At 43.4% G+C, this 57,671-nt stretch carries 51 protein-coding genes and 1 tRNA gene; 27 read left to right on the top strand and 25 right to left on the bottom strand.

Features of this window, described 5'->3' with window-relative positions; genetic code table 11:
- The first annotated feature begins 1,095 nt into the window (after window positions 1-1,095).
- The 7 genes from mnmG (at window position 1,096) to I2I13_RS13155 (ending at window position 8,606) form a co-directional block, all read left to right on the top strand.
- Window positions 1,096-2,982, top strand: coding sequence for a tRNA uridine-5-carboxymethylaminomethyl(34) synthesis enzyme MnmG (mnmG, locus tag I2I13_RS13185; RefSeq protein ID WP_148367835.1), 1,887 nt, complete (start codon window positions 1,096-1,098; stop codon window positions 2,980-2,982).
- A 50-nt stretch (window positions 2,983-3,032) separates the two neighbouring features.
- Window positions 3,033-3,563, top strand: a complete 531-nt coding sequence (locus tag I2I13_RS13180) for an adenine phosphoribosyltransferase (protein WP_148367834.1) — start codon at window positions 3,033-3,035, stop codon at window positions 3,561-3,563.
- 196 nt (window positions 3,564-3,759) lie between these two features.
- Window positions 3,760-5,601 carry an excinuclease ABC subunit UvrC gene (gene uvrC, locus I2I13_RS13175; protein ID WP_148367833.1) on the top strand — a complete coding sequence of 614 codons (1,842 nt, stop codon included), beginning with the start codon at window positions 3,760-3,762 and terminating at the stop codon, window positions 5,599-5,601.
- 229 nt (window positions 5,602-5,830) lie between these two features.
- Complete coding sequence (dtd, locus tag I2I13_RS13170; RefSeq protein WP_148367832.1) at window positions 5,831-6,283, top strand: D-aminoacyl-tRNA deacylase; 453 nt, start codon at window positions 5,831-5,833, stop codon at window positions 6,281-6,283.
- A 16-nt stretch (window positions 6,284-6,299) separates the two neighbouring features.
- Entirely contained in the window at window positions 6,300-6,641 is a 342-nt protein-coding gene (locus I2I13_RS13165) for a nucleotide pyrophosphohydrolase (protein WP_333527229.1), read from the top strand.
- Complete coding sequence (deoC, locus tag I2I13_RS13160; RefSeq protein ID WP_004296713.1) at window positions 6,628-7,530, top strand: deoxyribose-phosphate aldolase; 903 nt, start codon at window positions 6,628-6,630, stop codon at window positions 7,528-7,530. The genes I2I13_RS13165 and deoC overlap by 14 nt, the downstream gene beginning before the upstream one ends.
- A 395-nt stretch (window positions 7,531-7,925) precedes the next feature.
- Window positions 7,926-8,606: a DUF1266 domain-containing protein gene (locus I2I13_RS13155; protein WP_148367831.1), complete on the top strand. Its 681-nt coding sequence runs from the start codon at window positions 7,926-7,928 to the stop codon at window positions 8,604-8,606.
- On the opposite strand, the gene I2I13_RS13150 is transcribed toward I2I13_RS13155, so the two are convergent.
- Window positions 8,607-9,581 (bottom strand): polyprenyl synthetase family protein, encoded by a 975-nt coding sequence (locus I2I13_RS13150; RefSeq protein ID WP_195649664.1) that lies wholly within the window; start codon window positions 9,579-9,581, stop codon window positions 8,607-8,609.
- A gap of 88 nt (window positions 9,582-9,669) precedes the next feature.
- On the opposite strand from I2I13_RS13150, the gene polA reads away from it, so the two are divergent.
- Window positions 9,670-12,519, top strand: coding sequence for a DNA polymerase I (polA, locus tag I2I13_RS13145; protein WP_148367829.1), 2,850 nt, complete (start codon window positions 9,670-9,672; stop codon window positions 12,517-12,519).
- A 390-nt stretch (window positions 12,520-12,909) separates the two neighbouring features.
- Window positions 12,910-13,305 (top strand): DUF3836 domain-containing protein, encoded by a 396-nt coding sequence (locus tag I2I13_RS13140; protein WP_148367828.1) that lies wholly within the window; start codon window positions 12,910-12,912, stop codon window positions 13,303-13,305.
- An 88-nt stretch (window positions 13,306-13,393) separates the two neighbouring features.
- Here I2I13_RS13140 and I2I13_RS13135 read toward each other — a convergent pair whose 3' ends face one another.
- Both I2I13_RS13135 and I2I13_RS13130 read right to left on the bottom strand, forming a co-directional pair.
- Complete coding sequence (locus tag I2I13_RS13135; RefSeq protein ID WP_148367827.1) at window positions 13,394-14,173, bottom strand: LytTR family DNA-binding domain-containing protein; 780 nt, start codon at window positions 14,171-14,173, stop codon at window positions 13,394-13,396.
- Complete coding sequence (locus I2I13_RS13130) at window positions 14,170-16,221, bottom strand: histidine kinase (RefSeq protein WP_195649663.1); 2,052 nt, start codon at window positions 16,219-16,221, stop codon at window positions 14,170-14,172. Before I2I13_RS13130 ends, I2I13_RS13135 begins: the two co-directional genes overlap by 4 nt.
- Before the next feature lie 124 nt (window positions 16,222-16,345).
- Between I2I13_RS13130 and I2I13_RS13125 the strand changes: the two genes are divergently transcribed.
- From I2I13_RS13125 to I2I13_RS13045, 17 genes are all read left to right on the top strand, one after another.
- Window positions 16,346-17,251 (top strand): serine O-acetyltransferase, encoded by a 906-nt coding sequence (locus I2I13_RS13125; protein ID WP_004296704.1) that lies wholly within the window; start codon window positions 16,346-16,348, stop codon window positions 17,249-17,251.
- A 16-nt stretch (window positions 17,252-17,267) separates the two neighbouring features.
- The gene (locus tag I2I13_RS13120; protein WP_195649662.1) at window positions 17,268-18,707 is read left to right on the top strand and encodes a class I SAM-dependent RNA methyltransferase; all 1,440 of its coding nucleotides are present in this window, start codon (window positions 17,268-17,270) and stop codon (window positions 18,705-18,707) included.
- A gap of 149 nt (window positions 18,708-18,856) precedes the next feature.
- A complete protein-coding gene (locus I2I13_RS13115) occupies window positions 18,857-19,420 on the top strand; it encodes an ORF6N domain-containing protein (RefSeq protein WP_148367824.1) in 564 nt (187 codons plus the stop codon).
- Window positions 19,421-19,434: 14 nt separating this feature from the next.
- Window positions 19,435-21,633, top strand: a complete 2,199-nt coding sequence (locus I2I13_RS13110) for a DPP IV N-terminal domain-containing protein (RefSeq protein ID WP_195649661.1) — start codon at window positions 19,435-19,437, stop codon at window positions 21,631-21,633.
- 65 nt (window positions 21,634-21,698) lie between these two features.
- Complete coding sequence (gene purD, locus I2I13_RS13105) at window positions 21,699-22,973, top strand: phosphoribosylamine--glycine ligase (RefSeq protein WP_195649660.1); 1,275 nt, start codon at window positions 21,699-21,701, stop codon at window positions 22,971-22,973.
- A 236-nt stretch (window positions 22,974-23,209) separates the two neighbouring features.
- The gene (locus I2I13_RS13100; protein WP_195649659.1) at window positions 23,210-24,220 is read left to right on the top strand and encodes a hypothetical protein; all 1,011 of its coding nucleotides are present in this window, start codon (window positions 23,210-23,212) and stop codon (window positions 24,218-24,220) included.
- Window positions 24,205-24,684, top strand: coding sequence for a YqaA family protein (locus tag I2I13_RS13095; protein ID WP_117610918.1), 480 nt, complete (start codon window positions 24,205-24,207; stop codon window positions 24,682-24,684). The genes I2I13_RS13100 and I2I13_RS13095 overlap by 16 nt, the downstream gene beginning before the upstream one ends.
- A 66-nt stretch (window positions 24,685-24,750) precedes the next feature.
- Complete coding sequence (gene mnmD, locus I2I13_RS13090) at window positions 24,751-25,497, top strand: tRNA (5-methylaminomethyl-2-thiouridine)(34)-methyltransferase MnmD (RefSeq protein WP_195649698.1); 747 nt, start codon at window positions 24,751-24,753, stop codon at window positions 25,495-25,497.
- A 44-nt stretch (window positions 25,498-25,541) separates the two neighbouring features.
- On the top strand, window positions 25,542-26,471 hold the full coding sequence (locus I2I13_RS13085; RefSeq protein ID WP_074559799.1) for a metal ABC transporter solute-binding protein, Zn/Mn family: 930 nt from the start codon (window positions 25,542-25,544) through the stop codon (window positions 26,469-26,471).
- Window positions 26,472-26,508: 37 nt separating this feature from the next.
- Window positions 26,509-27,330 carry a metal ABC transporter ATP-binding protein gene (locus I2I13_RS13080; protein ID WP_195649658.1) on the top strand — a complete coding sequence of 274 codons (822 nt, stop codon included), beginning with the start codon at window positions 26,509-26,511 and terminating at the stop codon, window positions 27,328-27,330.
- A 199-nt stretch (window positions 27,331-27,529) separates the two neighbouring features.
- Window positions 27,530-30,943: a DUF2723 domain-containing protein gene (locus I2I13_RS13075; RefSeq protein ID WP_195649657.1), complete on the top strand. Its 3,414-nt coding sequence runs from the start codon at window positions 27,530-27,532 to the stop codon at window positions 30,941-30,943.
- A 119-nt stretch (window positions 30,944-31,062) separates the two neighbouring features.
- Window positions 31,063-31,677 carry a polysaccharide deacetylase family protein gene (locus I2I13_RS13070; protein WP_148367818.1) on the top strand — a complete coding sequence of 205 codons (615 nt, stop codon included), beginning with the start codon at window positions 31,063-31,065 and terminating at the stop codon, window positions 31,675-31,677.
- A 685-nt stretch (window positions 31,678-32,362) separates the two neighbouring features.
- The gene (locus I2I13_RS13065; RefSeq protein ID WP_148367870.1) at window positions 32,363-32,593 is read left to right on the top strand and encodes a hypothetical protein; all 231 of its coding nucleotides are present in this window, start codon (window positions 32,363-32,365) and stop codon (window positions 32,591-32,593) included.
- Window positions 32,594-32,692: 99 nt separating this feature from the next.
- The gene (locus I2I13_RS13060) at window positions 32,693-33,184 is read left to right on the top strand and encodes a hypothetical protein (RefSeq protein ID WP_032842839.1); all 492 of its coding nucleotides are present in this window, start codon (window positions 32,693-32,695) and stop codon (window positions 33,182-33,184) included.
- Window positions 33,185-33,204: 20 nt separating this feature from the next.
- Window positions 33,205-33,840, top strand: a complete 636-nt coding sequence (locus I2I13_RS13055; protein WP_195649656.1) for an outer membrane beta-barrel protein — start codon at window positions 33,205-33,207, stop codon at window positions 33,838-33,840.
- A 105-nt stretch (window positions 33,841-33,945) separates the two neighbouring features.
- On the top strand, window positions 33,946-34,665 hold the full coding sequence (locus tag I2I13_RS13050; protein WP_370540833.1) for a hypothetical protein: 720 nt from the start codon (window positions 33,946-33,948) through the stop codon (window positions 34,663-34,665).
- A 48-nt stretch (window positions 34,666-34,713) separates the two neighbouring features.
- The gene (locus tag I2I13_RS13045; protein WP_195649654.1) at window positions 34,714-35,184 is read left to right on the top strand and encodes a lipocalin family protein; all 471 of its coding nucleotides are present in this window, start codon (window positions 34,714-34,716) and stop codon (window positions 35,182-35,184) included.
- A 218-nt stretch (window positions 35,185-35,402) separates the two neighbouring features.
- Here the strand turns inward: I2I13_RS13045 and I2I13_RS13040 are convergent, their stop codons facing one another.
- From I2I13_RS13040 to metK, 14 genes are all read right to left on the bottom strand, one after another.
- Entirely contained in the window at window positions 35,403-36,644 is a 1,242-nt protein-coding gene (locus tag I2I13_RS13040) for a DUF4861 domain-containing protein (RefSeq protein WP_195649653.1), read from the bottom strand.
- A 258-nt stretch (window positions 36,645-36,902) separates the two neighbouring features.
- Window positions 36,903-37,706, bottom strand: a complete 804-nt coding sequence (locus tag I2I13_RS13035) for a gluconate 5-dehydrogenase (RefSeq protein ID WP_195649652.1) — start codon at window positions 37,704-37,706, stop codon at window positions 36,903-36,905.
- Window positions 37,707-37,746: 40 nt separating this feature from the next.
- Window positions 37,747-38,589 carry a 5-dehydro-4-deoxy-D-glucuronate isomerase gene (kduI, locus tag I2I13_RS13030; RefSeq protein ID WP_074559737.1) on the bottom strand — a complete coding sequence of 281 codons (843 nt, stop codon included), beginning with the start codon at window positions 38,587-38,589 and terminating at the stop codon, window positions 37,747-37,749.
- A 796-nt stretch (window positions 38,590-39,385) separates the two neighbouring features.
- A tRNA-Gln gene (locus I2I13_RS13025) sits at window positions 39,386-39,456 on the bottom strand.
- Between the two features lie 107 nt (window positions 39,457-39,563).
- Entirely contained in the window at window positions 39,564-40,856 is a 1,293-nt protein-coding gene (gene tyrS, locus I2I13_RS13020; RefSeq protein WP_195649651.1) for a tyrosine--tRNA ligase, read from the bottom strand.
- Window positions 40,857-40,942: 86 nt separating this feature from the next.
- Window positions 40,943-41,635 carry a TatD family hydrolase gene (locus I2I13_RS13015; protein WP_195649650.1) on the bottom strand — a complete coding sequence of 231 codons (693 nt, stop codon included), beginning with the start codon at window positions 41,633-41,635 and terminating at the stop codon, window positions 40,943-40,945.
- Window positions 41,636-41,659: 24 nt separating this feature from the next.
- Window positions 41,660-41,935 (bottom strand): membrane protein insertion efficiency factor YidD, encoded by a 276-nt coding sequence (gene yidD / locus I2I13_RS13010; RefSeq protein WP_004298909.1) that lies wholly within the window; start codon window positions 41,933-41,935, stop codon window positions 41,660-41,662.
- Window positions 41,932-42,321, bottom strand: coding sequence for a ribonuclease P protein component (gene rnpA / locus I2I13_RS13005; protein WP_081352769.1), 390 nt, complete (start codon window positions 42,319-42,321; stop codon window positions 41,932-41,934). Before rnpA ends, yidD begins: the two co-directional genes overlap by 4 nt.
- 5 nt (window positions 42,322-42,326) lie before the next feature.
- Complete coding sequence (locus I2I13_RS13000) at window positions 42,327-43,073, bottom strand: uroporphyrinogen-III synthase (protein WP_074559743.1); 747 nt, start codon at window positions 43,071-43,073, stop codon at window positions 42,327-42,329.
- A 4-nt stretch (window positions 43,074-43,077) separates the two neighbouring features.
- Window positions 43,078-43,911, bottom strand: a complete 834-nt coding sequence (locus tag I2I13_RS12995; protein ID WP_074559745.1) for a DUF4271 domain-containing protein — start codon at window positions 43,909-43,911, stop codon at window positions 43,078-43,080.
- Window positions 43,908-44,495 (bottom strand): TIGR00730 family Rossman fold protein, encoded by a 588-nt coding sequence (locus I2I13_RS12990; protein ID WP_074559771.1) that lies wholly within the window; start codon window positions 44,493-44,495, stop codon window positions 43,908-43,910. The genes I2I13_RS12995 and I2I13_RS12990 overlap by 4 nt, the downstream gene beginning before the upstream one ends.
- Before the next feature lie 499 nt (window positions 44,496-44,994).
- The gene (locus I2I13_RS12985) at window positions 44,995-45,366 is read right to left on the bottom strand and encodes a DUF3244 domain-containing protein (RefSeq protein ID WP_195649649.1); all 372 of its coding nucleotides are present in this window, start codon (window positions 45,364-45,366) and stop codon (window positions 44,995-44,997) included.
- A 126-nt stretch (window positions 45,367-45,492) separates the two neighbouring features.
- The gene (locus tag I2I13_RS12980; protein WP_148367810.1) at window positions 45,493-47,157 is read right to left on the bottom strand and encodes a hypothetical protein; all 1,665 of its coding nucleotides are present in this window, start codon (window positions 47,155-47,157) and stop codon (window positions 45,493-45,495) included.
- A gap of 180 nt (window positions 47,158-47,337) precedes the next feature.
- Window positions 47,338-48,630 (bottom strand): methionine adenosyltransferase, encoded by a 1,293-nt coding sequence (gene metK / locus I2I13_RS12975; protein ID WP_148367809.1) that lies wholly within the window; start codon window positions 48,628-48,630, stop codon window positions 47,338-47,340.
- A gap of 230 nt (window positions 48,631-48,860) precedes the next feature.
- Here metK and I2I13_RS12970 point away from each other — a divergent pair, with 230 nt between their 5' ends.
- A complete protein-coding gene (locus tag I2I13_RS12970; RefSeq protein ID WP_009001370.1) occupies window positions 48,861-49,049 on the top strand; it encodes a hypothetical protein in 189 nt (62 codons plus the stop codon).
- Here I2I13_RS12970 and folK read toward each other — a convergent pair.
- The 8 genes from folK to I2I13_RS12930 all read right to left on the bottom strand — a co-directional run bounded on the left by folK (window position 49,024) and on the right by I2I13_RS12930 (window position 57,216).
- Complete coding sequence (folK, locus tag I2I13_RS12965; protein WP_148367808.1) at window positions 49,024-49,509, bottom strand: 2-amino-4-hydroxy-6-hydroxymethyldihydropteridine diphosphokinase; 486 nt, start codon at window positions 49,507-49,509, stop codon at window positions 49,024-49,026. The two genes, I2I13_RS12970 and folK, sit on opposite strands and share 26 nt — an antisense overlap.
- Window positions 49,509-50,567 (bottom strand): tRNA preQ1(34) S-adenosylmethionine ribosyltransferase-isomerase QueA, encoded by a 1,059-nt coding sequence (queA, locus tag I2I13_RS12960; RefSeq protein WP_004298889.1) that lies wholly within the window; start codon window positions 50,565-50,567, stop codon window positions 49,509-49,511. The genes folK and queA overlap by 1 nt, the downstream gene beginning before the upstream one ends.
- A 17-nt stretch (window positions 50,568-50,584) precedes the next feature.
- Entirely contained in the window at window positions 50,585-51,307 is a 723-nt protein-coding gene (gene truB, locus I2I13_RS12955; RefSeq protein WP_004298886.1) for a tRNA pseudouridine(55) synthase TruB, read from the bottom strand.
- On the bottom strand, window positions 51,307-52,161 hold the full coding sequence (locus I2I13_RS12950) for an undecaprenyl-diphosphate phosphatase (RefSeq protein ID WP_148367806.1): 855 nt from the start codon (window positions 52,159-52,161) through the stop codon (window positions 51,307-51,309). Before I2I13_RS12950 ends, truB begins: the two co-directional genes overlap by 1 nt.
- 2 nt (window positions 52,162-52,163) lie before the next feature.
- The gene (locus tag I2I13_RS12945; RefSeq protein ID WP_009001366.1) at window positions 52,164-52,406 is read right to left on the bottom strand and encodes a DUF3098 domain-containing protein; all 243 of its coding nucleotides are present in this window, start codon (window positions 52,404-52,406) and stop codon (window positions 52,164-52,166) included.
- Window positions 52,407-52,418: 12 nt separating this feature from the next.
- Window positions 52,419-53,300 (bottom strand): ABC transporter permease, encoded by an 882-nt coding sequence (locus I2I13_RS12940; RefSeq protein WP_117513332.1) that lies wholly within the window; start codon window positions 53,298-53,300, stop codon window positions 52,419-52,421.
- Between the two features lie 3 nt (window positions 53,301-53,303).
- Window positions 53,304-54,203 (bottom strand): methyltransferase domain-containing protein, encoded by a 900-nt coding sequence (locus I2I13_RS12935; RefSeq protein ID WP_008641564.1) that lies wholly within the window; start codon window positions 54,201-54,203, stop codon window positions 53,304-53,306.
- Between the two features lie 193 nt (window positions 54,204-54,396).
- On the bottom strand, window positions 54,397-57,216 hold the full coding sequence (locus tag I2I13_RS12930) for a TonB-dependent receptor plug domain-containing protein (protein WP_195649648.1): 2,820 nt from the start codon (window positions 57,214-57,216) through the stop codon (window positions 54,397-54,399).
- Between the last annotated feature and the right edge of the window lie 455 nt (window positions 57,217-57,671).

Here is a 57,671-nt window from a genome sequence, read left to right as displayed (position 1 = left end):
ACATTGAAGCATGGTGATAGGTTGAAAATAATCTTTCACCTAACCTATCACCTATCACCACCTATTTCGGTCAATATAAGACGCAGAATACGGCAGTGATCTACTAAAGGAAACGGTAAAAGAAAGCTTTTTAGTCAGTTCAAACGGCCTAAACTTTAGTCTTCTGCCTTCAAACAAGTTGTTCCCCAACCTAAAACTATTTGTTTCAAGGCTTGAAACCATAGTTTCCATGCCGTTGGAACTATGGTTTCTCGGTGTTGAAACTACAGTTTCCCAATGCCGAAACTTTAGTTTCACGATACGAAACCTTTGGTTTCAAACCATGAAACACTTTTTTTAAAGGCATGAAATCAAACTTTCCCAACATGATTGAGAGTAAAGTGCTTACGAGATATATTTAAAAGAGGCATAAAAAAAGAGCGAATCATTCCGCTCCACCTTTAAAGAATCCCCATAAATGGGATTCTTCTTTTTTCTTCATTTTCATTTACTCGTTACCTAAAAACGTCTTTTTCCTAATACCTAATCAAAACAATCCTTTTCCTAAAAACTAATCTTAAAATCTAATACCTTAATTTTATAAACTAATACCTTTTAATTATAACCTTTTTTCTAATACCTAAAATATAAGTAGTTTCACAACTACACTGCAAAGGTATAGCTGTTTGCGAAAACAACAAAGTCCATGATACTAAAAAATACATTTGGGCTTGTTTTTTTGACTTATGTCAAGACATGAAGCAAATTTTGAGTGTAAACCTCACATTTATTCTGACGATAGCCTCTATTTTGAACAAATTCTCCATTTTGCTTTCTAGTTTCATCCATTATTGAGCAAACAAGTAACTAATAAAAAGACAGCAAAACAAGGCATAAAAAAGCATAATATCACTATTTTTCACAAAAGCGCACGATTACTAAACTCGAAGAATAGTCAAATCTCGAACAATCTGCATATTTCTAATCCAAAATTACGGCGTTTTTTTCAGTTAAGCCGGATTCCTCCCCGGATTTTCAGAAGCAAAAACAGCTTGAAGATACAAGTCTCACAACTTTTCTGTAACTTTGCAGCGTTTGATAATAAATAAGATAGGAATGGATTTTAAGTACGACGTAATTGTAATTGGTGCCGGACATGCTGGTTGTGAAGCAGCGGCAGCCGCTGCTAATTTAGGTTCCAAAACTTGTCTCATCACTATGGACATGAACAAGATTGGACAGATGAGTTGCAATCCGGCTGTAGGAGGAATCGCCAAAGGACAAATTGTACGTGAAATAGATGCACTGGGTGGACAGATGGGATTAGTGACAGATGAGACTGCCATTCAATTCCGAATTCTAAATCGCTCGAAAGGTCCAGCCATGTGGAGCCCCCGCGCCCAATGCGACCGGGCTAAGTTCATTTGGTCCTGGCGGGAGAAACTGGAAAATACACCCAACCTTCATATCTGGCAAGATACCGTATGTGAACTGCTCGTTGAAAACGGTGAGGTCACCGGATTAGTCACCGCATGGGGCGTCACCTTCAAAGCGAAATGCATTGTGCTCACCGCAGGGACTTTCCTCAACGGACTGATGCATGTAGGACGTCATAAATTGCCTGGAGGAAGAATGGCCGAGCCGGCTTCTTATCAGCTGACCGAATCCATCGCCCGTCACGGAATCTCTTACGGAAGAATGAAAACCGGTACTCCGGTACGAATCGACGCGCGTAGTGTTCATTTTGACCAGATGGAAACACAAGACGGCGAATCAGACTTCCACAAGTTCTCATTCATGAATACTAGCACGCACCACTTAAAGCAACTTCAATGCTGGACATGCTACACCAATGAAGAAGTACACCGGATTCTGCGCGAAGGTCTGCCGGATTCTCCCCTATTCAACGGACAGATTCAAAGTATCGGACCACGCTATTGTCCAAGCATCGAAACTAAAATTGTCACTTTCCCGGATAAAGATCAGCACCAGTTATTCCTCGAACCGGAAGGAGAAACGACACAAGAGTTATATCTTAACGGATTCTCTTCTTCGCTTCCGATGGAAATACAAATTGCAGCATTAAAACAAATCCCGGCTTTCAAAGATCTGGTTATCTACCGTCCGGGATACGCTATCGAATATGACTATTTCGATCCGACCCAATTAAAACATACGTTGGAATCGAAGATTATCAAAAACTTGTTCTTTGCCGGACAAGTAAACGGAACCACCGGATACGAGGAAGCAGGAGGACAAGGATTGATAGCCGGTATCAATGCACACATCAACTGCCACGGCGGAGAAGCATTTACTTTGGCTCGAGATGAAGCATATATTGGCGTATTAATCGACGATTTGGTTACCAAAGGTGTGGATGAACCTTACCGTATGTTTACCTCGCGTGCGGAATACCGTATTCTGCTTCGTATGGATGATGCCGATATGCGCTTAACAGAAAAAGCATTTAAGCTTGGTTTGGCAAAAGAAGACCGGTATCAGTTAGTAAGAAGCAAAAAAGAAGCCGTGGAACAAATCATTTCTTTCGCACGCAACTATTCGATGAAACCGGCACTAATCAACGATGCTCTCGAAAAGATAGGGACAACTCCCCTACGTCAAGGATGTAAGTTGATAGAGATTCTGAATCGCCCGCAAGTGACAATAGGAAATATAGCAGAATATGTTCCGGCGTTTCAACGGGAGCTGGAAAAAGCAACGGGTTCGGACCAAGACCGGAAAGAAGAAATTCTCGAAGCTGCCGAAATCTTAATCAAGTATCAAGGATACATTGACAGAGAAAGAATGATAGCAGAAAAACTAGCACGATTGGAAAGTATAAAGATTAAAGGAAAATTTGACTATTCTACTATTCAGTCTCTTTCCACCGAGGCCCGACAAAAGCTGGCAAAGATAGATCCGGAAACAATAGCACAAGCGAGCAGAATTCCGGGAGTCTCTCCAAGCGATATCAACGTGTTGCTGGTACTTTCCGGACGATAAGCGACAACGTTTCACGTGAAACAAAACATTTAAAGAAACGATATAATTCAATGATTATGAGCAAAGAAACGCTAATCAAAAGCATTCGGGAAATACCCGATTTTCCGATTCCCGGAATCCTGTTCTACGATGTCACCACTCTATTCAAGGACCCTTGGTGCTTGCAGGAATTATCAAACATTATGTTTGATATGTATAAGGATAAAGGGATCACTAAAGTAGTGGGTATAGAATCAAGAGGATTCATCATGGGACCTATTCTGGCAACCCGCCTGAACGCAGGTTTTATTCCAATCCGCAAGCCGGGCAAACTCCCAGCAGAAACGATTGAAGAAAGCTATGACAAGGAGTACGGCAAAGACACGGTGCAAATCCACAAAGATGCACTGGACGAGAATGACGTAGTTCTATTACATGATGATTTACTGGCAACAGGAGGCACCATGAAAGCAGCTTGTGAACTGGTGAAAAGACTAAAACCAAAAAAGGTATATGTAAACTTCATCATCGAATTGAAAGACCTGAATGGAAAATCATTGTTCGGAGATGACGTAGAAGTAGAATCGGTATTGAGTTTATAAAGAATTTGGTTCTATTTGCAGAAAATATGTCAAAAGTAAGCAACTAACCTTTTGAGACGCGAATGACGTGGATGACACGGACCATAAGAATAGGAATCCATATTATCCGCGTCATTCGTGTTTAAATAGCCACCGACTGCGGGTATGCTTCATGTCAGGCACATACTTTTCACCTATTAGCCATCCTAAAACAATTATGAATACAGAACCAGAAAGCAGAGCCAATGAATATTTGAAAGGGATCGTAGCCAACCTTCCCGAGAAACCGGGTATTTACCAATACCTGAACACGGAGGGTACAATTATATACGTTGGAAAGGCCAAAAATCTAAAGAAAAGAGTCTACTCTTACTTCAGCAAAGAACATGAACCGGGAAAGACACGAGTACTGGTCAGCAAAATCGCCGATATTCGTTATATTGTAGTCAACACGGAAGAAGACGCGTTATTGCTGGAGAATAATCTGATAAAGAAATACAAGCCGCGCTACAACGTTCTATTAAAGGATGACAAGACCTACCCTTCTATTTGCGTACAAAACGAGTATTTTCCCAGAGTTTTCAGAACAAGGAAAATTATCAGGAACGGTTCATCTTATTATGGACCGTATAGTCACATACCATCCATGTATGCGGTACTGGATCTGATAAAGCATTTATATCCTTTGCGAACTTGCAGTTTAAACCTAACTCCGGAGAATATACGGGCAGGAAAGTTCAACGTATGCCTGGAATATCATATAAAGAACTGTGCAGGACCATGCATCGGACTGCAATCACAGGAGGATTATCTCAAAAATATCGATGAAATCAAAGAAATCCTGAAAGGAAATACGCAAGAAATCAGCCGTATGCTACTGGAAAAGATGCAGACATTAGCCGGCGAGATGAAGTTTGAAGAAGCACAGAAGGTGAAAGAAAAATTTCTTCTGATAGAAAACTACCGCTCCAAATCGGAGGTAGTAAGCGCTGTATTGCACAACATAGATGTATTTTCTATTGAAGAGGACGAGTCCAATTCCGCTTTCATCAACTATCTGCATATTACAAACGGTGCCATCAACCAGGCGTTTACATTCGAATATAAAAAGAAGTTGAATGAATCAAAAGAGGAACTTTTGACACTGGGTATTATCGAAATGCGAGAACGCTATAAGAGCCAATCCAGAGAGATTATAGTGCCTTTTGAGCTTGATTTGGAGCTAAACAACATCGTATTTACCGTTCCACAGCGGGGAGACAAGAAGAAATTGCTGGATCTTTCGATTCTAAACGTAAAGCAATACAAGGCCGACCGACTAAAACAGGCGGAAAAGCTGAATCCGGAGCAAAGAAGTATGCGATTAATGAAAGAGATACAGCAAGAGTTGCATCTGGACAGACCGCCTTTGCAAATTGAATGCTTTGACAACTCAAACATACAGGGTTCTGATGCTGTGGCAGCTTGCGTTGTCTTTAAAAAGGCTAAACCATCAAAGAAAGATTATCGAAAATACAATATAAAGACTGTTGTAGGACCTGACGATTATGCATCCATGAAAGAGGTCGTCAGAAGACGTTATCAGCGCGCTATTGAAGAAAACACCCCTCTACCCGACCTGATTATCACCGACGGCGGAAAAGGCCAAATGGAGGTCGTTAGAGAGGTGATTGAAGATGAGTTGAACCTAGCGATCCCTATCGCCGGACTGGCAAAGGACAATCGCCATCGCACATCGGAACTGCTTTTTGGATTTCCTCCGCAGACTATCGGTATCAAACAGCAAAGCCCGTTATTCCGTTTGCTGACCCAGATTCAGGATGAGGTGCACCGTTTTGCCATCAGTTTCCATCGTGATAAACGCAGCAAACGACAGGTAGCATCGGCATTAGACAATATCAAAGGGATTGGAGAAAAGACAAAAACAGCGCTTCTGAAAGAATTTAAAAGCGTAAAGCGGATAAAAGAAGCCTCTTTTGAGGAGATTTCCGCTGTGATTGGAGAAGCAAAAGCCAAGACTGTAAAAGCGGGATTGAGCGATGAATCATCAGAAAATTAATAAGAAGTTGGGGAGTAGGCCTGTTATCTTTCTATCACTTTTAGGCACGGATTACACGGATTTCACGGTTGAATTACTAAAAAACCGTGTTATCCGTGTAATCCGTACCCCAATAATAAATCATTAACGCTTTCGGCAAAGCCTTATAATATTTTCCCACCAACACACCGTTTTCTCTTCTGAATTTTGTAAATTTGCCTTTCCTAATCATGAAATAGAATAAATAACAATGAGAATAGTCATACAACGGGTAAGCCATGCGTCAGTAACCATTGAAGGATACTGTAAGTCGTCCATTGGGAAAGGAATGCTGATATTAGTCGGCATTGAAGAAGCGGATGGACAGGAAGACATCGACTGGCTTTGCAAGAAGATTGTAAATCTACGTATCTTCGATGATGAGAATGGTGTAATGAACAAATCTATTTTAGAAGATGGAGGCGAGATTCTGGTTATCAGCCAGTTCACGTTACACGCTTCTACCAAGAAGGGAAATCGCCCCTCCTATATCAAAGCCGCCAAACCGGATGTCTCTATCCCACTCTACGAACAATTCTGCAAAGATTTAAGCGGCGCATTGGGAAAAGAAATAGGCACAGGCACCTTTGGGGCAGACATGAAAGTTGAACTTTTAAACGACGGCCCCGTTACTATATGCATGGATACAAAAAACAAAGAATAATAACCAACCATCAACAATTATGACTCTGGAAGAAGCACAGAAACAAGTGGACCAATGGGTGAAAACATACGGCGTCCGCTACTTCAGCGAGTTGACCAATATGGCAGTTCTGACGGAAGAAGTAGGAGAACTAGCGCGTGTCATGGCCCGCAAATATGGAGATCAGTCCTTTAAAGAGGGAGAGAAAGACAATATAGATGAAGAAATAGCAGACGTTTTATGGGTTCTTCTCTGCATTGCCAACCAGACAGGTGTAGACATAACCACTGCTTTCCGGAAAAGCATGGAAAAGAAAACGAAACGAGATAATAAAAGACATATCAACAACCCAAAACTGAAAGATCATGGAAGAGAATAACTCACAGCCCAACAAGTACAATGCCGCATTGGCAAAGTATAATACCAATCTGAGCGATGCAGATATTCAAGCTCGCGTAGCTGAATTGATTGAGAAAAAAGTGCCGGAAAACAACACGGAAGACGTTAAGAAGTTTCTGTTCAACTGTATTGACCTGACTACTTTGAATAGCACAGACAGTGACAAAAGTGTGATGCACTTTACCGAAAAAGTCAATCAGTTTGACGACGAATATCCTGATCTGAAAAATGTTGCAGCAATCTGTGTATACCCCAATTTCGCAGCCATCGTTAAGAATACGCTGGAGGTAGACGGAGTCAATATAGCCTGTGTATCAGGAGGTTTCCCCTCTTCACAGACATTCATTGAAGTAAAAGTGGCAGAAACAGCATTAGCAATCGCAGAAGGTGCCGATGAAATAGACATTGTCATTTCCATCGGCAAATTCCTAAGCGGAGACTACGAAGGAATGTGTGAAGAAATACAGGAATTAAAGGAAGTTTGCAAGGAACGTCATCTCAAAGTGATCCTTGAAACAGGTGCACTAAAGAGCGCTTCCAACATCAAGAAAGCTTCTATCCTATCCATGTATTCGGGCGCAGATTTCATCAAGACTTCCACCGGTAAGCAACAGCCTGCCGCTACTCCGGAAGCCGCTTACGTGATGTGTGAAGCCATCAAAGAATACCACCAGAAAACCGGAATCAAGATTGGATTCAAACCGGCAGGTGGCATCAATACCGTTAATGATGCGATTATTTACTACACAATCGTAAAAGAACTATTGGGTGAAGAATGGCTGGATAATCAACTGTTCCGTTTGGGAACCAGCCGTTTAGCCAACCTCCTTCTTTCTGACATCAAAGGAGAAGAAATCAAGTTCTTCTAAGTTAAAGGCTACATTAGCAATCAAATACGCCTTACCGCGCTGTTCCCGTACTCCGGGAACCGACGCGGTATTTTTTATTTAAGAAAATCTAAAGATAGTTACAGGAAAATTCAGAAAAATACTTATCTTTGTAAAAGGTTTAGCGATGAAAATATAGCTAATTAGTTATATTAGAGAACGTTTCATTTATTACCAATTCCTGGAATTCGGCAAAATTCAAAGTTATGAATGGTAATAAGCAAACGGGTCTCACGCACCTTCATGTATATACTTTTGTTATATATCGAATGGAGCGTGGGACTGTTGCTTGTATATTCATAACGGCTTGCCGAAGCCTCAGGAAAATACATGGCAACAGTTCTCACGCTTTTCATGAACCTTATGAAGGTATTAGGATGGACGCATATACGAAAACCTTAAGATTCAATCACAACCCTCTGAACCTCATCCTCGGAACAGAGAAAAAGAAGGGGTTACGCATCGGTTATATGGAAGCCGGACTGCAAGGCTTCTATCTCAACTCTATGGAGACCGGAATCCATCCGCTAAAGCTATCCAAACTGCTGGCAGAAGAGTTTCACTGCACCGACAATGAGTCCGTCACCGGACTATTCCAATTCCTTATCAACGAAGGCGACAGAGTCTCCTACCAGATTATGCTCCCCTATTTACTCTCTACAGAGAACATCAACGAGTTCGAAAACATCATTCAAAAGCGTTTTTTCGGGGTGGAACGTTTCATCCGTCAAGGAAAGAATCTATACAAATTCGTGAAATATACAGAGGAAAGAAGGGACCCGATTATATGGATAAATGACTTGGAAAAAGGCATTATCGGATGGGATATGGGACTGCTTGTGAACTTGGCACGCGCCTCCCAAGCATGTGGTCACATCACCAAAGAGAAAGCCTGGGACTACATAGAACAAGCCGACAAATTATGTTCTTTAGATCTTCATACAGCGGAAGAAATAGACAAGAGTTTCCTTTTAGGAAAAGCGATGAAATCGGAAAAGATAGAAGATTGGGACCGGTTGTTATTATGCTATTCACTCCTGGGAAAGTACAGGAAGTAATTATTTTTCGCGGTCTACTACATAATCCAGATAAGACCGGAGAGCTGCACAGACATCGGAATCCGGCAAAGAAGCCAATAGATTGAAAGCTTTTTGTTTATAGCCATTCATAGTCTGAACCGCATATTCAATTCCTCCGTTTTCTTTAATAAACGAAATCAAATAAGCTATTTCATCGAGAGTAGCCGTCCCCTCCTTTACTTTGATTGCAATTTCTTGCGCTTCCTCGTTTTTCGTCGTATTCAGCACATACAAAGCGGGCAATGTCAGCTTACCTTCAAGCATATCATTACCCGTAGGTTTACCAATCTCCTTATTATCAAAGTAATCGAAAATATCATCCTTTATCTGGAAACAGATACCAATATATTCGCCCAGCAAACGGGCAAGTTCAGCTTCCCCCTCACCCACACCTACCGAGAAAGCGGCAGCCTTTGTGCAGGCAGCAAAAAGAGCAGCAGTTTTCTTGCGGATTACATCAAAATAGACTTCCTCGGAGAAACTGTGATTACTTACATTTGAAAGCTGAAGCAACTCACCGTCAGCAAGATCCTGTCCAAGAGTGGACACCAGCTGAATAATACGATGGCTGTTTGTCAATTCAGCATGTACGAGGCTGGTTGCCAATAAATAGTCACCCGTCAACACGGCCACTTTATTATTAAAGATTGCATTTACCGAGAGCTGTCCACGGCGTTCGGTGCTTTCATCCACTACGTCATCATGTACCAGGCTGGCCGTATGAAGGAGTTCCAGCGAAACAGCCGCGTGAAGAGTGGAAGGACATATAGCGCCATAAAGGCGTGCCACGAGCAAAACAAGAATAGGCCGCATCATCTTACCATTCCTCTGCCGTATGTGAGATACGACGCTATCGAGCAATGCATTTGAACTGGAGAGAGAACTATCAAAAAGTTCTTTGAAGTCGCCCAGTTCCGCTTCAATCGGAGTTCTGATAAGTGAGATGCTGTCCATTTATTACACAATTTGAGCACAAAAGTAATAATAAAACGCTTAATACCGTATTTTTTTGTACTTTTACCATGAAAAATTAATTAAATCTATGGATTCAGGTAATAAATTATTTCTTTTAGACGCTTATGCATTAATATATCGGGCGTATTACGCCTTTATTAAAAACCCAAGAATCAATTCCAAAGGATTCAACACTTCAGCCATACTGGGTTTTGTGAACACCCTCGAAGAAGTGCTGAAAAAAGAGAATCCCACTCATATAGGAGTAGCCTTCGACCCCGCAGGTCCCACCTTCCGCCACGAAGCTTTTGAACAATATAAAGCACAACGCGAAGAAACTCCGGAGGCAATCCGTCTTTCCGTACCTATTATAAAGGATATTATACGTGCCTACCGCATCCCTATTCTGGAAGTGGCAGGCTACGAAGCCGATGATGTGATAGGTACGCTCGCTACCGAAGCCGGTCGTCAGGGTATCACTACCTATATGATGACTCCCGACAAAGATTACGGGCAGCTGGTAAGTGACAAAGTATTTATGTATCGTCCCAAACACACAGGAGGTTTCGAAGTGATGGGCGTTGAGGAAGTGAAAGCCAAGTTTGACATTCAGTCTCCGGCACAGGTGATCGATATGCTCGGACTAATGGGCGACTCTTCGGATAACATCCCCGGATGTCCCGGAGTAGGAGAAAAGACTGCTCAAAAACTGATCTCCGAATTCGGAAGTATCGAGAATCTATTGGAACATACCGACCAACTGAAAGGAGCATTGAAAACAAAAGTGGAAACTAACCGGGAAATGATTACGTTCTCGAAATTTCTCGCCACCATTAAAATCGATGTCCCCATCCAACTTGAGATGGATTCTCTTGTCCGTGAAGAGGCAGACGAAAATTCACTCCGTAGCATTTTCGAGGAATTAGAATTTAGAACGCTCATTGACCGGGTACTCAAAAAAGATATTTCCGGAAACGGAATAACCTCCGCCACCGGAAGCAAAGTTACCACTGGAAAAAGCGCCCCCTCTCCTCTTCCACTTTTTCCCGAAGAAGGAGGCGGAATGCAAGGCGATTTATTTGCGAATTTCACGCCCGATGAACCGGGTGAAGCAAAAAAATCGAACCTAGAGACGTTAGAATCGCTCACTCACAACTACCAACTCATTGATACAGAGGAGAAAAGACAGGAAATTATTCAAAAGTTACTTACATCGAAAATTCTCTCGTTAGATACGGAAACCACCGGAACTGAACCAATGGATGCCGAATTAGTCGGAATGAGCTTTTCGATTGCAGAAAACGAAGCTTTTTATGTTCCCGTACCATCGGATCAAGACGAAGCGTTAAAAATCGTAAATGAATTCCGTCCGGTCTTCGAAAATGAGAATTCGTTGAAAGTCGGACAAAATATCAAGTACGACATGATTGTTCTTCAAAATTATGGCGCAACAGTAAAAGGTCCGCTTTTCGATACGATGATCGCTCATTATGTTCTTCAACCGGAACTTCGTCACGGCATGGATTATCTTGCGGAAATTTACCTGCACTATCAGACTATCCACATTGACGAACTGATAGGTCCCAAAGGAAAGAATCAGAAAAACATGCGCGATCTCGATCCGAAAGATGTATATCTGTATGCCTGCGAAGATGCAGACGTAACTCTGAAACTGAAAAACGTATTGGAGAAAGAGCTGAAAGAGAATGACGCAGAGCGTTTGTTCTATGATATAGAAATGCCGCTAGTTCCCGTATTGGTTCATATAGAACGGAACGGGGTATTGCTGGATACGGAGGCCCTGAAACAGTCCTCCGCCCATTTCACCGCCCAGATGGAGCAAATCGAAAAAGAGATTTACGAATTGGCCGGTGAGACTTTCAACATCGCTTCGCCCAAGCAAGTCGGTGAGGTACTGTTTGACAAACTGAAGATCATAGAGAAAGCAAAAAAGACTAAGACCGGCCAGTACGTCACCTCGGAAGAAGTACTCGAAAGCCTCCGGCACAAACATCCGGTAGTAGAAAAGATTCTGGAACATCGCGGACTGAAAAAGCTATTGGGCACATATATCGACGCACTCCCCCAGCTTATCAATCCACGCACAGGAAGGGTGCACACCTCTTTCAACCAGACTGTAACCGCTACGGGACGTCTTAGTTCAAGCAATCCGAACCTGCAAAATATTCCTATCCGAGACGAGAATGGAAAAGAAATCCGCAAGGCTTTCATCCCCGATGAAGGCTGCCTCTTCTTCTCTGCCGACTATTCGCAAATCGAATTGCGCATCATGGCACACCTTAGCGAGGATAAGAATATGATTGATGCTTTCCTTAGCAATCACGATATTCATGCGGCCACTGCTGCCAAAATTTATAAGATCGACCTGAAAGACGTAGGCTCCGATATGCGCCGTAAAGCCAAGACTGCCAATTTCGGTATCATCTATGGCATATCCGTATTCGGTCTTGCCGAACGAATGAATGTAGACCGCAAAGAAGCCAAAGAGTTAATCGACGGTTATTTTGAAACTTATCCGGGAGTGAAAGCATATATGGATAAAAGTATTCAGGTGGCCCAGGAAAAAGGCTATGTGGAAACAATCTTCCATCGGAAGCGCTTCTTGCCGGACATTAACTCCCGGAATGCCGTTGTACGCGGATATGCGGAACGAAATGCCATCAACGCCCCTATTCAGGGAAGTGCGGCAGATATTATAAAAGTAGCAATGGCACGTATCTATCAACGGTTCCAGGCCGAAGGAATACAAGCCAAAATGATCCTGCAAGTGCATGACGAATTAAATTTCAGCGTTCCTGTCAATGAAAAAGAGCGTGTAGAAGAAATCGTCATCGAAGAAATGGAGAAAGCATACCGCATGCACGTCCCCTTGAAAGCAGATTGCGGATGGGGCAAAAATTGGCTTGAGGCACACTAAACCATCAAGTGAATAAAGGCCACCTCAATCAGGAATTGCTATCTTTTAGACATTAATTACATAGGGAGACTCCATCTTATCCAAAGCCTTCCCTTACAAAATAGAAGCAAGTATGGGTAATAACATTATTTAACTCCATATCCAGAAAGCTAGAAAAAAGATTCCTTTTTCGACGAAGTGATTCATTCTATATCCGGCAAATTGACTGCCGGATATTTTTTTGTCACCAATATTGGCAAAAAGCTAGTTATCACCCACCTCCACTCTTGACATTTTGACAATCTTTTATCTTCAAAAATGCATAAATACCAAATTAATATGTAGATTTGCAGCGTAAAACCAATGCATTTAGTAGACAAATGAAAGTATAACCCAAAAACTTAAATAGCCATGAAAGCAAAAGTATCTTTAAAAATGTTCGTTTTATCTGCAGCTCTTCTTGTTGTATCGCTTGCTACTTCTGCACGTAGCTACGATAATCAATTGATTTATAATCCAATCGAAGAGAATGGCATGACAGTGGGACAAACCGTTTACAAAATGGATGGAAATACACTTGCCAACTACATGAAGTACAACTACAAGTACGATGACAACAAACGTATGATTGAAAGCGAAGCCTTGAAATGGAACAATAGCAAGGACGCATGGGAAAAAGACCTACGCATCAATTATACTTATGAAGGCAAGACCGTTACTACGAATTATTATAAATGGAACGCTAAAAAACAAACCTACGTACTGGTACCCGAAATGACCGTTACGATGGATAATACAAATATGTAACATAAACTCTCTCTCATTCTAATATTCTAACAAAAGGATACGCCGCTTCTGCTGAAGAAGTGGCGTATTTCATAATATGAGGTCTACATTACAAAACGAAGAAACGCTCTTGCAGTTCTTTTAGATAACTTCGGGAAATAATCAGATCATTCTTATCGTGAAAAGGCGGATAGAGTTGACAGCATTTACCATCAATCATTGCCAGATAATTAACATTTACAATAGCAGATTGGCTAATCTGTACGAAAGCTTGTGAATAACTGATAATATCTTCTGCTTTTGTATTCCGCTTCAAGTTCAGACAAGTTTGATTAAACAAGACCACCTGCCATTGACGTTTGTCTTTCAGATATTCAAAAAAGCCGATTTCCTCCAGTCGCAAAAGCTTGAAACCTGTCACTGTGCTAATCATAAACATGCCTTGCTGGGGCATCAATGCACTAATAGAAGAAGCAAAAGAAGGCAAAAGAGGAAGCGAAGTAGAGGTCATAGCCTTCCGGTAACGGTCTATAATTACTTTCAGGTCTTCCGCTTCAAAAGGCTTCAGCAGGAAGTCGAAAGCCGACTCACGCAACGCCTGAAGCAAGTATTTGTCATAAGAGGTGTAAAATACGACCTTCATATCCCACAAAATATCTTCCCTTATTTCACTTAATAGATTGAGTCCCAACGTATCCGGAAGTTCCACATCAAGAAACAATAAGTCCGGATGCAACTCCATAATCATCTTTTTACCCTTTGCACCATTCCCTGCGATTCCTTTTACTTCAAATTCACGATAGGGCTCCAATTCCCGGCGCAAAGCATCAATCGCTGTACGTTCATCGTCAACGATAACTACCTTATACTTATCCTCTGTATCCATCATAAATCATAAGAAAAATGAAACGGGATATATACCGACACTTCCGTACCGGTTTGTCCATCGCTTCTGTTGGTTATATCAAAACGTATTTTATCACTCTTATTCTTTGTATTCAATAATTGAACGGTCTGATACAACACTTTCAATCCTGTACCAGTACCCCGTGTGGCGGAAACCACCTGCGGGAGATACCCTCGTCCGTTGTCGGTAACCGTTATGCGAATCCCATTTGTTTCACGGGAAACATATACCATTAGCTCCTTTTTTCCGTCCTTTCCCGCCAGCCCATGTTTAATTGCATTCTCCACCGGAATTTGCACAATCATAGATGGAATCATGATGCGGGCTGCCTCTAATTCGTCCTCCACCGTAATTGTTGCGACAAAATCTTCTCCAACACGCCCACGTTCCAGTTCGATATATGTACGCACGAAATCCAGTTCGTCTTGCAAAGACACGCTCAATTTCTCGGTAAGTTCGAGGCTACGACGGAGATATTTCACCAGTTCCATCAGATTATGTTTCACCTCTTCCGAGCCGTTAAACTGGTTGATTTCACGTCCCAGTACATTAAAAGTAAAATGAGGAGAAATCCGGCTTCTCAAATTCTCCATGCGGACACGGTTGATTTGCTGGAAGAAACGCTGGCGAAGAAACTCCCTTTTTTTACGCATATACCAGACAACTACCACTACCCCTGCCACAAGCAACACGCAGACAAGTACCCAGATAGATACGCTCAATTTGAGCACTCTCATCTCTGCCGCCTGCCGCTGAATCTTCATTTCCTTACGAAGCACTATCGTATCCTGTCGGTAACGCATATCCAATTCGGCAACACGCATCTGTATCCGTTCGCTCCGAATGGAATCGTCCAGATGGCGATCGCGTTTCAGGTATTCATAGGCACGACGGTAATCACCGGTATGCTCAAAATAATGTTGCAGATACTGATTGCGTATAGTCAGCATATTGGCGTCAAGATGCCCCACAGGAGCAGTCCGGGCAATCATAGTCTTCGCTTGGGCTATATTTCCTTTCTTTAATGCCAGTTCAATCATCTGGGTTTCAATGTAATGAACGGCCGAATTATGCTGTATATCGGAGAAAAAACGATAACTTTCGTCCAGGCAGATCTGTGCGGAGTCCAGTTTGTCAGTCAACAAATACAATTCTCCCAGGTTTACTTTGATAAAATTCTGTTCAAATACCATCTGCGGATAAGAAGATACGAGTGCATTGGCCTTGCGCATATATTTCAAAGCCTCCTGATAGTCTTTCCGGTAATAATAATGGTTGCCGCGATTGTTGAGATAAGTCCATTGCTCGCTCACATTCATTTCATTGAAAAACTGTCCGGCCAATTCATAGTAATGATTGGATAAATCGAAATCACGCAGTTCCATGTAAGTCTGCCCCAATCCGTAGTAAACAGGAAATTTCGTGTGCTCGGACAAGTTCAAAGAATCGCAGAGAAAGAGGGCGCGCCGGTAATACGAAGCAGTGTGCGCCAAGTCACTGCAATGCAGATAGGCATCAGCGATATTGATACAAATATCCGGAAGCAGATGCAGTTTTTTTCCTTTCAGGCGATATCCGTAGGCTTTCTTATAGTCGATAATTGCAGAATCGGGACGGTTCAGCTGCATCCACACATTGCCTTCGATATTATAGACATCGGACAATACATCATTCCATCGTGGAGATTGGAGAGATTCAGAAGATTGGGAAGCATTGCGGGAAAATTCTTTTACCCGGCGGTTGTAATAGAGTATAGAATCAAAATCGGAAGAGACAAAAAATGTTTTCCCGTAAAGGGCGAGCAGACGATAATAAACCAAGGAATCTTGCGTCTGCGTCAGTGCCTCAAGCAGTTGTGAGCGGGAATAATGCACATTGGAAAACAACGAATCCTGCACACGAACTTCCAAAGAATCAACCAAAACCTGTTCGCACGAAGAGCTATTGTGATGTCTATCAGCGTATCCGCAACTTAACAACACCAACAGTCCCAACAGCGCAAATAGTCTCATAGCAGTCCTCTGATTCATCAGTCCCCTTTATATATGTCATGTTTTGAATGTGACAAAAATACATTATTTATCCTGAATCCCAGCGAATTTTATTATTTTTTTTAATACCTTTGTCCCCATATAAATATGAGCAACTGACCTAATGAGTCCACTGAACTTCACCCACATTTTGACACAGGCAGTCGATGAGCTATCGGAAAGCGAATCTTATAAAGGACTGTTTCATCAGCACAAAGATGGCGAACCACTGCCCTCTGCAAAAGTCTTGTATGAAATTATTGAGCTTTCACGCTCCATTCTTTTCCCCGGATATTACGGAAATTCTACGATTAACAGCCGGACTATCAATTATCACATCGGTGTAAACATTGAAAAATTGTTTGATTTACTTTGTGAGCAAATCCTGGCCGGATTATGTTTTAGTACTTCCATAGAGGGGAAATGTAACGTCTGCTCCGACTCGAAACGGGAAGAAGCTGCGCGTCTTGCCGCTAAATTCATCAGTAAGTTACCTGCCATGAGAAGGATACTGGCAACAGATGTGGAAGCCGCCTACAACGGTGACCCGGCTGCCGAAAGCTACGGAGAGGTCATATTCTGTTATCCGGCTATTAAAGCGATCAGCAATTACCGTATCGCGCATGAATTGCTGGAACTGGGTGTTCCTCTGATTCCCCGTATCATCACGGAGATGGCGCATAGCGAAACGGGAATCGATATCCACCCGGCCGCCAAGATTGGCACTCACTTCACCATCGACCATGGAACGGGTGTCGTAATCGGTGCCACGAGTATCATCGGAAACAACGTCAAACTATATCAGGGTGTCACACTGGGAGCCAAGAGTTTCCCGCTGGATGCCGACGGAAAACCAATCAAGGGAATCCCCCGCCATCCGATCCTGGAAGACAATGTGATTGTTTATTCCAATGCCACTATCCTGGGAAGAATCACCATCGGGCGTGATGCAACCGTAGGCGGTAATATCTGGGTAACGGAAAACGTGCCCGCAGGAGCAAGAATCGTACAAACTAAAGCAAAAAAATAAAATCAAAAAAATCTATATGAGCGAACAATTCGAGATGATAGCCAAGACTTTCCAAGGACTGGAAGAGATACTTGCAGAAGAACTGACAGCATTAGGAGCCAACGACATTCAAATAGGACGTCGTATGGTTTCATTTACAGGAGATAAACGTATGATGTACAAGGCAAATTTCTGCCTACGCACCGCCATCCGTATCCTGAAACCCATCAAGAACTTTACGGCCAAAGATGCTGACGAGGTTTACAATCAAATACAGGCTATTCCATGGGAAGAATATCTCGATGTGAACAAGACATTTGCTATCGATGCAGTAGTATTCAGTGAGGAGTTCCGCCATTCGAAATTCGTTTCGTACAAGGTGAAAGATGCGATTGTGGACTACTTCCGCGAGAAAACGGGTAAACGTCCGTCGGTACGCATCAACAATCCGGATGTACTTCTGAACATTCATATTGCACAGACTACCTGTACTTTGTCTTTGGACTCGTCCGGAGAATCACTTCACCGTCGCGGTTATCGCCAGGAAGCGGTAGAAGCTCCGTTGAATGAGGTATTGGCTGCCGGCATGATTTTAATGACCGGATGGCGTGGAGAATGTGATCTGATCGATCCGATGTGTGGTTCGGGCACGATCCCTGTAGAAGCCGCACTGATCGCTAAGAATATCGCTCCGGGAGTATTCCGCAAAGGATTTGCTTTCGAAAAATGGGTGGATTTCGATGCGGATATGTTCGATGAGATTTACAATGACGACAGTCAGGAGCGTGAATTTACTCATAAGATTTATGGGTATGACAACAATCCGAAAGCGAATGAAATTGCTACTCACAATATAAAAGCTGCCGGTGTATCGAAAGATATCGTGCTGAAACTGCAACCGTTCCAGCAGTTCGAACAGCCGCAGGAGAAGTCGATTATCATCACCAATCCTCCTTATGGGGAACGTATCTCTACGAATGATTTGCTCGGTCTTTACCAGATGATCGGCGAACGCCTGAAACACGCATTTGTAGGAAACGAAGCATGGGTGCTTTCTTATCGGGAAGAGTGTTTCGACCAGATTGGCTTGAAGGCAAGCCAGAAGGTTCCTTTGTTCAATGGACCGTTAGAGTGTGAATTCCGCAAATATGAGATTTTTGACGGAAAATATAAAGAGTTCAAGAGCCAGGAAGAGGGCGAAGAGAAGAAAGAGGGTGAAGGTGAACAGGCTCCAAGATTCAGAGAAAAAAAAGAGTTTAAGCCACGTCGCGAAGGTGAATTCAAACCACGCCGGGATGGTGAGTCCAGACCTCGCAGAGAGGGAGAATACAAGCCACGCAGAGAAGGTAGCGACTTCAAAGGCGGCGACAGAGATAGAAAGCCACGGGGAGAATTCCGCGGAGGAAGAGATTCGAGAGGGCCAAGAGAATTTAGGGGGAACCGGGAGCCGAGGATTCCGAAGAAGGAAGAGGAATAATTGATTCATAATTAAGAACAATCCACAACACCATATATCTACTAACGCACTGATACTCAATATGAGGTCGCAAATTACGACCTCAAGTTTGAACAACAATAATGTTAAGTAATAGGCGTAGATAGTAAACCAAAAAGTTAGACTAGAAAATGAATGAATTAGTCATTATAGAAAATAAGATATATGAAATCAGGGGACAAAAGGTTATGCTTGACTTTGATTTGGCAGAAATGTATGAGATTGAAACAAAGAACCTGAAACGAACAGTAAAAAGGAATATAAATCGTTTTCCTGCGGATTTTATGTTTCAGCTTACAAAATCAGAAGCTAACTTACTGATAAACAATATAAGGTGCCAAAATGGCACCTTAGAAATAAACTGGTTTAGATATCAGCCCTATGCCTTTACCGAACAAGGAGTCGCAATGCTATCAGGTCTTTTAAATAGTGAAAAAGCCATCGAAGTCAACATCAACATCATGCGAGCCTTCGTCCACATGCGCCAATACCTGCTCTCCCATGCACCCAAACAGGAATTGGAAGAATTGAGAAAAAGGATTGAATACTTGGAAGAGGACATATCCTCCGACAGAGAAAGCTACGAGAAGCAATTTGACGACCTATTCACCGCTTTTGCCAAATTGAGTGCTGCCATTCAAATAAAGCAGACTCCTTTGGACAGAGTAAAAATAGAAGGATTTAAAAACAAATAATAAAGAAAAGAGCAATGAGTAAAATTGGAAAAAGAGCCATTCTGTTATTATTGGCACTACCAATCGGATTCAATGTTATGGCACAAGAAACCAAAAAACCGACGCTGGAAGAACTGATTCCGGGCGGCGAGAGTTACCGCTATGCAGAAAACCTGTACGGGTTGCAATGGTGGGGCGACGAATGTATCAAGCCAGGAGTAGATACCCTTTATTCAATTCAACCCAAAACCGGGAAAGAAACAATGGTTATCACTCGCGAGCAAATCAACAAAGTGCTTGAAGAAAACAAGGCAGGGAAGTTATCGCATCTGTATTCCGTCCGTTTCCCATGGGCAGACAAGCCACAAATGCTATTCACGATAGCAGGAAAGTTCATTGTATATGATTTCAAGAGCAATCAGGTTGTCAGCACTTTCAAACCAAAGGACGGGGCGAATAATGAGGACTATTGCGCAGCCAGTGGAAATGTGGCTTACACGATAGATAATAATCTATATGTGAATGAGAAAGCAGTAACCAATGAACCCGAAGGCATCGTTTGTGGACAAACAGTGCACCGCAATGAATTCGGTATCAACAAAGGAACTTTCTGGAGTCCGAAAGGTAACCTGCTCGCTTTCTACCGTATGGATGAAAGCATGGTGACACAATACCCGCTTGTAGACATCACTGCGCGCGTAGGCGAAGTGAACAATGTACGCTATCCGATGGCAGGAATGACGAGCCATCAGGTAAAAGTAGGGATTTACAACCCCGCTACCGGCAAAAGCATTTATCTGAATGCAGGCGATCCGACAGACCGTTATTTCACCAATATCAGCTGGGCACCGGATGAAAAGAGCCTCTACCTGATCGAAGTAAACCGCGATCAGAATCATGCCAAACTCTGCCAGTACAATGCAGAAACAGGAGAACCCATGGGAGTTCTCTATGAAGAAATGCACCCTAAATACGTTGAGCCGCAAAACCCCATCGTATTTCTGCCGTGGGACCCTACCAAGTTCATCTATCAAAGTCAGCGTGACGGCTACAATCATCTTTATCTCTTTGAGGCAGATGCAGCAAACAAGAAAGGTGAAACCTATAATAGCGCCAACGGTGGCAGTTATTTCCAAGCCGGTAAAGTGAAACAGTTGACCAAAGGTAACTGGCTGGTCAGCGAAATTCTGGGATTCAACACAAAGCGTAAAGAGATCATCTTCACTGCCGTAGAAGGTTTGAGAAGTGGACATTTTGCAGTAAACGTAAGCAATGGCAAAATAAGCCAGCCGTTCGAAAATTGCAAGGAAAGCGAACATAGCGGAGCACTTAGTGCTTCCGGTACATACCTTATCGACCGTTATTCCACCAAAGACCAACCCCGCGTCATCAACCTGGTAGACACCAAAAACTTCAAAGAAACAGCCAACCTGCTGACAGCTGAAAATCCTTACGACGGATACCAGATGCCAAGCATCGAAACCGGAACAATCAAAGCGGCAGACGGCACTACCGACCTGCATTACCGCCTGATGAAACCGGCAAACTTCGATCCGGCTAAGAAATATCCCGTCATCGTATACGTCTACGGAGGCCCTCACGCGCAATGCGTCACCGGAGGATGGCAGAACGGCGCACGCGGATGGGACACCTACATGGCAGGCAAAGGCTATATCATGTTCACCATCGACAATCGCGGTAGCAGCAACCGCGGACTAACATTTGAAAATGCCACCTTCCGCCGTCTCGGTATCGAAGAAGGCAAAGACCAGGTGAAAGGTGTTGAATTCCTGAAATCCCTCCCCTACATAGACAGCGAACGCATCGGCGTACACGGATGGAGTTTCGGAGGCCACATGACTACCGCCCTGATGCTCCGTTACCCGGAGATATTCAAAGTAGGCGTTGCCGGAGGTCCGGTAATCGACTGGGGTTACTATGAAATAATGTACGGCGAACGCTATATGGACACACCGGAAAGCAATCCGGAAGGCTACAAAGAATGTAACCTGAAGAATCTTGCCGGTCAACTGAAAGGTCACCTGTTGATTATTCACGACGATCATGACGATACCTGCGTGCCACAGCACACCCTGTCGTTTATGAAAGCCTGTGTAGATGCCCGCACTTATCCCGACCTGTTTATCTACCCGTGCCACAAGCACAACGTAGCAGGCCGTGACCGTGTACATCTGCACGAGAAAATCACCCGGTACTTTGAGCAGAATTTATAAAACCTGCAAAGTCCACCGCATCCATACGAATCATATATAACAGTATAACTTATAATAGCACAAAGATGAAGATATTATTACTTGGCTCGGGCGGCCGCGAACATGCACTGGCATGGAAAATTGCCCAAAGTCCGAAAGTTGAAAAACTGTACATTGCTCCGGGAAATGCCGGAACAACTGCCGTAGGCGAGAATGTCAACATCAAAGCAACTGATTTTGAAGCCATCAGCGCTTTCGCTCTGAAAGAGAACATTCAAATGGTAGTAGTAGGCCCCGAAGATCCGTTGGTAAAAGGAATCTACGACTACTTCCAGAACCGTCCGGAGCTAAAGCATATCGCCGTTATCGGCCCTTCGGCTCAAGGAGCAGAACTGGAAGGAAGCAAGGAGTTTGCCAAAGGCTTCATGATGCGCCACGACATCCCGACAGCCCGCTACAAAAGCATCACTTCCGCAAACCTCGAAGAAGGTCTTGCTTTCCTCGAAACGCTGGAAGCTCCCTATGTATTGAAAGCTGATGGTCTTTGTGCCGGAAAAGGAGTTCTCATCCTCCCTACGCTAGACGAAGCGAAGAAGGAATTGAAAGAAATGCTGGGCGGCATGTTCGGCTCTGCATCGGCAACCGTTGTAATCGAAGAGTTCCTAAGCGGTATCGAATGTTCTGTATTCGTACTGACAGACGGAGAACACTATAAAGTCCTCCCCGTAGCCAAAGATTACAAACGCATCGGTGAAGGCGATAAAGGACTGAATACAGGCGGTATGGGTAGCGTAACCCCCGTCCCGTTTGCCGATGAAGTGTATATGGAGAAAGTTCGCACCCGCATCATTGAGCCGACCATCAACGGCCTGAAAGAAGAAAATATCACCTACAAAGGCTTCATCTTCCTCGGTCTCATCAAGGTGAAAGGTGAACCGATGGTGATCGAATACAACGTCCGCATGGGCGACCCGGAAACAGAAAGCGTGATGCTTCGCATTCAAAGCGACTTCGTAGAACTGCTTGAAGGCACTGCCGCAGGCAACCTGAACGAAAAAACACTGGTGATGGACCCGCGTTCGGCAGGCTGTGTCATCCTTGTCAGCGGAGGTTATCCCGAAGCCTACGAAAAAGGATTCCCTATCAGCGGACTGGAACAGGCTGCCGCTACCGACAGCATCATTTTCCATGCCGGAACAGCAATGAAAGACGGACAAGTAGTGACGAACGGAGGACGTGTGATTGCCGTTTGCTCTTACGGTGCAACGAAAGAAGAGGCACTGGCACAGAGCTACAAAGTGGCAGACATGATCGACTTCGACAAGAAGTATTTCCGCCGCGATATCGGATTCGATTTGTAATTCAAGTTTCGCACGCAAGTAGCCCTATTCCGCATAGCGTTGAACATCATTGACTTGTCAAGCATTAATAGTTGAGTTATCAAGTATTAATAGTTTAGACGACAATTGTTAATACTTGAGGAATCAGGTATTAACAGCTGACAGGATGGTTGTCAACATCGAGCATGCAGGATATTAATATCCAGAATATCAACCGAATGTACCTATAGAATCAAGAGATAACAAGTAATAAACTCATGAGAAATAAAAGACTACAAAGTCAAGTGACGGCAGGACGGTGGACCCTGCCTGCCGTTATCTTTATCTGCGCCCTGTGCTGGGTGTTGACTTACTTTTTATTTCCCAATTCCATAGCCTCAACCGTACTCGAAGGCAGCCCTTCTTCCTGGCAACCCACCCGTGATTTTCTGCTTCCGGGATGGGCAGACCGGATTGTCAGCTTCCTGATTTATGCAACCATCGGCTACTTTCTGATAGAGTTGAACAATCAGTTCAGCATTATCCGTATGAGGGCATCCATGCAGACGGCTATCTATTTCCTGCTGGTCACCGTCTGCCCGAAAATGCATTTCCTATATACAGGAGATATTGTTGCCCTGGGCTTTCTCATTTCCATTTATTTTCTGTTTAAAAGCTACCAGCAAACTCAAGCTGCGGGTTATTTATTCTATTCCTTCTTCTTTATCGGAGCAGGAAGTATTCTGTTCCCACAGTTCACCATCCTCTCGGTGCTTTGGTTGCTCGAAGCCTACCGTTTCCAGTCGCTCACTCCGCGTAGTTTCTGCGGTGCGCTGCTCGGATGGATGCTGCCATACTGGATGTTGTTCGGACATGCCTTCTTCTACAACGAGATGGAGTTGTTCTACCGCCCTTTCAATCAGCTACTAACTTTCGGGGAATTCTTCAACCTGCAAATCCTCCAGCCTTGGGAACTGGCAATACTCGGTTATCTGTTGGTGATGTTTATCGTCAGTGCCGTCCATTGCATCGCCGCCGGATTTGAGGATAAGATACGCACACGCGCCTATCTCCAATTCCTGATAGACCTGACGATTTTCCTGTTCCTGCTGATTGCCCTGCAACCGATATATTGCAGTGCCCTATTGCCTTTGCTTATCATAAGCAACAGCATCCTGATCGGACATTTCTTTGTACTGACCAATAGTAAAAGTTCGAATGTGTTTTTCATCCTTTCATTGGTCGGTCTCATCCTCTTATTCGCTTTTAATATATGGACGCTTTTATAGATTCAACGATACAACTCCTCATAGAATGGGGACTCCCGGGATTATTCATCTCGGCTTTACTGGCTGGGAGCATCGTGCCTTTCAGTTCCGAACTGGTACTGGTGGCACTGGTGAAACTCGGTCTGCCCCCGATAGCCTGTCTGATCTCCGCCACTTTGGGCAACACAGTAGGCGGAATGACCTGCTACTACATGGGGCGTCTGGGCAAAATCAGCTGGATTGAGAAATATTTCAAGGTAAAGAAAGAGAAAGTAGACAAAATGGTGAAATTCCTGCAAGGAAAAGGAGCATTGATGGCCTTCTTCACCTTTCTTCCCGCCATTGGGGAAGTGATAGCCATTGCACTGGGATTTATGCGAAGCAACACATGGCTCACCATCGTTTCCATGTTTGTCGGCAAACTGATACGCTATATCCTCCTCCTGTATGTGCTCGAAAGTGCCTGGGATGCTATGGCAGGATAGGAAATAAGTATTAGGTAGTAAGTATAAAGTATTAGACGTTAGGCAGTAAGTATTAGAGATTGTATGATGAAAAGGATTATTGAGAAAACCGATGACGGGAGTGCTACCCTGTTTGTTCCGGAATTGAATGAACATTATCATTCAACGAAAGGGGCACGCACGGAGTCTCAACATATTTTCATCGATATGGGACTTAAAGCCTCTTCCGCCACTACTCCGCGTATTCTTGAAATCGGCTTCGGGACAGGGCTAAACGCCTGGCTCACCCTCGAAGAAGCAGAAAGAAGCGGACGGAATATACACTATACAGGATTGGAACTCTATCCGCTGGAATGGCAGACGATAGAGCAACTAGGATATATCTCCAATGATGAACAATTAACAACGACCGACCGGCAACAACCGGCCATCGAATTGTTTAAGCAACTTCATACATCACCTTGGGAGAAAGACGTGCAACTCACTCCACACTTCACCCTACAGAAAGTAGAGACAGACGTTAATAAATGGGTTGAAAACAGAGAACGAACAATAAGCAATGTCAATGATAGCGTAACCAACGCTGAATCACCTGCCCTGAATCCTTCATTTAACCTCATTTACTTCGATGCCTTTGCACCGGAAAAGCAGCCGGAAATGTGGTCGCAAGAACTATTCAACCGCCTCTACGTTTTATTAGATAAAGACGGCATCCTGACCACTTACTGCGCCAAAGGTGTCGTCCGCCGGATGTTACAGACAGCCGGATTCACAGTAGAACGCCTGCCCGGACCTCCGGGTGGTAAACGGGAAATATTACGGGCCCGGAAATAAGAATAGGAACAAGATAAGAAAGAAACCCCGAAATAGAAGAAGTCATGAAAAAACAACTAAAAGATATGAGAACCCTTTTCCTCCTTAGTGCCTGCCTCCTAATGGCAGCCTGCACAGGACGCTCTTCCCAAGCAGGCAACGATGACGAAGCAAAACCGGTGATTACCGTCACCCTGGAACCGCAACGTTATTTCACGGAAGCTATTGCCGGAGATAAATTTAAAGTAGTCAGCATGGTCCCCAAAGGTTCCAGCCCGGAAACTTATGATCCTGTCCCCCAACAACTTGTTTCTCTGGGAGACAGCAAAGCTTATTTCCGCATCGGATACATCGGCTTCGAACAGACCTGGATGGATCGTTTAATGAACAATACCCCCCATATCCAAGTGTTCGACACCTCCAAAGGGATCGACCTCATACTCAACAATGATGACCACGACCACACCCACGGACATAACAGCCACGACGGACATATCCACGCCGTAGAGCCGCACGTATGGAATTCCACCGGTAATGCTTTAATCATTGCAGGAAACACCTACAAAGCCCTTAGCCAACTGGATAAGGCAAATGAAGTATACTACAGAAACCGTTACGATTCGCTCTGCCAGCGCATCCAGCACACCGACAGCCTGATTCGCCGTCAACTCTCCGTTCCCGAAGCAGCCAAAGCCTTCATGATTTATCATCCAGCCCTCTCCTACTTCGCCCGCGACTACGGATTGCATCAGATTTCCATCGAAGAAGGAGGCAAAGAGCCTTCCCCCGCCCATCTGAAAGCCTTGATAGACCTGTGTCAGGCAGAGGATGTACGCGTTATCTTTGTGCAACCGGAATTTGACAAACGCAATGCGGAAACCATCGCGCAGCAAACCGGAACGAAAGTGATCCCTATCAATCCGCTAAGTTACGACTGGGAAGAAGAAATGCTGAATGTAGCCAAAGCCCTTGCGCCACAGGCGGCAACAAAATAAACGTATAAAGAAAGAACCCATCAAGCCATTTCCAACGATGAAACCAATAATCGAAATAAAGAATCTTTCTGCCGGATATGACGGCCGCACTGTTCTTCACGATGTTAATCTAAGCATCTACGAACGGGATTTTCTAGGTATTATAGGTCCGAACGGAGGCGGCAAAACAACGCTTATAAAGTGCATCCTCGGTCTGTTGAAGCCAACGGGAGGGGAAATTATATTCCATACACCTGAAGAGACCCCTGAAGAGACTTCTGCAAAACCATCTGCCAAAAGTTCCCGGCAAAGTTCTTCCGCAAAATCCTCTCCCCTCCTCGGTTATCTGCCTCAATACAGCACCATAGACCGGAAGTTTCCTATTTCCGTGGAAGAAGTGATTCTATCCGGATTGAGCATACAAAAGTCACTCACTTCCCGATTCACTCCCGAACAGAAGGAGAAAGGCAGACAGATTATTTCCCGCATGGGGCTCGAAGGCCTCGAACACCGTTCTATCGGACAATTAAGCGGCGGACAACTGCAACGTGCCCTGTTGGGACGCGCCATCATCTCCGACCCTGCGGTATTGATTCTCGATGAGCCCAGCACGTATATCGACAAGCGTTTCGAAGCGCGTCTTTATGAGTTATTGGCTGAGATCAATAAAGAGTGTGCCATCATCCTTGTCAGCCATGATATCGGCACTGTGTTGCAGCAGGTGAAATCCATCGCTTGTGTCAACGAAACGCTGGATTACCATCCGGATACAGGCGTCACTACCGAATGGCTGGAAAGGAACTTCAACTGCCCTATCGAGCTATTGGGACACGGTACATTGCCTCACCGGGTTTTAGGAGAGCATCATCACCATCATTAAACATAGACTTTATATAGATATCCAGCTATCTTGTTTTAAAATGTATCTTCCCTCTCTGCTGCCTCCCGGAAGAGTGAAAGAGATAGTAAATCACCCCTTTGTTACTTAATATTTCTTACTTTCTTCCTCATTATCCTTACAAATCACTATCTTTGCGACCTCATAATTTGTTTTTAACGAATAAACTACGATAGTGCTAATGAAACAGTACAGAACCGTAAACAACCTTATGGGTTGGCTTACATTCATCATTGCGGCAACCGTCTACTGCCTGACAATAGAACCAACCGCAAGTTTCTGGGATTGCCCGGAGTTCATAACCACCGGCTATAAACTGGAAGTCGGACACCCGCCCGGCGCACCTTTCTTCATGCTGATGGCGAACCTGTTTACTCAATTTGCTTCCGACGTGACTACCGTTGCTAAAATGGTGAACTACATGAGCGCCCTGATGAGCGGTGCCTGTATCTTGTTCCTTTTCTGGAGCATCACCCATCTGGTACGCAAATTGATTATCACTGACGAAAACAATATCACCAAAGGACAGCTTATCACGATTATGGGTAGCGGACTGGTGGGTGCACTGGTCTATACGTTCAGTGACACATTCTGGTTCTCCGCCGTAGAAGGTGAAGTATATGCCTTCTCCTCCCTGTTTACCGCTGTCGTTTTCTGGTTGATTCTGAAATGGGAAGACGTGGCCGACCAGCCTCATAGCGACCGCTGGATTATCCTCATCGCCTATCTGACGGGATTAAGTATCGGTGTCCACCTGCTGAACCTGCTTTGTCTGCCCGCCATCGTATTGGTATACTACTACAAGAAAACTCCAAACGCTACTGCTAAAGGTTCGTTAATCGCTCTCTGCGGTTCAATGGTGCTCGTTGCTGCTGTGCTATACGGCATCGTACCGGGTATTGTGAAAGTAGGCGGCTGGTTTGAGCTGTTGTTTGTCAACGGACTCGGAATGTCGTTCAATTCAGGTGTAGTGGTTTACATCATCCTGCTTGCAGCCGCTCTAATCTGGGGCGTATATGAAAGCTATACCGAAAAGAGCAAAACACGCATGGCTATCTCCTTTATCCTGACGATTGCTCTACTGGGTATCCCGTTCTACGGACACGGAGCCAGCAGTATCATCATCGGTATTTTGGTGATCGCCGCACTGGGACTTTACCTCGCTCCGAGTGTACAGGCCAAGATCAAAGAGAGATGGCGTATCACCGCCCGCACCATGAACACGGCTTTGCTGTGCACCATGATGATCGTAATCGGATATTCTTCTTATGCACTGATCGTTATCCGTTCTACTGCCAACACTCCGATGGACCAGAACTCACCGGAAGATATATTCACACTGGGCGAATACCTCGGTCGTGAACAATACGGAACCCGCCCGCTTTTCTACGGTCCTGCCTTCTCTTCGAAAGTGGCACTCGATGTAAAAGACGAATATTGCATCCCGCGCCAGTCGGAAGCAGGAAGCAAGTTTGTCCGCAAGGAAAAGACTTCGCCCGACGAAAAAGACTCTTATATCGAACTTCCCGGACGTGTGGAATACGAATATGCACAGAATATGCTTTTCCCGCGTATGTACAGTTCGTCACACGCACCGCTCTACAAACAATGGGTGGACATCAAGGGATATGACGTTCCTTATGACCAGTGTGGAGAAATGGTGATGGTAAACATGCCTACCCAATGGGAAAATATCAAATTCTTCTTCTCCTACCAGTTGAACTTCATGTACTGGCGTTACTTCATGTGGAACTTTGCCGGACGGCAGAATGACATACAGGGTAGCGGAGAAATCGAGCACGGCAACTGGATCACCGGTATTCCGTTTATCGACAACCTGCTGGTAGGTAACCAGGAATTGCTTCCGCAAGATCTCAAAAACAATAAAGGTCATAATGTATTCTACTGTCTGCCGCTGATTCTCGGTTTGATCGGACTCTTCTGGCAGGCTTACCATAGCCAGCGAGGCATCCAGCAGTTCTGGGTGGTATTCTTCCTGTTCTTTATGACAGGTATCGCTATCGTACTCTACCTCAACCAAACTCCTGCGCAACCCCGTGAACGAGACTATGCGTATGCCGGTTCGTTCTACGCCTTTGCTATCTGGGTAGGTATGGGAGTGGCAGGCATCATCCGTATGTTGCGGGATTATGCCAAGATGCAGGAACTTCCGGCAGCCATTCTGGCTTCTGTGCTCTGTTTGTTCGTCCCCATCCAGATGGCGGGACAGACATGGGATGACCACGACCGCAGCGGACGCTTCGTTGCCCGCGACTTCGGACAGAACTACCTGATGACTTTGCAGGAAGAAGGCAACCCGATTATCTACACCAATGGTGATAACGATACCTTCCCATTGTGGTACAATCAGGAAACGGAAGGTTTCCGCACGGATGCCCGTACCTGTAACTTAAGTTACCTGCAAACCGACTGGTATATCGACCAGATGAAACGTCCGGCCTACGATTCTCCGTCACTCCCTATCACTTGGGACCGTGTGGAATACGTGGAAGGACAAAACGAATATATCTCTATCCGTCCGGAAATGAAGGCTCTCATCGACAGCTATTTCAAACAGGCAAACGAACTGGCTGCACAGGGAGACACTACCATATTGTCACTCGTTCACTCCATCTTCGGTGAGAATCCTTATGAACTGAAGGAAATCATCAACCGCTGGATGCTTGGCAAGAACGACCAATTGAAAGAACTTCTCAAAAAGACAGGAAAAGAAATACAGCTCCCGCTCATCCCTACGGACAGCATCGTCATGAAGATAGATAAGGAAGCCGTACGCCGCTCCGGCATGAAGATTCCGGAAGCTCTGGGCGACTCTATCCCCGAATACATGACAATCACCCTTAGAGACGCCAACGGCAACCCGAAACGCGCCCTTTACAAGAGTGAACTGATGATGCTCGAGATGCTTGCCAATGCCAACTGGGAACGACCTATCTATATGGCAATCACCGTAGGAAGCGAAAACCATCTGGGCATGGGCAACCACTTCACACAGGAGGGTCTCGCCTACCGCTTCACTCCGTTCGATACGGACAAGCTGGACAGCAAGATCGACAGTGAAAAGATGTACGACAACCTAATGAACAAGTTCAAGTTCGGCGGTATCGACAAACCGGGTATCTACATTGACGAGAACGTGATGCGCATGTGCTACACGCACCGCCGTATCTTCACGCAACTTGTAGGTCAGCTCATCAAAGAAGACAAAAAGGACAAAGCACTCGCCGCGCTCGATTACGCTGAAAAGATGATTCCGGCATACAACGTACCGTATGACTGGGCAAACGGCGCCTTCCAAATGGCAGAGTCTTATTATCAACTGGGACAGAACGAGAAAGCCAACAAGATCATCGACGAACTTGCCAACAAGTCGCTCGAATACATGATCTGGTATCTTAGCCTGAACGATAACCAGCTTGCCATCGCCAGCGAAAACTTCGTGTACAACGCCAGCTTGCTTGACGCCGAAGTCCGCTTAATGGAAAAATACAAATCAGAAGAACTCGCAAAACATTACTCAACGCAACTCGATCAACTATACAACGAATACGTAACGAGAATGAAAGGGAAATAAATATCAAGTATTAAGTAATAAGTATTATTCGCAGCTTCCGACATGTCTTCCGCACGGTATAATACCTAATACTTATTACTTAATACTTATTACTTAATACTTGTTTAACGCAGATTTTCATGTTTATAGAACAACCACCTTGGCTTTTCCGGGCGTTGTATCCACAGGCTATCTTCCGGATGGACCCGAATGAACGGGCAGTCTATCTGACTTTCGATGACGGCCCCATCCCCGAAGTGACTCCCTGGGTACTGGAAATACTGGAAAAGCATCATATTAAAGCTACCTTTTTCATGGTAGGCGACAATATACGCAAACACCCGGATGAATACCGGATGGTGGTAGAGCACGGACACCGCATCGGCAACCATACTTTCAACCACATCCGTGGATTTGAATATTCCAATCCGGATTACCTGGCAAATGCCAGAAAGGTAGATGATATGATTCATTCCGATCTCTTCCGTCCGCCACACGGACATATGGGATTCAGGCAGTATTATACGTTGCGCTATCATTACCGCATTATTATGTGGGATCTCGTGACCCGTGATTACAGTAAACGGATGAGTCCGGAACAAGTGCTGAACAACGTGAAACGCTATGCGCGAAACGGTTCCATCATCACTTTCCACGATTCGCTGAAGTCATGGAACAACGGCAACCTGCAATACGCACTTCCACGCGCTATCGAATTCCTGAAAGAGGAAGGCTATGAATTCAAGGTGTTATAATCTTTGAGAAAACAGAAACTTCGAAAAGAACAGAGCTTCCTGATAAGAAAGGAAGGTTTCTGATGAATAAAAAAAGCTCCCTGACAAGAAGAAAAAATATAAGCCGAGGTATTATACCCCGGCTTTTGTAGTTTAAAGCCCGTTTCGTGCCCAAAATTGAAAGATTCCTCCTCTTTCTTATAAGATGTCAGCGCAACCGCATTTCGCCCGGTAAAGGGCAAAAAGAGGGCAAAACAACCTGCATTCAAAAAGTTTCTGATTCACATTACCCTTTCCAACCGTATTTTTTTATACATTTGCAACGTTCTCTTCCGCAGAAAGCCTTCGGGTGACGGGAGAGAGATGTTTATATTGAGAAGACGTTTACAAGCGTTTGTCATTTGTGTTCAAAACTTCGCAAACTTTGACCTATCGGAATGACGGACAGCAACTAAGACGTCCTCCTGATGTGTATTTATATACATCCGTGCCTCACTTTGACAAACAAAGGGAGGTTACGGGTGTTGTACATATCGGCGTGGGCTTTCTACGTTGTTCGTTCCCGGTAGTTGGCATTGCGAAGGCCTTGAACACGGAACGGACGAAGATGAGATTCCCACGCCTTTTCTATATATTCCTGTCAACATTAGATGAATTTGTCCGCCCAACGGGAGTCTGGGGGGACACACATAAGCAGAATAGGCACATGATTCATGCGGGACAACTTATTGAACGCACGCTTCACGAACAGGGACGCACCGTCACCTGGTTCGCTACCCAACTATGCTGCACACGCCCCAATGTTTACAAGATATTCCGGAAAGAGAATATCGACATCCACCTGCTCTGGCGCATCTCCTGCATCCTCGGACACGATTTCTTCCGCGATTTTTCCGACAGCATCAACACCGGAAACTTCCCGAGTGTATCCAAATAGGATACAATTCCGTTTCTTTCTTGGAACTATGCTTTCTCCCAGTGGTATACTCCTTTCGCATACCTTTGCAGACATATTAACATCTAATCACAAAAGGACATGAAAACGAAAAAACTATTTCTGATTATTGCTCTGGTTGTCGGTTGTGCCGTCGGAGCCCATGCGCAAAAGACGGTCTTCAAGTTTCGTGATGCACAGGCACGTGCAGGCGATGCAGTTACTGAAGTTTGTGTCAAACCCACAGTTGTCGAGGTGAAAATACTGGAAGATAAGGGACGGATCAAGGATGAATGGACACTAAGCAAAGAGGAAGTGGAGATCGCCATGAAAGGAGAACTTGACAACATCCGTGCATGGGGGACGTATCTGTCCACCATCAAATACAACTGCGATGTCATCATGGGAGCCACTTTCAAAGTGGAAGATAATGAAAAAACAGGGGGATACACGGTTACAGTAGTAGGTTATCCCGGCATCTTCGTCAACTGGCATCCTGCCACCCAGGACGATTATGAATGGATACGTCTGCAGAAGCTATCACCCACGGATGGAAGAAGCCAGATAGCACCTGTCGTTAAGAATAAGAATTAATCACTAAAACATAAATAACAATGAAAAAAGTACTATCAATGGTTGCCGCACTCTTATTGTGCGTAGGAACTCAAGCGCAAATCGTATCATCCAGAAGCGCAATCGTCAAAACAGAGAAGCAAGCCAGCAGCACACAATGGTTCTTGCGTGCAGGTTTGAATATCATGAACTTCTCCGGTGACGGAGCCGAAGGAGCTGACTCAAACATCGGATATAACGCAACATTTGGCTACCAGAAGCCTTTAGGCAGCACAGGAGGATACTGGGGAATGGAATTTGGACTCGGCTCCCGTGGTTTCAAAGTGGAAGACACGAAGTGCATGGCTCATAATATACAATACTCTCCGTTCACATTCGGATGGAAATTTGCAGTGGCGGACAATGTTCATATCGACCCACATGTAGGAGTCTTTGCCAGCTACGATTACACAAGTAAAATGAAAACAGACGGGGAGAGCATCAGTTGGGGAGATTACGCAGATTACATGGAAGTTGACTACAATCATTTCGATGCCGGTATGAATATCGGTGTAGGAGTCTGGTACAACCGTTTCAACCTGGATCTCACCTATCAACGCGGATTCATAGATACATTCAGCGATGCCGACGGATTCAAGACCAGTAACTTTATGATTCGTCTGGGTATTGCCTTCTAAGGACAACCAAACCTCAATAAACCATATTATTTATTCAGCGTCCACGATCTTTTCTCTTCGCAAAAAGGGCCGTGGATGCTGTTTTCTTAAAAATAACGGAATATGATGACCAAACGACAATTTCTGGCAATCATGTATCTGCTGACGGGAGTTATCCCGCTGATAGCACAGACTTTCACCGAACAGAAAAAGAGCTATCCCATCAGTGCAGACGGCAATAAATATGTGGTCAGCGGATTTACCCCTTTCAGCAGCATGCAAGACGAGAACATCTACGCTAATGCACTGTTATGGACCGTCAAAAATGTCTGTCCGCAGCTACGGGAAGGGATCACAGAGGTAAACGTACCGGCTAAAAACTTCAGTTGCGATCTGATACTTGCCTCGCAAGCAGATTCAAATCAGAAGAATACTTACTATTGCAAAGCCCTGTTTCAAGTAAAAGACGGCAAGTTGGTCTACTATCTTTCCAATATACGGATAGAATCATCAGCAGTGATAATGAAGAAAATCACTCCCATGGAGAAGTTGCAACCGGACAAGAAAGCATCTCACAAAGAAATCATGGATGACTTCGTACAGATGGAATCGCAAATATTGAATAAAATGTTCGACTTCATCGTAACGAACCAACTTTCACCAATCACTCACTGGAATGAAATCAGCATCAACAAGCCGGTGAAAGGCATGACAGAAGATGAATGTCTGCTGGCTTTCGGCAAACCGCAGACTATTCAAGAATCAAATGGAGAAGTGCAATGGATGTATTCCAGCTCGTTCTACCTGTTCTTCAAGAATGGACATGTGGAAACGATTATCAAATAAACCCATAAAACAAATCATCTCAAAATTAAACAATTAAAACAATTTATTATGAAAACAATCTGGAAAGCAACCGTTTGCATAGTTGCAGTATTACTGTCATTCAGCATTTATTCCTGTGGCGATGACGACGATGACACTGTCGGTTCACGCGATTTACTGTTAGGAACATGGAATGGAGTGTACTATCTTTCACAAGAATGGGAAGATGGTGAAAAAGTAAATGACTCTAAAGAAGATTTTGTAAATGGAACCAATCGTTACTCCATAGAGTTCAAGGAAGATGGTACTTATGTCGAGAAAGACGTTTATAACTCTTCCGGAAGTACTAATTATTATCATGGTACATGGAGTTACTCCGGCAATAAGCTGACTCTCATCGACACTGAAGAAGATAATTACACAGAAGTGTGGACAGTGACCACAATGACTGATAATGAATTAGTCTATGAACTTCGTGAAAAAGAGAAAGAAGACGGAACGACATACGAATATTACGAACAACACGCTTTTAAGAGATAGCTCAAAAACATTGTAACACAAAAATTTCTTTCTTCTTTAGAAAGACAAGATTAGGCAAAAGTTTCTTTTTATCAAAGAAACTTTTGCCTAATCTATTGAAAAAGACGCATGATATTCAATAACAAATCACTCACTCCGTGACTAAAAAGAAATTAAAGAAGGTATTTCGACATACCCCGACAATCCTCTTTTTGTGATCGTATAAGCAATTTAGCGCATTAATATGCCACCGCCAGCGGAGTACGCAATTTCTGCGCATATTCAGCCATGTATTTATTCCAGGCATCCGGAGTCTTGATAGCCGCCTTATCCCAGGCAGATCCCCAGTAATAAGTATATTCAGCACCCGGCTCATATTCGCTGATAGCCAGCACATGACCGTCGGCTCCGCCACGATCTTTTTTTTCCTTTTCGGAAAGAAGAACCACTTTCGCCTCTTTTACCTGTGCAGGGAACGCAGCACCGACAAATATCTTACCGTTTGCACCGCTACGGTCAGTTGTAGGATCTACGTAAGTGATATAGCCATTTGCAGCGTCTGCCACCACCGCACCGTCCGGTTCACGCAACACAAGCCCCGTAGTTACCGGCATTGCTTCTTTCAAATTGGTATATGAAACAACAGTTTTATTGAGATAAGAACCTGCATCCAAGGAGATGACGCGTGTTTCCACCACGTTAGAATCTCCACGGACCACCAGCGGATTAAACTCCAGCTTCACCGTGAAACGCAGTGGACCATTATCAAGGATTTCCTGTGTGCGATAGCAGTAAGGATAGATAATAGTGTCACCGGCCATCAAAGCGGCAACGCCGGCGCCCAATGTGGGTCCTACGGCATAGCAATCCATACCGTATCCATGGTCGATATGGTAAGAGATGGCATTCTGCAATTCGGAAGCGGCTTTCGGGTCTGTCTTTTTCAGTTCGGCTATCTTGGCACGCTTTTCAGGATTGAGCTCTTCAGCATACAGAGATTCCAAAATCGGTTCCGTAGTGTTATACTTCGTAAAAAGATCGTAGCCGAAACCACGTTCTCCACGAGCCTGCAAAGCAGGACCATAAGCACGGAATCCGCCAAGATCATTCTCCCAGGCAACGTCGTCCAGACGTTCGGGGTAGTATTTACCGCAAGCAATGACATCAAAAGGTGCAAGTGTGCCCGGTTGAATGGTATAAGTAACCGCACTGTTTGCCCCTACCGTAACGGGGAAAACCACCTTCTCATCATACGTCACCTGATAAGGCACTTGCTGACCGTCGACGTCAAGCACCACAATCTGTGCCGTATCCGCCAGTTTCAATTTAGCGACCACATCGCTCATCGGCACTTCAACCATCTCCCCTGCCCGTTCAAGAGCCAAAGGATTGGTCACTGTGACTGTCATTGACTGCTTGCTGTCGGCACAGGAAGCAAAACCGATCAAGGCTACAGCAAACAGAATTAATATCTTTCTCATAATTAGTCTACATTGAATAAATAACATATACTTTGTAAATTAGAGGCTATTATATCCGGCATGTTGGATATATAGCTCCAACGCGTCAGCTATATATATCCAACGTGTTGGAGCTATATGTTCAACACGTTGGGCATATATGTCCAATAAATCGGCCATATAGCTCCTGCAAAGGGAATAATAAAAAATAAGGTGACAGATGAAAAGAGGATGCTCTTTGCCATTCTATCACCTTACCGGAATCTCTGCTATTGTCTATTATTTCGGTTGTTTTCCGATATAGGCAAGAATACCACCATCTACGTAGAGAATGTGACCGTTAACAGCGTTAGAAGCTTCAGAAGCAAGGAACACGGCAGGACCTGTCAGTTCTTCCGCTTCCAACCAACGACCGGCAGGAGTCTTAGCGCAGATGAATGAATCGAATGGGTGACGGCTTCCGTCTGCCTGCGGCTCACGAAGAGGAGCAGTTTGCGGAGTAGCGATGTAACCCGGGCCGATACCATTACACTGGATGTTGTATTCACCATATTCAGAACAGATATTGCGAGTCAGCATCTTCAAACCACCTTTAGCAGCAGCGTAAGCAGATACAGTTTCACGACCCAGTTCGGACATCATAGAACAGATGTTGATGATCTTACCTGCACGTTTTTCCATCATAGCCGGCAAAACAGCCTTAGCAACGATGAACGGAGCATTCAAGTCGATGTCGATTACACGACGGAAATCAGCAGCATCCATCTCGTGCATAGGAACACGACGGATAATACCTGCGTTATTTACAAGGATATCAATTGTACCTACTTCTTTCGCAATCGTAGCAACCATCGCCTGAACAGCCGGTTCGTCTGTCACGTCGCATACGTAACCGTGAGCTTTGATACCTTTTTCAGCATAAGCAGCCATGCCTTTGTCTACCAACTCTTGATTGATGTCGTTAAAACAAATTTTAGCGCCTTGTTCTGCAAATGCAGAAGCAATAGCAAATCCGATACCATAAGAAGCACCTGTAACGAGAGCTACTTTACCTTCCAAAGAAAAATTCAAAAACTGATTCATAATTCTTTTTGTTATTAAATTAGGAAAATTATTGTAGTTGTTATTTCAAATCCGTAATCAACGAGAAGTCCTGATCGCCGTAGTCGAGGTTCTCGCCACCCATTCCCCAGATAAAGGTATAGTTGTGGGTAGCAGCAGCCGAGTGGATTGACCATTCGGGCGAAAGAACGGCCTGATCGCCTTTCATCCATACGTGACGCGTCTCGCCTACCTCACCCATGAAGTGGCAGATAGCATGATCTTCGGGGATCTCGAAATAGAAGTAGGCTTCCATACGACGGCTGTGTACGTGTGCCGGCATTGTGTTCCACACACTTCCCGGAGCGAGTTCCGTCATACCCATCTGCAACTGGCAGGTAGGCAACACCTGATTCACCAACATCTTATTGATGTTGCGGTGATTGGAACCTTCCAAAGAGCCCATTTCAGCTACCACGGCATCGGCTTTCGTCACCTTACGGTCGGGATAGTTGCGGTGTGCAGTCAGTGAGTTGAAGTAGAATTTAGCAGGATGGGCAGCGTCTTTGCTTTCGAAAGTCACTTCGCGATCGCCCGACCCCAGATAAAGAGCTTCTTTATAGTCCAGTTCGAACTCTGCGTCACCAGCTTTCACAATACCGGGACCGCCGACATTGTAGATACCCATTTCGCGACGGGTGAGGAAGAACGGAGCTTTCAGCGGATCAATCGCTTCGAGCGTCAGCACCTCTCCTACCGGAAGCGCACCACCTACCACCATACGGTCGTACATGGAATATACCATATTTACTTCATTGGGGACAAATATGTTTTCGATTAAGAAATCTCTGCGGATTCTTGTTGTATCATAACTTTTTGCATCTTCCGGATGCGCAGCATAGCGAATTTCATAGTTCGTTTTCATACCTTATTTATTTATAGTTATTGAATAAGTTCTCTTTCTACGTGCACTTCGTTTACGTACACGATGCAAAAATAGCAAAAGAAAACGGGTTTACCTTGCAATTTTGTTCCAATTATCCACCAAAAATGTCCAGAATCTGTGCAATGTACACTTTTTTAACGAACTATAATACGTTTTGGGAGAGATTTCTACTTAATGCAGCCAAAAGCTTCCATTAAAATAAGATCAGCTATTGACTTTCCTCTTTTTATTTTGTATCTTTGAGGAACAGAAAAAGAAAAAGCAATATGAGTTATATAAAAATCAAGACATAATAACACATTATCAAAACATATATTTCCATATATGGAAGAACCGAATGGGAGAAAATCAGCACTGATCTTCTCCCATTTTGTATATATAAATCACAAACATTCCAATAATTTCCTGAAAATAGTTTTTAATAAACCCAGATACCGTTCTTAATAAACTCCCCCACTATTTATTAAAAACGGTATTCGGATTTATTATAGAACTGTAAATATATTATCGCTAACAATATAGAAGTCTATTCAAATATGAGTAAGGCGAACATCGAAACAGTCAATATTACGTACAAATAAGCTATAATAAATTTCTTACATCCTAATAAAGAGATACTTCTTCAAGGCATTTTTCTCGACTTCGGCAACCAAAATATAGAAATCATCGTGTTGTTGTTCCGTATGTGAACGTTCTAATGACTCAAGAAGTGACTTTGCATCCACAAAAAAAAGAAAAAGCCCCGAAAGATATTCTCTTTCAGGGCTTTTCTTCGTTGGACTACCAAGATTCGAACTTGGACAAACAGAACCAAAACCTGTTGTGCTACCATTACACCATAGTCCAAACTTATGTGCTTTCTGTTAAAAAGCGGTGCAAAGATAGAGGTTTGCAAGCAAACCTCCAAATTTTTCGTTCACTTTTTTATATTCTATCGAGTGAATCGTGCATTATTACTTTGCAATCAGCAGATAATAGTTCTTTTTACCGCGCTGAACAAGCAGATATTTCTCGTCGAGCAGGTCAGCAGTCGTAATAACCTGATCAAAGGCCGCCAGCTTCTCCTTATTCAACGAAACGCCACCGCCCTGAACCAACTTACGCATTTCACCTTTCGACGCAAATACGGCCGCATTATCAACGAATAGATCAACAGCCTTTACTCCTTCTGCCAATGCATCACGGGAAATCTCAAATTGAGGCACTCCTTCGAATACAGCAAGCAACGTATCTTCATCCAGTTTGCGCAAAGCTTCCGAAGTCGCATTACCGAACAAAATGTTCGATGCGTCTACTGCTGCGTTATAGTCATCTTCAGAATGAACCATCACAGTCACTTCCTTAGCCAGACGTTTCTGGAGGAGACGCAAATGCGGAGCTTCCTGATGTTCGGCAATCAATGCTTCAATTTCTTCTTTCTCGATAGAAGTGAAGATTTTAATATAACGTTCGGCATCAGAGTCGCTTACATTCAACCAGAACTGATAGAACTTGTAAGGTGAAGTATAGCGAGGGTCCAGCCAGATATTTCCGGATTCTGTTTTACCAAACTTACCACCATCAGCCTTTGTAATCAGCGGGCAAGTCAACGCGAATACCTCTCCCCCATTGGTACGGCGGATCAATTCGGCACCGGTAGTAATGTTTCCCCACTGGTCGGAACCACCCATCTGGAGCTTACAGCCTTTCGTTTCATACAAATGAAGAAAGTCATATCCTTGAAGCAACTGATAAGTGAACTCGGTAAATGACAATCCATCACGCGCTTCACCATTCAGACGACGTTTCACAGAGTCTTTCGCCATCATATAGTTTACAGTGATGTGCTTTCCTACTTCGCGAACAAAATCAAGGAAAGTGAAGTCTTTCATCCAGTCGTAATTGTTCACCAGCTCGGCACGGTTAGGTACATCCGACTCGAAGTCGAGGAATTTGGCAAGTTGATTCTTGATACACGCCTGATTGTGACGCAATGTCTCTTCGTCCAGCAGGTTACGTTCTGCCGATTTACCGGAAGGGTCACCAATCATACCTGTAGCGCCGCCGATCAGTGCCAACGGCTTATGACCGCAGCGTTGGAAATGACGAAGGATCATCACTCCACAAAGGTGACCAATGTGTAGCGAATCGGCAGTCGGGTCGATACCCAAGTAGGCAGTCACCTGCTCTTTGCTTAACAACTCTTCTGTTCCCGGCATGATGTCCTGCAACATGCCACGCCATCTCAATTCTTCTACAAAATTCATCGTATTACTCTTTAATTATTTGGTTTTTATTGTATTTCAATTCCATGTGCGACAAAAGTACGACTCTTTCTCGGAAGATACAACTCTTACGCCTTAAAAAAGACATTTTGGATATTCCGGCGAATCACCTCACGCAACGCTTCCACTTCTACCCCACGCACCCTGGCTGCCTGACACAGGATATCTTCAATATCAAGCAAACTGTCATCCGTTTCCAAAAACAGGCGTTCATCGGGGACTATCTGCATCGTTTCATCGGGATAATATTCTCCAAAAGAAAGATAAAACCCCTTCTTCAACAACTGTACTGCCTGCTCCGGTTTTCCACGAAAGCCATGCCATATCCAAGGTTGTTGGGGACGAGATTCTTTTTTCACGGCCAGCAGTTCTTCCATTGCTTTCACGCAGTGGATAATCAACGGCAAACCGAGCTTTTCCGACAACTTTACCTGTTCCTTAAACACCGCTAACTGAAGCTCCATCGAAGCTTCCGCCAATTTATCCAACCCCGCCTCTCCTACAGCTACAAACTGTTTTCCCTGCAACTGCTGTTGAAGAAAGCTCAATTGCTGACTGACATTACTCTCTCTCACCTCCCAAGGATGAATACCGACAGAATAATAAGATCCTCTACCCACAGCCACTTCCACATTCTCTGCCAGAGGCATATACGATGGAGAGTCCGCCAATAACGGATAATTGATGATAGATTTCCCTAGAGAATCAACTTCCTGTTTATGAGTATGGATATCTAAAATATCAGTCACATTCTTTTTCATTTCCTATTTCTCATTTCAGTTGTTTCAAGGCACGGGATCATAACCGGAACCACCCCAGGGATGGCATCGCAGAATACGCCGCACAGCAAGATAAAGCCCCTTTATAGGACCGTGTTTCTTAATTGCTTCGAGCGCATACGCTGAGCAAGTAGGCGTGAACCGACAAGAGGGAGGAGTAAGGGGTGAAATACAAATCCGGTAAAAATAGATGGGAACAAGCAGGAAGAAGGAAAATACCTTTCTCAAAATTCCCGTAACGAATACCCATGCGGTAGATATCCGGGAGTTATGAGGTTTCATGAGAATAGTTTTTCAGAGATGCGCGCAAGCGCTATTTTCATTTTCTCTTCCAGCTCGGCAGTAGCAACAAGCTCGTCCGACAGATAGATAAAGGCAACGGCTAACCGTTGCTCCCGGCGTTGCAGTTCGTCCACCAGAAGAGACTTGTTCTTCCGGTAGGCTTCACGTATCTGGCGTTTCACCCGGTTACGTTTCACCGCCCGTTTAAAACGGCGTTTCGATACACTGATTAATATAGAAGCAGGAGCCTCTCCCTGCTCGACAGGCATATATACAACGCGTATCGGAAAGATGGAAAACGATTTAGAAGCACCGCCTTCAAACATCTTTCCGATCAAAATTTTACTATTCAGCCTTTCGGCTTTACACAAAGTATATATACCCACTCTGTTTATTTATTGTTTTCCTTGATAAACATGTCAAGTGCGGCAGTCATTGACGGAGCCTGCACCGTAGGAGCCTCAAGATCCAGACGGAGACCTGCGTCACGTACAGCCTGTGCGGTAGTAGATCCGAACGTTCCGATCTTAATCTCTTTCTGATTAAAATCCGGGAAGTTTTTCTTCAAAGAAGTCACTCCGGCAGGGCTGAAGAACACTAACATATCGTAATCAAACTCCTCGTCCGGTGTAAAGTCGTTGCTCACCGTGCGATACATCACAGCTTCCGTATGCTGAATGCCGTTCTTGTCGAGCAGGTTTTTCACATCGTCATTATGTACGTCTGACATCGGAACGAGATACTTCTCCGTTTTATGCTTCACGATGGAAGGAATCAGGTCTTCAATCTTTCCGGTAGCCCCAAAGAAGATCTTACGTTTACGATATTGCACATATTTCTGAATATACAATGCAACAGCTTCCGTCACACAGAAATACTTCATTGTCTCGGGAATTGTCACACGCAATTCAGTACACAAAGTGAAAAAATGGTCAATAGCATGGCGCGAAGTGAATATTACGGCAGTGTGGTCGAGAATCGAAATTTTCTGTTGCCGAAATTCTTTCGCCGAAAGACTTTCAACCTTAATGAAGGGTCGGAAATCTATTTTAACGCCATACTTCTCAGCTATGTCGTAATAGGGAGATTTCTCTGACGCAGGCTTAGGCTGCGACACTAGTACTTTTTTAATTTTCAACGTCCTAAAATTTTATTAGCAAAATATTGTTCATTTGAATCATACCCTGATACAGTAAAAGACAAGGTACTATTTCAAGAGCGCAAAAGTACAAAATTAATAGGAAAAGCCCGCTAAATTGATGAAAAAAAAGCTTTATCCACTTATAAAACATCAATATTTTAGTGAAAATTAAAATAATAGACCCGATTATAACCAAATTCGTTAGACTCAAATCAAAATAAACCAGGAAAAGGACGAACGGAAAAAGGGCAAATCCGACATAATATATGAGCGCAGAATACGATTCCAGCCATATATTTGTCTTATTTTTATCAAAAAAAGTCCACCCCAGAAACATATAAAGCAACCATTTCAGTAAGAAATAAGCGAGGCAAAAACCAACGTAAATACCCAGCAAAAGGAGGGAGGATACATGGTCCATCAGAGCGGGAGATGTATCATGAAAATAATTAAAAAATGTGATGCCCGACAAGACACAGGTCTGCAATACAAGCACAAGGAGATAACGCACATCGGCCGCCGTAGAGCTATCAAAAATGCTCGTCCGTTCGCGATGCAACACAAAGTCTTTCACCTGTTGGGAGAGAAATTTCTTTCCGCGTGCCAAGGCAATGGAGGAAAGAAAGAAGCAAGCCAGTAATGTCAGTGCAATAGCATCGTCCGTACGGGGAGAGTAGGAGATAGGGGTTCCTTCAAAGCCGGAATCAACCTCTTGTACAGCATGAAGATCGGCCAACTGCAGACTATCACTGTCTGCCTTTGCCGGACTAATCTGTTTCTGCTGGAGAAGAGACAAGGTATCCGCGTTCTGGGAACTTAGTGTGTCGCCTATCATATCGCTGCAAATTTACGAATGGAAATATCCCATACAGGAGTCTCATAAAGGAGCTGAACCGCTTCTTCCGGCGTCTGTGCCACTTTCCATATATCACCGTGTTGGCGTCGCATAAAGTTCTCATCGATTGCCTTTTCAAGCATTTCGAGCAATGGATCGAAAAATCCGTTTGTATTGAGGATTATAATCGGATTGAGATACAACCCCAACTGTTTCCAAGTGATAATTTCCAGCAATTCTTCAAGGGTACCGCATCCACCCGGCAAAGCGATGATACCATCACTCAAATTGGCCATCTTCTGTTTGCGTTCGTGCATGGATTCTACCTCGATCAGCTCTGTCAGTCCAGTATGATGCCAGTTTTGTTCCACCATGAAGCGGGGAATCACTCCGGTCACTTCACCGCCATTTTTCAACACAGCATCTGCCACAGAACACATCAGACCAATACTCCCGGCTCCGTTTATCAAACGGATACGGTGTTCGGCAAGCAGACGGCCGAGAGTCTCGGCTGCTTGAAAGTAAACAGCATCTATCTTGGTACTGGAAGCGCTATATACGCATACGGAATTTATCTGATTCATCTTCATCACTATCCTTTATTATATCAAGGAGGCAAAATTACGAAAAAATTCCGTTATTCATATTCAACTTAATCAGAGATCATTGTTATCTCCACATTTATATCTTCATAAAAAAATCTTGGACTTCTTATTTATAGAAGTCCAAGAGCTTTTCTCACAGAGAATACATCTATCACAGATTTCTCATCTACTAACAGGTGTATCACATTGTTGCTGAATAAACTTTATTATCTGAACTATAAAATCGTTCAAATACCCTACCAGTAGTAATCCAGCACACAATTAAAAAGTGATTTTAATTTTACGTTTCAATATACCTTTATGGGCCTTTCACAAGGCTTATTAAGCCCACGAATAAAAGTGAACCGATTCTTTCCCCTTTCGGTCATCTAAATCGTCATTTCAGCAATGCGCCATATATTTCAACAGCGGGGCTTCAACAGTTAATGATTTAGGTATATCATCTTATGTTAGTTGCAAATAATATATATCCAAAGATTTAATCTAATTCAAAATCTCCGATAAAGGCTTCCTTCGGAAGTTGTATCTCCAAAGTATATTTACCTTTTTCCTCACCTGCAAGATCAATATAAACCTTATCTACATTTATATCAGTAGATGTATAAACTACTTCTCCTGTTTCTGCATCTTTGATGGTAACGGTTACAGTAGGAACAGTAGAAAGAAGGTCAATAGACAACAATGAGTTTTCAATACAAGCAGCAGGAGTAACAGGGATAGACCGATGTTGTACCTCAGTTTTATTCTTTAGTCTGATTTGACGTGCAGATATCATTTCATGTGCAAAAGAAAACATACTTACTTGAAGTAAGACAGTCAACAACAAAAAAGGTAAAAATTTCGTTTTCATAATAAATGGGTTTAAAATTTCGCTCCAAAAATACACAGATGAAGCAAAAAAAACGATTTTTATGCGGTAACAATGGTAACAGCCTTTCATTTAGAAGCAAAACCAACCTAGAGGGATCAATATATCTCACTGAATATCAACGCCAAACACGCGATCGAAAATTTGAGCATCCATTTTGTTCTTTATACGATTTTTACGGGTTTTAAGAGCATCTGATGTAGAATCCATTAACTCCATTATGACAGTTTTCGAACAACAAAGCAATGAAAGAACACAATAAAATATATCATCACCAGTTAAAGCCGGATAACGTTCCTTCAAATTCATCATCACATCAACAAATGCACTAGAAATTTCAGAACGTATCTCTTTTCTCAAACTACGCATCACCAATAGCTGTTTAGGAGTCGCTTTCTCTAATGCTTCCAATTGATCATAACAATTAGTTGTTTTAAGTACAGATATACATAATTGAATTTGCTGCTCTGTTAACTTCGACCTTTTCTTATCTAGATCTTCTTTATTAGTTTCTGAAATTTCTTCCTCTTTGAGCAGCATAGTATCTACCCGATTTTGGGTCAATTCACGTTGTAATGCTATATAACGCTTTTTCCTTTTCCTATCATTCCACATAAAACAAAAGACACAAATAATCATTAAGAAAAAGAATACAGAAACCAAAGTAAAAACCAGCATTTTAGTATGTTCTGACAATAGCCTCTTATGTTCTTCTAATTGATGTTTATCCATAAGTCGATTGAGTTCTTCATTGTCATTCATAATCTGCATAGAATCATAAAGTACTCTATATGCATCCATATTTTCTGTCGCAATCTTCCACTCACCTCTTTTCTTTGCTATTTGATGCATTCCATCATAGCAAACAGCCTTTCCATAAATATTAAGTTGATCTATATTCTTACTAAAGAAATAACTGGCAGAATCAAGTTTATTCAAGTTCAACATAATTTGAGCTTTTGACAAACAGACATTAACAGCATCATCCCCTTGCATAATCATTGCTTTTGATACATATTTATCAGCTTGAACATAATCTTTTTTTTCATTGTAAACCATAGCGAGATCATGATAAAGAGCCCCTATCAAACTAGAGTCTTGCTCTGCTAATGCATAATCAAGAGCTTTTTGATAGTACAACAATGAGCTATCCTTTTTATTTTGCAATAAACAGATACGTGCAATACCTCTCAATGGATATGTCTGCTGACTTCCCCCCTCTAATATCTGATAAGCTTGACGATAAGCCTCAATCGCTATATCATACAAATCATCTTTTTCATAACAGTCCGCAAGATTATCATAAATCATTGCTAAGAATTCATCCCTAACAGGCATCAGTCGAATTGCCGTTAAATACTCGTCTACAGCAAAAGAAGTATATCCTTTCTCTCGATAGGTAGCTCCCCAATAATAATGAGCTTTTGCAGCACGTACACTTTTCTTCTTATCACCATAGTATTCAACAGCTGTTTTTATCAGCGAATCATCCTCTAAAGCAATATAATTTTTATGCCTTGCTTGCGTAAGCAATAACGCATAAAGTGCTCTGTCGGCACGTGGCAATTTCTGTGGGGAGGAAATTGATTCCAAAATAGATAATGCACTATCAGGATATATTTCCATCAATGAGTCAGCAGATAGTAGCAATGGACTCTTCACCGAAGAAGAGCAGGAAGATAGAAAGACAGACATCAGAATGCTACCTACGCTGACAAGTAAACTAAAAAACACCAATAAATAGCGTTTAGAACAACAACATCTTGTTTTCATTAGGCAGTCGTTTATTTACGGGGCAAAAGTAACAAATTCCGGCAAAAGAAGATTAATATCCAAAAGACATTTATTTAAATATAACTTATTTAAAATCAAGAGCCACAACCTCTATTTCCTACCAAAAGGAGTTGAGGTTGTGGCTCTTACTGAACGAGCTAAGCTCGCTTTCAGACTATTTTACAGACCAAAAGCAGCTTTAATTTTATCTACGTAGTCAAGTTTCTCCCATGTAAAGAGTTCTACTTCCACAGTTTTGTCCCCTTCGTAGCGAGAGAAGAATTTCTTCGTTACCACTTGCGGTTCACGTCCCATATGGCCGTAAGCGGCTGTTTCCTGATAAATAGGATTACGAAGTTTCAGACGTTCTTCGATTGCTTTCGGGCGAAGATCGAACAACTGGTCGATAACGCGGGCAATCTCACCATCCGTCATATTGACGTGGGAACGACCATAAGTATCTACAAAGATATTGATCGGACGAGCCACACCGATAGCATAGCTCACCTGTACAAGCATTTCATCTGCTACGCCTGCCGCTACCATATTCTTAGCAATATGACGCGCCGCATAAGCTGCGCTACGGTCTACCTTGCTAGGATCTTTTCCGGAGAAAGCACCACCACCGTGAGCACCTTTACCACCATAAGTATCAACGATAATCTTACGACCTGTCAAACCGGTATCTCCGTGAGGACCACCAATTACGAACTTGCCCGTAGGATTCACATGATAAATGATTTTATCATTGAACAGCGCCAACACTTTATCGTGATGGATAGAAGCAATGACACGAGGCATCAGAATCTCGATCACATCACGACGGATGATAGACAGCATTTCTTCGTCAGCTTTCAGCTGGGCAGCTTGAGAATCATCTTCCGGTTGGATAAAGTCATCATGTTGCGTAGAAACAACGATTGTATCAATGCGAACAGGAGTTCCGTTGTCATCATATTCAATAGTAACCTGGCTTTTGGCATCGGGGCGGAGGTAAGTCATCACCTTTCCTTCACGACGAATGTCGGCCAGCACTTGCAGAATGCGGTGTGCCAGATCAAGAGAAAGCGGCATGTAGTTTTCCGTTTCATTGGTAGCGTAGCCAAACATCATACCCTGGTCGCCTGCACCCTGTTCCATCGGGTCCTGACGCTCTACACCACGGTTGATATCGGGGCTTTGCTCATGAATAGCGGAAAGTACGCCACAAGAGTTACTTTCGAACATGTACTCTCCTTTGGTATAACCGATTTTCTTAATCACTTCGCGTGCGATGAGCTGGAGGTCAACGTACGCTTTAGTTTTCACTTCACCCGCTAGCACCACTTGTCCGGTAGTCACTAGTGTTTCGCAAGCTACTTTCGAACTGGGGTCGTAAGCCAACAGTTTGTCAAGCACAGCATCCGATATTTGATCGGCTACCTTGTCGGGGTGTCCTTCTGACACCGATTCGGATGTAAATAAGTATCCCATCTTTTTAAATTAAGAATTAAAAATTGAAAATTAAAAAATGAGAGAGAGTAGGAGAGGCGAGTGCTGCAAAGGATAAACCGAAAGGCGTCAATCAGACGTGTTTTAGCATTTTTTTCCGTGGTTGCAAGCTACTCAAATCTGTCCACACTTTCATTTCGGGTACAAAGATAAAGAGATTTCGGAGATTATGAGTATCTTTGCCCTGTATTTAACACATAAATAGATTTATAATGATTCTAAATAAGAAATTTAAAACGCTTTTGGTGTTGGCACTTTATATAGGCTTCACGATTGCTATCTATGCCATTGTCTGCCATTTCATCGACAAGCCGTTTCAGGAGATTCATTTGCTGTATGCAGTATTGATAGGATGCATTGCCTATTTGCCGGTGTTTATTGCGGAGAAAAAGAAGAAGTAAGTTCCTTCATCGTTTTTCCAAGTACCGGATGCACTAATCCGGGAGCAATTTCTGCCAGCGGCTTCATAACGAAGTCACGTTCTGCCATCAACGGATGGGGGAGGATCAACTTCGCTCCGGAGGGAGAAGTGGTGGAAAGTATCAAATCATCATAAAGCAACAGGTCAATATCAATCAGGCGGTCGCTATATATACCGTTGACGGATTTCTTCGTACGTCCCAATTCCTGTTCAATCGCCTGCGTTCTCTGTAAAACGTCTATGGGAGTCAATCCGGTATCTACACAAACTGCTGCATTCAGGAAACTGTTATCGGAAGAAAATCCCCAAGGGGCAGTTATGTAAAAAGCAGACAGGGAAACTATTTTCCCCACCTGCTCTTCTATTTTTTGCACGGCATCCCGAAGATTTTGTTCTTTATCTCCGAGGTTAGTGCCGAGTCCCAGATAAACTTTTGCCATTATTTGTCCAAAATCAGCATTGCATCTCCATACGTGCCGAAACGGTAACCTTCTTTCAATGCTACATGATAAGCATCCATCACTTGATCATAACCACCGAAAGCAGCTACAATCATCAGTAAGGTAGAAAGCGGCATGTGGAAATTGGAAATCATTGAATTGGCTACGGTAAATTCATATGGAGGGAAGATAAACTTGTTAGTCCATCCTTCAAATTCCTTGAGATGCCCGTCGGTGCTGACTGCGCTTTCAATAGCACGCATCACTGTCGTACCTACCGCACATACATTTCTACCGTTATCTTTGGCACGATTCACAGTTTTCACCGCCATTTCGTTTACAAACATTTGTTCTGAATCCATCTTATGCTTAGTCAAGTCCTCTACGTCGATGTCGCGGAAGTTACCCAGACCGGCGTGCAGAGTGATATATGCAAAGTCCACACCTTTGATTTCCAGACGTTTCATCAACTCACGGCTGAAGTGCAAACTAGCAGTCGGGGCAGTCACCGCACCTTCGTTCTTTGCGAAAATTGACTGGAAGCGTTCAGCATCTTCCGGTTCTACAGGACGGTTGATAATAGAGTGGGGGAGTGGAGTTTCACCCAAAGAATACAGTGCCTTTTTGAACTCGTCATGAGGTCCGTCGTAAAGGAAACGGAGCGTACGCCCGCGAGAAGTGGTGTTATCAATCACTTCAGCCACCATTGAATCGTCCGGACCGAAATACAGCTTGTTACCGATACGTATCTTACGTGCCGGATCAACCAATACGTCCCATAAACGAAGTTCTTCATTCAACTCACGCAACAAGAATACCTCGATACGAGCACCTGTCTTCTCCTTGTTACCATACAAGCGGGCAGGAAACACCTTCGTATCATTGAATATAAACACATCTTTATCATCAAAGTAGTCCAACACATCTTTGAACATCTTGTGCTCAATCTTACCTGTATTACGATGCAATACCATCAAACGCGACTCATCCCTATATTTCATAGGATGTAGAGCGATCTTATCCTCGGGTAACTTAAATTTGAATTGTGATAATTTCATATCTATTCCTTATTACGTTAATTATTTTCTTCCTCATTTTCTATCTCCTGTCCGTCGATCCACTCTTTAAAGTGTTCGGGGTTCAGGCAGTCTTCCAACCGGACATCACCTACGCGGGTGCGGATCAATCCTGTCAGGTGAGCTCCGCTATGGAGTGCTTCACCGATGTCGCGGGCCAGGGCACGGATATAAGTCCCTTTGCTGCATACGACACGGATTTGAATCATCGGTTCCGGATCATCCAGACGACATTCCAGCAATTCAATCTCGTCGATAACAAGCTGTTTTGCTTTTAGTTCGACTTCTTCTCCTTTCCGGGCCAGTTCGTAAGCACGCTTACCGTCTACCATACAGGCAGAGAAGGCAGGAGGTACCTGATCGATGGCACCGATAAAATGTGTCAGCACTTCTTCCACCAGTTCCCTCGTGATATGTTCGGTAGGGTAGGTGGCATCTATTTCATGTTCCAAATCGTATGACGGAGTAGTGGCACCCAAACGCAACGTTGCAACATACTCCTTCGTATGATATTGAAACTCTTCTATTCGTTTGGTTGCCTTGCCTGTACATACAATCATCACCCCTGTTGCAAGCGGGTCCAGTGTTCCGGCATGGCCGACTTTTAGTTTTTTCACTCCTATCCGGCGGCAAATATGATAGCGGGCATGCCCTACTACTTTAAATGAAGTCCATCCGAAAGGTTTATTGAAAAACAGTACTTCTCCTTTTTTAAAATTCATCAGCCAATTTCTAAGTTATATCCAAGCAACAGCATTACCAGAATGATTCCGCCAACTATAATTCTGTACCAGCCAAATGCTTTAAAGCCATATTTCGTAACAAAGCTAATAAAGAACTTGATAGCCAGCAAAGCAACGACAAAAGCCACCACATTACCGATAATAAGTGCCGGCATGTTGTTGACAAGAATCTCGGTTCCACCATCCAGGAAGAGTTTCAAGACCTTGTAGCCAGTTGCCGCAAACATAGTTGGCACGGCAAGAAAGAATGAAAACTCAGCAGCATCCTTACGAGTCAGTTTCTGGGCCATACCTCCGACGATGGTAGCCATCGAACGGGATACACCCGGTATCATTGCAATACATTGAAACAAACCGATATTGAATGCCTTTTTTTCTGTCAGCACGGTATCTTTACTTCCCTTCGAAAAAATCTTATCGCAGAACAGCATGAATATACCACCGATTACCAGCATCACTGCCACTATCGCTACACTTTCGAGCATCTCGTCTATCTTATCGCTAAACAGGAAACCCAAAATTGCAGCAGGAATAAAAGCCACCAGCAGCTTCCAGTAAAAATCGAATTTATGCAGAAAACACTTCAAAGCGGAAGCGCCTGCAGGAGCCGGTGTATGGTTCAACCGGAAAAAACGTTTCCAGTAAAGGCAGACTACTGAAAGAATTGCGCCAAACTGAATAATTACAGTAAACGCTTTTACAAATTCCGTACTTTCTACCCCTAGTATGTTTTGTGTAATAATCATGTGTCCTGTAGAAGAAACCGGTAAAAACTCGGTCAGCCCTTCTACAATAGCAATAATAATCGTCTCAAATGTTGTTAAATCACCCATTTTTATTCTTCTGTTTTTTGTGTTTTAGGTTTGCGCAATACTGCATAAATCATAGATATAAAGCCAAACAGGCAAACGACCGGCGCTACCTTGATTCTGCGTACACTGAAAATATCGGGTTCAAAAAGCGTTTCGGACGATGTAGGTCCCGTCATCAATAGAAAGCCGATAATAACAATCGCCATCCCTATTGCGAGCAAGATAAAGTTCACTTTATCAAAGGCAAATTTCTGCTTGTCAGACATAGTTTATTTTTTTTAAATATAGTACAGGCTGTTCGCTTTCATTCTCAAGTATTTATTCATGGAGAAATAGGCGCATAGCCACGTTATTACAATTCCAAACGCCAATACGCTTGCACAGACTATCAACATGACTTCAGGCGTGATGACCTGAAGCAATTCCTGTTCGTATGTCACAGCCCAATAGGCGGTTCCCATCAATATGGAATCGGCAACGATGGCTGCCAATATCCCGCTCCATACATTCTTTCGAAGGAATGGCCCCCGGATAAATCCCCAACTCGCCCCTACCAGTTTCATGGTGTGAATAAGGAAGCGTTTGGAGTAAATAGCCAGTCTTATGGTATTGTTTATCAGGGCAAAAGAAATAAAAGTAAGCACGACCGCCAAGGCAAGCAGTACCAGACTGATATTTCGTATGTTATCATTCACGGCGTCAATCAACTCCTTTCGATAGAGCACATCTTGTATGTTGGTATTCTTTTTAATCATTTTCTCTATCTTCGCAATGCTGTCCGAGTTGGCATAGTCAGAATGGAGTTTGATTTCGATGGAAGCGGTAAAAGGGTTATAGCCCAGAAATTCTTCCGGATCGGTTCCCATTGCTTCCGTCTGTTCTTTCAGTGCTTGTTTTTTAGAGATATATTCGGATTGTTTCACGAAAGGTTCCTGATTCAGCTTCTTCTGAAGTTTCAGTATATCCGCTTCCTTCATGTCGTCGCTGATAAGAACGGAGAAACTGATATTCTCGCGGACATATACGGAAAGATTGTGCGCTGTCAATACAAAAAAGACAACCAGTCCGAGCAACAGCAATACCAGTGTCGTACTGATACTCGACGTGATGAACTGCATGTCGAAAATCGAACCTGACTTATATTTGTTTTGATTTCCCATGCGTTATCTCTTTTTTCGGAATACATAAATCATTGAACTGCTGCGTTCTTTCCTTCCCAAAGCATTGAACCAGGCCAACGTCCCGGCAAACATCCCTTTCAGGAAACTGCATGAACTGCCACGATGTTTCTCGCTCAACATAGATACGTAAAACGCATCGAACGGCATCGGATGACGTGCCGCCATAATAAAACCATGGCGGGAAGCCAACTGTTGTATAGTGCCCGGAGTGAAATGCCAAAGATGGCGGGGAACGTCATAAGCCGCCCAATACTCACCGTAGCGCTTGGCATCATAAGAAGAGCAGTTGGGTACTGCCACAATCAATACTCCTTTTTCTGTCAGCAGTTCGCGAAGCGTCTCCCAAGTCTCATTCAAAGATTCGAGATGCTCCATCACATGCCAGAGAGTGATGACATCAAAACTAGCAGGAGCAAACTCTTTCAGAGCCGATTCGGGCTTTACATCCAGTTCGAAATGTGTTTTTGCAAACTCACGTGCCTGCGGACTTTTCTCCACTGCCTCTACCTTCCATCCCCGACGAACCATTGTATCGGAAAAATAACCGGTTCCCGTACCTATATCGAGCAAACGCCCCGTCTTGCGATGCGCTTCCTTGGCTACCAGACGCGCTTTGCGACCCAGCATATAAGAACGTACGTAATGGTAGATATTATTCATCGCTCCCTTGCGCGTATCAGTGTGGGAGATGTAGTCGGGAGTCTCATAATACTTGCCTATCTCTGCTTCCACGGGAACTCCTTGTGTGAATGTAAATCCACAGTCTTCACACGAATACAGTTCAAACTGTTCGCCCGAAGCATAAAAATCCGTACAAGTCATGACGCGTTTCAAGTGCGTACCGCCACACACCGGACAAGCATTTATACTGAGTTTCTCCATTAATTTCTAAGCAAAATTAAGAGCCGCCTCGAATGACAAGACAACACTATACCCGAATTTGGTGCAAAGAAACAAATAAAAAGTGATGGATTGGGCTTTCGTTAAGGACTTTTAATAGAAGAGTTGCTCCCGATACAAGATGAGAGTAGTTTTGACAGCTCATATCGGGACAAGATATCTTTTTGAAGAAAGATTAAAAAGTCAGATTAACGGAAAAGCCCATGTTTCTGTAGCTGGGTTGACGGAAGTTGTCTATGCCCTGCCCCCAGGTTCCGGTGCTTGCCGTAGATTCCGGATCAAACGGAGCTTTATTATACAACATAAGCAAGTTACGTCCCACTAATGCCACCCGTACATCCTGTATCCACTTCACCCATCGGTTGACGGGAATATGATAAGCGATCGACATTTCTGCAAGACGAATATTAGTGGCATCGTATGTATACACCGTTCCTGTACGTGCCCAGCCTACCAGCCTATAGTAGTTCTCTGCCGGAATCTTTTCACCACTCACCCAAACACCACCATTGTCACGGGCTATGGCTGTGGCCTGCGATACCCCAAATTGATCCATAACTGCTTGAGTCATTGATAGGCCTACGCCGCCGAAGCGGGCGTGAATCACAAAATCAAGTTCAAAACCTTTCCAGGAAAAGCTATTTGCCAGCCCCATCGTATATTTAGGGTCAGCATTACCCGCATATATATATTCGTTTACAGGAACGACATTTTGTGAAGTTTTATCAATAACAACATTTCCCTGCTCATCCCTCTGCAAATCTGTAACATATATATCACCTATCGAGCCACCTTTCTTCAATGGAGTATACCAACCGCTACCTTTGGCCATCTGAATTTCTTCTAAATTAAAATCGGTATCTGTTATAGGATTTTTCTGTGGTTCTAAAAGCTGCTTTACTTCATTCTTATTGATAGAATAAGTGAAACGTCCATCCCACTTAACCTGCCCGATATTCATATTTGCACTCAAGGTTAGCTCGAAACCTTTATTATCAATCCTACACCCATTATACATGAAATAAATATCCCCCTGAGAAGGAATAGGAAGATATCCTCCAAACGGTAAATCGGAAGTAGATGTCTTATACATCGTAAACGCCAAATTGATTTTATCATTAATAAAACCTGCATTGAGCCCTATTTCGTGAGACTTGGTATGCTCGGGATCCAACATATTATCCTCCAATCTAGGTTTCAAACCTACCCTTTTTTTATTCAAAAAGATATAATCGGTAAAACTATTACCGGTTTCACTGTAGGTATAATTGAGTTTTAGAAACGAAAGGAATCGGTTAGGATTATCAGGCAACCATCCAGTTGGGACTATAGATGCTCCTATCGAAGGATAGATAACATCAGTAGAATAACTTGAATCATCATCCCAGAATTTAAGCCATTCCATTCGTCCACCCAAATCGAGAAATAATCGGTTCCTATAACCCAATTGCGCAAGTATAAACAATGATGTAGCTCGGTCATGATAATTAAAGTCTTGATCTATATAGTGATAGCCCCCATGTTTATCCAGTCCTGATAAATTAAACTGGTTCAGTGCTCCCAGCATACCACCAGCGCAAGAGCTATCAAACTTCGTATCACAAATAGAAGAACCTAAAGTGGCATCAATTGAAAAATCCCCTAGCTTTTTATTGACATTAAACAGGAGATCGGAATAAACCTGCGTATTCTTATCTTCAGACTCATAATACGAGCCCAAAGGACCGGCTTGAAGAGAAGACGCATAAAGTTTTTTGGTTGCGGTTTCTTTATCACGATCGTAATGAATACGCCCTGACACATTAAGCCAGGAGGTCAAGTCGAATTTCGCTCCTATCCCGCCTAGTAAACGTTTCTTTTTCTGATTGTACAAATTCCGGTTGATTATCCAATAAGGATTTTGCATACCCATCCCCATATCTCCTAAAGGCCAATATTGCGCATTAGCTCCAAGCCTCGGATCGTAAACTTCAAAATGATTCTTGTAGTTATAATCGGGATTGACATTAATACGTTCTTGCAATACATCAGGTACCAAATAGACAGGAACCAGCGGATTACCATACATACCTTGCGATAACATATTCTGCTCTGCGGTATGAATATATCTCAAAGTGAAGTCTAGCTTTAGTCTATGATGTAATAAAGAAGATGTATTCCGGAGGGAGAAATTGTAACGATCCACATTGTTTTTGGGAATGATGCCGGTGCCATTCATCGTTACAGCCGAAACCCGGGTTTGATTATACTCATTTCCCATAGAAAGGCTAAGGGAGTTATTGATAGTATGTCCGGTACGGAAAAAATCCGTCGGGTCCCACGACTGGGGATGGTTTATCTTGTCTCCCCATTGCGCCCCGTAAGTCTGTTGGAATTCAGGCATAACAAGTGGCGAACTGAAAGTAGTACTATTCCCCAACTCTACTCTTAGTTTTCCGGAATTTGCTTTCTTAGTATTAATCATCACCACACCGCTAGCGGAACGACTACCATACAAAGTAGAAGCTGCTGCGGTACTCAAAACAGAAATACTCTCTATATCGTCAGGAGAGAAAGCTGCTATACCGTCACCAGTCTGCCAGTTAGAGGTGTATGAATTAGAAGGTTGCTCTGACTCCAGTCGTGGCAAAGGTACACCGTCCAAAGTAAAAAGCACATTGTTGGATTTTAATATGGAACGGTAACCACGTAGCACCATCCTTACTGAACCACCCACACCGGAAGCACTGGGATTAATAGTAGCGCCCGCCACTCTTCCTATCAGGGAGTTTACGAAATTGGCGTCTTTCACCTTCATCAGATCGGCCCCATCAATCTGTTGTGAACTGTATGGCAATTTCATCGTATCCTTTAAAACAGTTCCATTATCCGCATAAGTCACAGAAATGGGTAATAAGGCCAAAAAGAAAGCGGTACCACTTTTTTTCATCAAAGAAATACAGAAAGATTGTGAGAAACCACAATTAAGCAATGTTTTGAGAGTAAATGCTTTCATAGGCATGAAATATTTAGATTTTGGTTATTACAAACTATTTGTATATCAAAGTATATAGGAAAACTATATATAATATAAATACAACCATAAGAGGCTTTCTACTAAAAGAGAAATGAAAATTTTTAAGAAAAATCTTAGCTTACATTTTAGATAGTTGTTATTTTCTTTACTAACAAACTTCAAATTACATGTCCTCGCACATTACCACCCAACAATATTATGTAACCCTAAAAGTATTCAAATTAGAGAATACCAAATACCCTGATACAAAAACGCAAACATATTTCAGTTCTTTATTTAGGAGCTTCGCCATAACAATTATTCCCTTTATCTCCTTTAGCGAACAACATCCACAATTCATAAAATGGAATTATTTGAGTAAGCATCCGATAAAGTACACTATAAAAAATGGCTGTATCTCCTTTCCTGGTAAGCAGCCATCTATCGTTGTATCT

Source organism: Bacteroides sp. D55t1_190419_B8, assembly GCF_015558905.1.
Classification (GTDB): domain Bacteria; phylum Bacteroidota; class Bacteroidia; order Bacteroidales; family Bacteroidaceae; genus Bacteroides; species Bacteroides vicugnae.
The sequence above is the reverse complement of the archived record's forward strand: the minus strand, read 5'-3'. Positions and strand labels throughout refer to the sequence as shown.

Bases quoted from the DNA above. Each gene is read 5' to 3' on its own strand.
- dtd (WP_148367832.1), top strand. From the start codon at position 5,831: ATGAGAATAGTCATACAACGGGTAAGCCATGCGTCAGTAACCATTGAA.
- uvrC (WP_148367833.1), top strand. From the start codon at position 3,760: ATGAATACAGAACCAGAAAGCAGAGCCAATGAATATTTGAAAGGGATC.
- I2I13_RS13120 (WP_195649662.1), top strand. From the start codon at position 17,268: ATGAGCGAACAATTCGAGATGATAGCCAAGACTTTCCAAGGACTGGAA.
- I2I13_RS13125 (WP_004296704.1), top strand. From the start codon at position 16,346: ATGAGTCCACTGAACTTCACCCACATTTTGACACAGGCAGTCGATGAG.
- deoC (WP_004296713.1), top strand. From the start codon at position 6,628: ATGGAAGAGAATAACTCACAGCCCAACAAGTACAATGCCGCATTGGCA.
- tyrS (WP_195649651.1), bottom strand. From the start codon at position 40,856: ATGAATTTTGTAGAAGAATTGAGATGGCGTGGCATGTTGCAGGACATC.
- I2I13_RS12945 (WP_009001366.1), bottom strand. From the start codon at position 52,406: ATGTCTGACAAGCAGAAATTTGCCTTTGATAAAGTGAACTTTATCTTG.
- I2I13_RS13140 (WP_148367828.1), top strand. From the start codon at position 12,910: ATGAAAGCAAAAGTATCTTTAAAAATGTTCGTTTTATCTGCAGCTCTT.
- I2I13_RS13135 (WP_148367827.1), bottom strand. From the start codon at position 14,173: ATGATGGATACAGAGGATAAGTATAAGGTAGTTATCGTTGACGATGAA.
- I2I13_RS13180 (WP_148367834.1), top strand. From the start codon at position 3,033: ATGATTATGAGCAAAGAAACGCTAATCAAAAGCATTCGGGAAATACCC.
- I2I13_RS13100 (WP_195649659.1), top strand. From the start codon at position 23,210: ATGAGAAATAAAAGACTACAAAGTCAAGTGACGGCAGGACGGTGGACC.
- I2I13_RS13080 (WP_195649658.1), top strand. From the start codon at position 26,509: ATGAAACCAATAATCGAAATAAAGAATCTTTCTGCCGGATATGACGGC.
- I2I13_RS13070 (WP_148367818.1), top strand. From the start codon at position 31,063: ATGTTTATAGAACAACCACCTTGGCTTTTCCGGGCGTTGTATCCACAG.
- yidD (WP_004298909.1), bottom strand. From the start codon at position 41,935: ATGAAACCTCATAACTCCCGGATATCTACCGCATGGGTATTCGTTACG.
- metK (WP_148367809.1), bottom strand. From the start codon at position 48,630: ATGGGATACTTATTTACATCCGAATCGGTGTCAGAAGGACACCCCGAC.
- folK (WP_148367808.1), bottom strand. From the start codon at position 49,509: ATGGCAAAAGTTTATCTGGGACTCGGCACTAACCTCGGAGATAAAGAA.
- I2I13_RS13155 (WP_148367831.1), top strand. From the start codon at position 7,926: ATGGACGCATATACGAAAACCTTAAGATTCAATCACAACCCTCTGAAC.
- I2I13_RS12995 (WP_074559745.1), bottom strand. From the start codon at position 43,911: ATGATAGGCGACACACTAAGTTCCCAGAACGCGGATACCTTGTCTCTT.
- I2I13_RS12940 (WP_117513332.1), bottom strand. From the start codon at position 53,300: ATGGGAAATCAAAACAAATATAAGTCAGGTTCGATTTTCGACATGCAG.
- I2I13_RS13055 (WP_195649656.1), top strand. From the start codon at position 33,205: ATGAAAAAAGTACTATCAATGGTTGCCGCACTCTTATTGTGCGTAGGA.
- I2I13_RS13065 (WP_148367870.1), top strand. From the start codon at position 32,363: ATGATTCATGCGGGACAACTTATTGAACGCACGCTTCACGAACAGGGA.
- I2I13_RS13075 (WP_195649657.1), top strand. From the start codon at position 27,530: ATGAAACAGTACAGAACCGTAAACAACCTTATGGGTTGGCTTACATTC.
- I2I13_RS13060 (WP_032842839.1), top strand. From the start codon at position 32,693: ATGAAAACGAAAAAACTATTTCTGATTATTGCTCTGGTTGTCGGTTGT.
- I2I13_RS13115 (WP_148367824.1), top strand. From the start codon at position 18,857: ATGAATGAATTAGTCATTATAGAAAATAAGATATATGAAATCAGGGGA.
- I2I13_RS13095 (WP_117610918.1), top strand. From the start codon at position 24,205: ATGGACGCTTTTATAGATTCAACGATACAACTCCTCATAGAATGGGGA.
- mnmD (WP_195649698.1), top strand. From the start codon at position 24,751: ATGAAAAGGATTATTGAGAAAACCGATGACGGGAGTGCTACCCTGTTT.
- I2I13_RS12935 (WP_008641564.1), bottom strand. From the start codon at position 54,203: ATGGAGAAACTCAGTATAAATGCTTGTCCGGTGTGTGGCGGTACGCAC.
- I2I13_RS13085 (WP_074559799.1), top strand. From the start codon at position 25,542: ATGAAAAAACAACTAAAAGATATGAGAACCCTTTTCCTCCTTAGTGCC.
- truB (WP_004298886.1), bottom strand. From the start codon at position 51,307: ATGAATTTTAAAAAAGGAGAAGTACTGTTTTTCAATAAACCTTTCGGA.
- I2I13_RS12970 (WP_009001370.1), top strand. From the start codon at position 48,861: ATGATTCTAAATAAGAAATTTAAAACGCTTTTGGTGTTGGCACTTTAT.
- kduI (WP_074559737.1), bottom strand. From the start codon at position 38,589: ATGAAAACGAACTATGAAATTCGCTATGCTGCGCATCCGGAAGATGCA.
- I2I13_RS13110 (WP_195649661.1), top strand. From the start codon at position 19,435: ATGAGTAAAATTGGAAAAAGAGCCATTCTGTTATTATTGGCACTACCA.
- I2I13_RS12950 (WP_148367806.1), bottom strand. From the start codon at position 52,161: ATGGGTGATTTAACAACATTTGAGACGATTATTATTGCTATTGTAGAA.
- polA (WP_148367829.1), top strand. From the start codon at position 9,670: ATGGATTCAGGTAATAAATTATTTCTTTTAGACGCTTATGCATTAATA.
- queA (WP_004298889.1), bottom strand. From the start codon at position 50,567: ATGAAATTATCACAATTCAAATTTAAGTTACCCGAGGATAAGATCGCT.
- I2I13_RS13015 (WP_195649650.1), bottom strand. From the start codon at position 41,635: ATGAAAAAGAATGTGACTGATATTTTAGATATCCATACTCATAAACAG.
- I2I13_RS13035 (WP_195649652.1), bottom strand. From the start codon at position 37,706: ATGAATCAGTTTTTGAATTTTTCTTTGGAAGGTAAAGTAGCTCTCGTT.
- I2I13_RS13050 (WP_370540833.1), top strand. From the start codon at position 33,946: ATGACCAAACGACAATTTCTGGCAATCATGTATCTGCTGACGGGAGTT.
- I2I13_RS13130 (WP_195649663.1), bottom strand. From the start codon at position 16,221: ATGAATCAGAGGACTGCTATGAGACTATTTGCGCTGTTGGGACTGTTG.
- purD (WP_195649660.1), top strand. From the start codon at position 21,699: ATGAAGATATTATTACTTGGCTCGGGCGGCCGCGAACATGCACTGGCA.
- I2I13_RS13045 (WP_195649654.1), top strand. From the start codon at position 34,714: ATGAAAACAATCTGGAAAGCAACCGTTTGCATAGTTGCAGTATTACTG.
- mnmG (WP_148367835.1), top strand. From the start codon at position 1,096: ATGGATTTTAAGTACGACGTAATTGTAATTGGTGCCGGACATGCTGGT.
- I2I13_RS12985 (WP_195649649.1), bottom strand. From the start codon at position 45,366: ATGAAAACGAAATTTTTACCTTTTTTGTTGTTGACTGTCTTACTTCAA.
- I2I13_RS12980 (WP_148367810.1), bottom strand. From the start codon at position 47,157: ATGAAAACAAGATGTTGTTGTTCTAAACGCTATTTATTGGTGTTTTTT.
- I2I13_RS12930 (WP_195649648.1), bottom strand. From the start codon at position 57,216: ATGAAAGCATTTACTCTCAAAACATTGCTTAATTGTGGTTTCTCACAA.
- I2I13_RS13040 (WP_195649653.1), bottom strand. From the start codon at position 36,644: ATGAGAAAGATATTAATTCTGTTTGCTGTAGCCTTGATCGGTTTTGCT.
- I2I13_RS13150 (WP_195649664.1), bottom strand. From the start codon at position 9,581: ATGGACAGCATCTCACTTATCAGAACTCCGATTGAAGCGGAACTGGGC.
- I2I13_RS12990 (WP_074559771.1), bottom strand. From the start codon at position 44,495: ATGAATCAGATAAATTCCGTATGCGTATATAGCGCTTCCAGTACCAAG.